The organism is Brevundimonas sp. UYEF29 (assembly GCF_040546195.1).
Taxonomy (GTDB): Bacteria; Pseudomonadota; Alphaproteobacteria; order Caulobacterales; family Caulobacteraceae; genus Brevundimonas; species Brevundimonas huaxiensis.
Genome location: NZ_JBEPNH010000015.1, coordinates 1 through 54,957, shown reverse-complemented (window position 1 = coordinate 54,957; position 54,957 = coordinate 1). Strand labels below are relative to the sequence as shown.

The following is a 54,957-nucleotide window of genomic DNA, read 5'->3' as shown; positions in this document are numbered from 1 at the left end:
CCGCCAGGCCGGGGCAGGGCTCGGAAAAGACGGCGATGTCCTCGCGCCGCTTGTCGATCTCGATTTCATAGACGCGGCTGATGGCCGTGGCGGCGGTGCAGAAGACGCCGGTGATGTCGATGGAGGCGACCTTTTCGCCTTCCTGCGGGCGCTCGGCCTCGAAGCTCCAGGGCTTGCCCGTCGCCGCCTCGATGGTCGGGACGATGATGCCCAGGATGTTGACCGGGCGGCCCAAACGCTCGCGCAGACCCGGCAGCCAGGTCTGTTGCAGGCGGCGAAGCGCAATGGCGCTGGCGGTGTTGCAGGCCAGGACGACGACGGAGGCGCCGGCATCGAACAGACGCTCGCAACCGGTTTTCGTCAGTTCGACGATGTCTTCGCCGCCGCGCCCGCCATAGGGGGCGTGGGCCTGGTCGGCCAGATAGACGAAGTCCCGCTGGGGGAAGCGTCGGGTCAGTTCGCGGTGGACGGTCAGGCCGCCCACGCCGGAGTCGAAAACGCCAATAGCCATGGCCCGGCTTTAGAACAGTGCGACGACGTATCCAACCGGATTGGCGACAAGTTTATGCCCGCGTCAGGTGACGGGGGCGATCCGTGCGCCTAAGTGTATCGCAACCATGATCTTGTTTCGGAGCATTCCATGCATAGACGCCAGCTTCTCATCGCGGGCGGCAGCCTGATGGCCCTGTCGGCCTGTGCCTCAACGGGGGCTTCCACTGGCGCGACCTCGGGCGGGTCCGCTGCGGCGCCGTCCGCCGCCAGCGTCGCCGAGGAAGCACGCATCGCCCGCGCCGTCCTGCCCCGCCAGACGCCGCGCGCCGAGCTGCTGCAGCCCTGGACCGGGAAGTATGACGGCGTTCCGCCCTTCGACAAGGTCACGCCGGCCAAGCTGCGCGAAGCCATGCTGGAAGGCATCGAACTGCAACGCGCCGACATCGCCGCCATCGCCAACAACCCCGAGGCCCCGACCTTCGCCAATACCATGGCGGCGCTGGAGCTGGCCGGCGAGCCGCTGGACCGCGCGTCCAATGTCTATGGCGTGATGACCTCCAACATCGGCGGCGAAGCCTATGACGCGGTGGACACCGAGCTGTCGCCGCTGCTGTCCGCGGCTTCTGACGAGATCACCTTCAACGAAAAGCTATTCCAACGGGTCAAAACCGTCGCCGACACCGCCGACGCGGCGGGCCTCAGCGCCCAGCAGAAGCGTCTGGCCGAACGTCGCCGCGACGCCTTCATCCGTTCGGGCGCCAATCTGGACGCGGCCGGCAAGGCCGAACTGGGCCGGATCAACACCGCCCTGTCCAACGCCTTCACCCGCTTCGGCCAGAAGGTCGTCGCCGATGAGAATTCCTGGACGCTGATCCCCAACGAGGCCGGCGTGCGGGGCCTGCCGGACTCCAACAAGGCGGCCGCCGCCAGCGCCGCGCGCAGCCGCAACCTGCAAGGTTGGGCGATCCTGAACACGCGATCGGCGGTCGATCCCTTCCTGACCTTCGCCGACGATCGGGCCCTGCGCGAGCAGGTCTGGAAGAAGTTCGTCAATCGCGGCGACAACGGCGACGCCAACGACACCAACGCGACCATCGCCGAGATCGTGAAGCTGCGCGACCAACGCGCCAAGCTGCTGGGCTATCGTAACCACGCCGAACTGCGCATGCAGGACACGATGGCCAAGACCCCGGCCAATGCCCAGGCCCTGATGGACCGCGTCTGGGCGCCGGCCAAGGCCCGCGTCGCCGAGGAAGTCGCCGACATGAAGGCGATCGCCGGCTTCGACATCGAGCCTTGGGACTACCTCTACTTCGCCGAGAAGGTGCGTAAGGCCAAGTACGACCTGGATCAGAACCAGCTGAAGCCCTACTTCGAGCTGAACGCGGTCCGCGCCGGCTCCTTCGCCATGGCCGAGCGCCTGTACGGCTTCCAATTCAAGAAGCTGCCCAAGGGATCGGTGCCGACGTTCGAGCCGGACGTCGAGGCCTATGAGGTCTATGACAAGAGCCGCGACGGCCGCCTGATCGGTCTGTACTACACCGACGACTACGCCCGTCCGGGCAAGCGTTCGGGCGCCTGGATGACCACCTATCGGTCCTTCTCGCAGTTGGACGGCTCCAAGGTCATCCTGGCGTCGAACAACAACAACTTCACCAAGCCGGAGCCGGGCGAGCCGGTCCTGATCTCGCTGGACGACGCCGAGACCCTGTTCCATGAGTTCGGCCACGCCCTGCACTATCTGTCGTCGGTGGTGACCTATCCGTCGTACGGCAATACGCCGCGCGACTTCGTGGAATATCCGTCGCAGGTGCACGAGCACTGGGTGCTGAGCCGTCCGATCCTGGACGGCTATCTGAAGCACTATCAGACGGGCGCGGCCATGCCGGCCGAACTGGTCAACAAGATCGAGGCCGCCGCCACCTTCAACCAGGGCTATGCGACGGTCAGCTATCTGTCCTCGGCCATCGTGGACATGGACCTGCACACCCAGGCTGTGCCGCCGACCGACATCGACGCGTTCGAAAAGGCCAGCCTGGCTCGGATCGGCATGCCCAAGGAGATCGTGATGCGGCACCGCCTGCCGCAGTTCAATCACCTGTTCACGTCGGACGCCTATTCGGCGGGCTACTACAGCTATCTGTGGTCCGAGACGATGGACGCCGACACCTGGGCCTATTTCGAAGAGTCCGGCGACGTGTTCAATCCGGACATCGCCGGCCGCTTCAAGTCGATCATGCTGGCGCCCGGCAACACCACGGACCGCGCCGAAGCCTATCGCGCCTTCCGCGGTCGCGACCCGGACGTAGCGGCCCTGCTGAAGGTCCGGGGCTTCCCTGTTTCTTGATAAAGGGCGCTACCGCGCTTTGCGCTGATTGAGCGCAATCGCAAATCTGACGGCCGGCGGAGCGATCCGCCGGCCGTTTCGTTTGGCGGAAACCTGGCCTAGAGCAGGTCGAGACTCGCGCAGATCCCGGAACCCCGCATGACCGTCGTCGCCTCCTACGTCTATCGCGACGGTCAGCGCGTGCGTGAGGCGCCGCTGACGCCCGAGGGGCTGGCGCTGGAGCCGGGTGAGTTCGTCTGGATCGGCCTTTACGATCCCACGGACGCAGAGATCGAGATCCTGGTCGAACGGTTCAAACTGCACCCGCTGGCGGTCGAGGACGCCCTGGCGGCGCACCAGATGCCCAAGGTCGAGGTCTATGGGCGCGAGCTGTTCGTCGTGGCGCGCACGGCTCTGAAGATCGACGATCGTATCGCCTACGGCGAAACGCACGTCTTCGTCGGCGACGACCATGTGGTCAGCATCCGGCACGGCTCGGCCCGGGCCCACAATCATCTGCGCACACAACTGGAAGCCTCGCCCCTGCAGCTGAAGAAGGGTCCCGATTTCGTCCTGCACGGCATTCTGGATTTCATCGTCGACGCCTATGCCCCCATCGTCGACGATGTCGAGGACAGCGTTCTGGAGATGGAACAGCGAACGCTGGACGCCTTCCTGTCACGCCTGGAAATCCGCCGGCTCTTCACCCTGCGCCGCGAACTGCTGAAGTTCCGTCGCATTTTGGGGCCGATGGAAGAGGTGCTGGGGCGGCTGCAGTCTCTGGACCTGCCCTGTATCGATCCGGACGGGCGGCCCTATTTCCGCGACGTGGGCGACCACGTGCGGCGGGTGAACAGCCGGTTGGGGGGATTGAACGACATCCTGTCGTCGGTGTTCGAGGTCGCCAATCTGCTGGAGCAGCAGCGTCAGGGTCTGATCACCCGCAAGCTGGCCGCCTGGGCCGCCATCCTGGCCGTGCCGACCGCCATCGCCGGCATCTACGGCATGAATTTCGAACACATGCCCGAGCTGCGCTGGGAATACGGATACTATGCGGTCCTGGGCGTGATCGCGGCCATCTGCGCGGCGCTGTACGTGACGTTCAAGCGGACGAAGTGGCTGTAGTCAGCCGCTGTTCCTCAATCCCGCTGCCACGCCGTTGATGGCCAGAAGGATGCCTTCGCGGACGCGGGGGTCGTCGTCGCCTGCGCGGCGGCGGCGGATCAGTTCGATCTGGACGTGGTTCAGCGGCTCGACATAGGGCATGCGCAGCCGGATCAGCCGGTCCAGCTCGGGCTGGCCGCCCAGCAGGGCGTCATGGCCGGTGATGGCCAGGATGGCGTCGTGGGTGCGCTGCCACTCCTCGCGGATTTCACCATAGATGCGCGAGGCCAGAGAGGCGTCGGGGACCAGGGTGGCGTAGCGGCGGGCGATGGTCATGTCGGACTTGGCCATGACCATCTCCATGTTCTGGACCAGCGTCTTGAAGAAGGGCCAGGCCTCGGCCATCGCCTTCAGCTCGCCGATGTCCTTGCCCTGCACGGCCGAGCCGAAGCCGAACCAGCCGGGCAGCATGACCCGGCTTTGTGACCAGCTGAACACCCACGGAATGGCGCGCAGATCCTCGATCCGCGTCGAGGCGGTGCGCGACGACGGGCGCGAGCCGATCTTCAGATCGGCGATCTCGGCGATGGGGGTGGCGGCGCGGTAGTAGTCGACGAAGCCGTCGGTCTCATAGACCAGCTTGCGATAGGCGGCCATCGAACGCGCCGACAGGTCCGACAGGGTCGCGCCGTGTTCGGCGGTGAAGGCGTGATCCGTCCCCTTGCCCAAGGAGGCCAGCATGGCGCCGCAGGTCAGGGCGTCCAGATTGCGAAGCGCGATTTCCGGTTCGCCGTATTTGTTGGCGATGACCTCGCCCTGTTCGGTGGTGCGGATGCGGCCCTGGACCGTGCCTTCCGGCTGGGCCAGGACGCCGGCGAAGGACGAACCGCCGCCGCGCCCGACCGTGCCGCCGCGCCCGTGGAATAGTTGCAGCTTCAGCCCGTGCTTCTGCGTGACCTCGACCAGGGCGCGCGAGGCCTCGTGCAGCTCCCAGCCCGAGGTCAGGTAAGAGCCGTCCTTGTTGGAGTCCGAATAGCCGATCATCACCTCCTGCACCCCGCGCGCCTTGGCGACGGCGAGAGCGGAGGGCTCCTGCAGCAGCCGCTCCAGGGTGGGGCGCGCGGCGCGAAGGTCCTCGATGGTCTCGAACAGGGGCGCGGCCTGGATGGGACAGGCGGCGGGGTCTTCGAGCCGGTAGAGACCGACCTCCTTGAGCAGCAGATAGACTTCCAGCAGATCGGACGCTGCATCCGTCTTGGACACGATATGGGTGCGGATCGCCTGGGGACCGAAGGCGGCAAGCGCGGTTGCCGCCGCCTGAAGGATGGCGCGCTCCTTCAGCGTTTCCGGCTCATAGTCGGCATAGGGGCTGAACAGAAGGCGCGACGAGGCCAGTTCGGCGGCCAGCACCTTCAGGCGGCTTTCTTCGTCCAGCGCCAGATAGTCGGACTGGACGCCGGCGACCTTCAGCAGGTCGGCGACGACGCGCTCATGGACGTCGGCGTTCTGGCGCATGTCCAGGGTCGCCATGTGGAAGCCGAACACCTCGACCGCCGTGATCAGGTCGCTGAGCCGGTCGTCGGCGAAGACGCCGCCGTGGTGCGAGACCAGGCTGTCGTGAAGCGTCTTCAGATCGGCCTCGAAGGCGTCAGGGCCAGAATAGGGTTCGGCCTGGACCGCGGGGCGACGAGGCGGGGGGGCGTCGCCCAGCTTCTCGTGCGTGGCGGCCAGGCGGGCATAGACACCGGTCAGGGCGCGGCGATAGGGCTCGTCGGCGCGGTGGGGCGAGGGGTCATGGGCGGCGTCGGCCAGAGCCTGAAGCGCGGGCGATACCTGGGCTAGCTCGGCCGCGAGGCTGAGTTCGGCGCCGAGGGCGTGCACCTCGTCCAGATAGAAGGTCAGCACGGCTCGCGCCTGGGTGCTGAAGGCGGCGGCCATCACCGTGGCGTCCACGTTCGGATTGCCGTCGCGGTCGCCGCCGACCCAGGTGCCGACCCGCATGAAGGGTTTCAGCTCGGGCGCGTCCAGCAGCCGCCGCCAGGCCGACAACTGCTTGGGCGCGACGTGCAGGAAGATGCGGTCTAGGAAGGAGACGACGGTGTCGATCTCGTCCTGCACCACCAGGCCCTGGGTGCGGACCAGACGCGTGGCCCACAGGATAACGATCTGGCGGCGAAGCGGTTCGGCGATGGCTTCGAGGGTGCAGGCGTCGCCGGCCTTGTCGCAGGCGTCCAGCAGGTCGGTGATGGCGGCGATGCGGTCGATGACGCTCTTGCGCCGGACCTCGGACGGGTGGGCGGTCAGGACGGGCGAGATCAGCGACTGATCCAGCAGGGCGCGCACGGCCTCGCGGTCCACGCCTTGATCGGCCAGACGCTTCAGCGCGCCTTCGGGCGTATCGGGCCGTGCGCCGGCCTCGGCCTGGCTCTGGGCGCGGCGGCGGGTGGAGCGGTCCTCGGCGATATTGGCCAGCAGCGAGAACAAGGCGAAGCCGTGCGCCAGACCGGCCGCCTGATCGACCGACATGGCGGTCAGCAGCTTCTCCAGACGCTTGGCGGGGTGCGAGGCCGGGTCGCGGTGATAGGCGATCGAAGCTTGGCGCACCGCCTCGACATGGTCGAACAGGGCCTGCCCGCCCTCGTCGCGGATGATGTCGCCCAGTATGCCGCCCAGCAGTCGAACTTCGTCACGCAGGGCGTCGTCGGCGGCGGGGCTCATCATCTGAAATATCCTGGGACGGCTTGGGGTCGGCGCGGGGAGGTCGGCATCTGGAAGGGCGAAGTCGCCCGCGTCAACGCACGATCCGTGACAGCCGCCCCCAGAAATCACCGCGTCGATCATGGTGAACCGCCCGTTAGGGTTTCTTAACCGACGGCGCGCGATGATGCGGGCGTAGGATTCCAGATCGGTTCCACTCTTGCCCATGTTCGCCAAACGCCAATCCGCACTCGCCGCCACCGCCGGGACCGCCCCGCGCGCCAAGGACGGCCCGAGCCTGAAACCTGTCGTCGACGCCCTGAAGAAGCCGCCGGTCGCGGCGGGTCTGGCGGGCTTGCTGCTGCTCGGCGCCAGCGCCCTGTTCCTGACGGTTCTGGGCGATCCCAAGGCGGGGACGCCCTCGGCCCATGTCGCGCTGGAACGCGACGCGGCCGCAGCGCCAGCGCCGGCGCCGACGGGCTTCGAAGCCTTCTCCATGGGCGCGATGGGGCTGTATCAGAATCTGGCGGGCGGCGCCGATCCGACCGCGGGCGGCGACGCCGTCATCACCCTGCCGGACGGCGGCAGCGTCTCGGGTCAGGGCGCGCCCATCACGGCGCCGGTCCATGTCGCCTCTCCGTTGGCCAAGGCCCCCATCGCCGGCCTGTCGCAACCCGGATCGAACGGTCCCCTGCCGATGATCGCGCCCGACGGCCGCGTGCCGGCCCAGGCCTATGCCCGTCCGTTCCGACCGAACGGCAAGCCGCGCGTGTCGCTGATCGTCGGCGGGCTGGGCCTGAACGCCGTCACCACCCGCGCGGCGATCGAACGCCTGCCGCCGGAGGTCACCCTCAGCTTCGTGCCCTATGCCGACAATCTGCAGGGCTGGATCGACCAGGCGCGCGCCCAGGGCCATGAGGTCATGCTGGAAATGCCGATGGAGCCGACCGGCTATCCCGACAACGACCCCGGCCCCTATACGCTGCTGGCCGACGGCGGCGCCGACGATGTGACCGCAAAGATGGACTGGCTGCTGAGCCGCGCCACCGGCTATTTCGGCGTGACCAACTATCTGGGCGACCGGTTCGCCGGCTCGGACACCGGCATGAACGCCTTCCTGAGCGTCCTGCGCCAGCGCGGCGTCGCCTTCCTGGACGACGGCTCGTTCCAGCGTCGGCCGGGCGCCTGGGCGCGGGCCAGCGCGGACCGCGTCATCGACCGGACCCAGTCGCCTGCCGCCATCGTCGCCGCCCTGAACGGTCTGGAAGCCCAGGCCAAGCTGCGCGGCTCGGCCCTGGGGGCCGGCTTTAGCTATCCGGTGACGGTCGAGGCCGCCGCCCGCTGGACCGCCGGTCTGGAACAGCGCGGCCTGCAACTGGCGCCGGCCTCGTCCATGTCGATGCGGCCGGGGCGCTAGACCTTAAAATCTCCGCTCATCCCCGCGAAAGCGGGGACCCAGTGCTTGATTACTTGAGACGCCTGGCTGCACATTGAACCGACGCCGATTTCGCGGCCAAAACTGGGTCCCCGCTTTCGCGGGGATGAGCGGATTTCATGGATATTGACGCCTACCGCCCCAATGTCGGGGTCGTGCTGTTCAACCGCGACGGCCTGGTCTGGTACGGCCAGCGGCACGCCACGCCCGGCCCGCATAACTGGCAGTTCCCGCAAGGCGGCGTCGATGCGGGCGAGGATCTGGAAGCCGCCGCCCGCCGCGAACTGCATGAGGAAACCGGCGTCACCTCGATCGAATTGCTGGCGCGGACGGGAGACTGGATCCTGTACGACTTCCCGCCCGAAGCCATGAACAACGCCAAGGCCTGGCGCGGTTTCAAGGGGCAGAAGCAGCAGTGGTTCGCCTTCCGCTTCACCGGCGACGATGCCGAGATCGATCTGGCGGCCGACGACGAGGTCGAGTTCGACGCCTGGCGCTGGGGGCTGCTGTCGGACGCTTGCGACCTGATCGTGCCGTTCAAACGGCCGGCCTATGAACAGGTCGTCGCCGCCTTCTCGCACCTGGCGGCATAGAAAAAGGGCGGCGCGAGCGCCGCCCTTTCATAGTTCGCCTTGAAACGGCTTAGGCTGCTTCAGCCTTCTTCTCGGCCTGGCCTTCGATCAGCGGCTGGCCAGCGCCGATTTCGATACGGCGGGGCTTCAGCGCCTCGGGCAGCTCGCGCTTCAGCGAGATCGAGAGCAGACCGTTGACCAGATTGGCGTCGTTGACGACGACATAGTCGGCCAGCTGGAAGCGGCGCTCGAAATCGCGCTCGGCCAAACCGCGATGCAGATAGGTCTTCTGCGTCGCCGTATCATCGTTGGCGGTCTTGCGGCCGGTCACGGTGAGCAGGTTTTCCTTCACCTCGATGTTCAGCTCATCGGGGCTGAAGCCGGCGACGGCGATCTCGATGCGATAGGCGTTCTCGCCCGTGGTCTCGATGTTGTAGGGGGGATAACCCGTGTCCTGGCTGGTCGCGCGCGAGGCGTTTTCCAGCAGATTGGCCAGACGGTCGAAGCCGACGGCCGAACGGTACAGCGGGGTGAAATCATAGGTACGCATCAGCATCCTCCTGAGGATCAGCAAGGTTGAGCCGCCCGGCGTTTTGGCCCGGACGGTAGGAGATCAGATCGACGACCCGAAACCGGCGCCGTCAGTCTGGAGAACCCGAAATCGGCGTCCTCGAGAGCAAAGATGGGAGCCGGCGAAACGGCGTCAAGGGCGCCGCCGCGACGATTTTGCTTGCGTCAAATCCGCCTGTGTCTCGCGAAGTTCATTTGCGCGGGCGGCCCGCCTGCCTATGGAGAACGACCTGAACCTGGAGCCCTCGATCATGCGCCCTGCCGTCTACGGCCTCGTCGCCGTCCTGCTGTCCGCCGCCCCCGCCCTGGCCCAACAGTCGCCCCAGACCCAGGGCGCGTGGACGCCGCCGCGCTCGGCCCTGTCCAGCGCCATGCCGACCTTCTCCGACGACACGGCCTTGCAGACCGCCATCGTCGCCGAGACCCGGCCCGCCGCCGACCGGGCGCGCGACGTCTATCGTCATCCGTATGAATCCCTGACCTTCTGGGGCCTGACGCCGGGCATGACGGTGGTGGAGATCGAGCCGGGCGGCGCCAGCTGGTGGCGGCACATTCTGGAGCCCTATGCGGCGGCGACCGGCGGTCGCTATGTGCCGGTCAATCGCCCGCTCGAAAGCATGGGCGTGGCGGACGGAACCGCCGACTTCATCCTGGTGGCCCGCGCTTTCCATAACTGGTCGCGCGACGGCCGGACCCAGCCGTATCTGCAGGCCTTCTTCAAGGCCCTGAAGCCCGGCGGCGTGCTGGCCGTCGAACAGCACCGCAGCGCGGAGGGGCTGAATGTCGCTGACGTCGCCTCCACCGGCTATGTGCCCGAAAGCTATGTGATCCATGAGGCGCGCAACGCCGGCTTCGTGCTGGAGGCGCGCAGCGAACTGAACGCCAATCCCAAGGACGACCACGATCACCCGTTCGGCGTCTGGACCCTGCCGCCGATCCGCCAGTCGGCCGCGCGCAACGATCCGTCCGGCCGCACCCTGACGCCCGAGGAACGCGCCGCCTTCGACGCCATCGGCGAGAGCGACCGGATGACCCTGCGTTTCCGCAAGCCCGAATAGGCTGTCTTGCGTTTTGACCGGACCTGCGAACCCGATTAAGCCCAAGGCGTCAGGGTGCGTCGGACGCGGGTCCCGGCGTCCTGCGGAGGTTTTGAATGGCTGATCGTCTGGCGAACGCGAGCGGATTGTCGCGTCGGTTTCTGCTGAGCGGCGCTGCGGCGCTGGGGCTGACCGGCGTGGCGGCTTGCGGGCGCAAGGACGAGGCCGCAAAGGCGCCCGCCGCGCCGCCCACGCCCGCCGGGCCGCCGGAAGGCTCGCTGGAATGGGCGGTCGAGGGATCGTGGCGCACGGCCCAGGACAAGGCGCGCGACGCCTTCCGTCACCCGATGCAGACGCTGCGGTTCTTTGGTCTTCAACCCAAGATGACGGTGGTGGAGTTCTGGCCCGGCAGCGGCTGGTACACCGAAATCCTGGCCCCCTATCTGGCCAAGGGTGGGGGAACCTATGTCGCCGCCCTGTTCCCCGAGGGACCGACCGCCGATCCGGCGCAGGCCGTGCTGAACACCGCCTTCCGCACGCGGTTCTCCAGCGACAAGAAGCTTTATGGCGAGCCGCAGTTTTCGGTCTTCGGCGCGGGGTCCGGCCCGGTGATCGCGGCGGGTACGGCCGAAATGTGCCTGTTCATGCGGACCCTGCATGGCTGGATGGCGGCTGGCATTGCGGAAAAGGCCTTCGCCGACGCCTTCGCCGCCCTTCGCTCGGGCGGCATCCTGGGTGTCGAGCAACATCGACTGTCCCCGGCGGAGGATCAGGATCCGGTCGCGGCCAACGGCTATGTGCAGGAAGCCTTCGTGCGCCAGTTGGCGGCCGAGGCGGGCTTCGTCTTCGTCGAGGCGTCCGAGATCAACGCCAATCCGGAAGACACCAAGGACCACCCGTTCGGCGTCGACACCCTGGCGCCCACGCGCCTGACGGCGCCGCGCGGCGAACCGGCGGACCCCGCCTTCGACCGCTCCAAATATGACGCGATCGGCGAGAGCGATCGCATGACCTTGAAGTTCAGGAAGCCCGAGTGAACCGCGCCCAAGCCTTCGCCGCCAACGCCCCGCTGATGGGGGTGCCCGGCGCCTATCCGCCGCCCGGCGGAAAGGGCGACTGGTTTCGCGGCGCAGGCGGAATGCGGCTGCGCGCCGGGCTGTGGAAGCCGTCTCATCTCGCTGCGGACAAGGTGCGCGGCACGGTGGTGCTCAGCCCCGGCCGCACCGAGCCGATCGAGAAATACTATGAGGTGATCGGCAACTTCATGGCGCGCGGCTGGTGCGTGCTGACCCACGACTGGCGCGGCCAGGGGCTGTCGGCGCGGTTGTTGCCGGATCGGCTGAAGGGGCACGCCCGTGCGGTCGAGGAGTTTCTGGACGACTACAACCGCCTGCTGAACGCCTATGAGGACCAGTGCCCCAAACCCTGGATCATGGTCGGTCACTCGATGGGCGCATGTCTGAACCTGCTGTCACTGGAAAGCGGCGAGGATCGGTTCGCCGGCGCGGTGCTGTCCAGCCCCATGCTGCGCATCAAGACCGGCAAACGGTCGATGTGGTCGGTCAATCTGGTGGTGCGCTGGAATATCCGGCACGGCCAGGCCGGCGACTATATCCTGGGCGACCCAGACGATCCCTTCGATCACAACTTCGCCGAGGACGCCCTGACTTCGGACGAGACCCGCTATGAGATGTGGCGTCAGCAGCTCTATGCCTGTCCGCACCTGGCCATCGGCGGTCCTACCTACGGCTGGCTGGCCTTTGCGCTGGACGCTGGCGAGCGCGCGCTGAAGCCCAAGGCCTTGAAGGCGGTCAAGGCGCCGGTCGTGATCGTCCAGGCCAGCGCCGACGACGTGGTGTGGAAACAGACCAACCAATGGGCCGCCAAACGCATCCCGCGCGGGCGCTACGTCGAGGTCGCCGGCGCCAAGCATGAGGTCATCATGGAGGCCGACGACCTGCGCGCCGTCTTCCTGAACGAATTCGACGCCATGGCCGATCTGGTCGCGCCTGCGGCGGACGCGGTCACCGATCCGTCGGCGAGGCCTGCGGACGTGACGTCGGGCTGATCGATCAGGCGGCGGTTTCGGCGCGCCAGCGTCGGTCGATCGTCTGGGTAACGCCGCATAGTTGCAGGAAGGCGACGGCGACGCCGGGGCCGGTCTCGGCCTCGATCAGCAGGGGCAGAACGATCCACGCGCGCGGGAAGCGCATGACCATCACGTCGTCGCTGGCGCGCAGGTGCGGGCAGTATTTCATCGAGCGATCGACGCAGCGGCGGTGCAGGGGCGCGATCGAGCCGGCGTCGATCATCACCCGGTCGTCGGCGATGTCGGCGCGAACCTGACCGCCGCGCGCCCTGAGCTGACCGGCGCATCGTCGCGCGGCGACTTGCGTCCAGCGATCGCCCTCCTCAGTCGGCGCGCCGCACATCGGGCACAGCATGCGTGCGACCGTGAGGCGCTGTCGGACCAGATGGTTCTTGGAATATTGCGGCTTGCCGCTGCCGGGCGCGCTGGCCTGCATCAGGGCGAGACGGCCGCCGACGGTTCGGCACGGCGCGGCGCCCGCAATCTCTTCGCCGGTCCAACTCGTGACCCAGGGCACATCGAAGCCGACAACCAGTTTGGACAGGCCAGCCATCGAAATCCGTCCCTCAACCGGCCACACCCTGACGCCGTCTCTCGGCCTGCGTCAATATGCGCCAGACGAGAGGTTCAGGCGGCCGCGCGTTTCAGCGTCACCAGCGCCTGGTCGATCAGGCGCGCGTCGCCGACGGCCAGGACCTGGCCCCTGTCGTCCGGCGCTGCGCCGCGCCAGTTCACGACCTTGCCGCCCGCCGCCTCTATGACGGGCACGAGGGCGGACCAGTCCCAGGGCTTCAGGCTGGTCTCGGCGACCAAATCCATCTTGCCCGCCGCAACCATGGCGTAGGCGTAGGCGTCGCAGCCCAGGCGCGCCAGGCGGGCGGTCGCACGCACCTGGGTCCAAGCGCCTAGTTCGGCGCCGTTGAAGATGTCAGGGTCCGTGGTCGAGATGACGGCGTCGGTCAGCGTCTCGCAGGACCGCACGGCCAGCGGCGTCTCGACATCGCCGCGCAACAGGCGTGCGCCGGACGGGCCGCCGATGAAGATTTCGTCCAGATAGGGCTGGGCGATGACACCGACGGTCGGCTTTCCGCCTGTGCGAAGGGCGATCAGAGTGGTCCACAGCGGCAGGCCCGAGATGAAGGCGCGCGTGCCGTCGATGGGATCCAGCACCCAGACGTGCTCGGCGTCCGGTCGATCCTCGCCATACTCCTCGCCGATGACGCCGTGGTCGGGATAGCGGGCGGCGATCAGGCGGCGAATGGCGGCCTCGGCCTGTTTGTCGGCTTCTGTGACGGGATCGAAGCCGGCTGTGCCGCCCTTGTCCTCATGCCCGATGTCCGAGCGGAAAAAGGGCAGGGTCACGCGCGCGGCTTCGCGCGCCAGCTCGATGGCGAAGGCTTCGTATTCGGTCATGGCGCTCCCTTTAGCCTGCTTTCTCGGGCTTGGGCGCCCTTTGCGGCGAGCGGATCAGGCCGCGGCGGCGTCGTTCGCGTGCAGAGACTTGGCCAGATCCAGCAAACGCCGACGGGGCCGCTCGTCCAGCTGATAATAGGCCTGGATCAGATCCAGCGTCTCTTTGCGGGAGAAGACTTCGCCGCCCTTGGGCGTCGGCGCGTCGGCGTCCATCGCCTCGGCTAGACCGTCATAGAAATAGGCGACCGACGTTTCCAACGCCTCGGCCAACTGCCACAGGCGCGCGGCCGAGATGCGGTTCGCGCCGCATTCATATTTTTGAATTTGCTGAAATCGGATGCCGACCTGAACGGCCAACTGCTGCTGAGTCAGACCCAGCAAGCGACGTCGGCGGCGCAGACGGCGGCCCAGGTGAAGGTCGATGTCGTCGGCCATGACGGTGATCCTCGTCTCACGTCTGTCCCGATGCGGGACGACACACGTCGATCGCGGCAATCGCCGTGCCGGATCGCGCCTGAGGCGAATTCGGCCTCATTGCGGCGACGTTGAAGGAAGGACGCAACCGTATGGCCGGAGCTGCATTTACAGCAACAGCTTGGCTTTTAAAGGAAGGAACCACAGCATGGGTCTCGGAATCATTGGTTGGCTCGTCATCGGCATCGTCGCCGGTTGGCTGGCTGAAAAGGTCATGGGTCGCAACCACGGCCTGCTGACGAACCTGATCGTCGGCGTCGTCGGCGCTCTGATCGGCGGCTTCATCGCTGCAAACGTCTTCGGTACGCCGGTTGGCGGCTTCAACTTCGTCACCCTGATCGTGGCGTTCCTGGGCGCCTGCCTGCTGCTGTTCCTTCTGGGATTGGTCAAGCGTCGCGCTTGATCCGACAGTCGGTCGATAAGGAAAAGGGCGGCTCTCACGAGCCGCCCTTTTTGCTGCGCCACTGTCGCCGCTCCGCTGCGAACAGACGAAAGGGCGGCCGGGGAACCCGACCGCCCTTGATCGTTCAGCCTTGGAAGACTGTCTTACTGCGGCTCGGTCGGAGCCGGCGTAGCGCTGTCCGGGACGGGAGCAGCCGGTTCCGTCGTAGCGGGTTCCGCCGTGGTGGGATCCGTGGGCTCGGCGGCGGGCTCAGCCGTCGGTTCGGCCATCGGATCAGAAGCCGGGGCGGGAGTTGCCGCCGGAGCCGCCGGGCCGCCGGCGATCGGAGCGGCGGCGTCGAACTCGGCCTTGGTGTAGGCCACTACGACGCCGGTTCCTTCCTGACGGATGCCGCTCAGGGGCACGGCGCGAAGTTGGCCGTCGGCGCCGCGAACGGTGAGCTCCTGCTTGCCTTCGGCATTGTTCTGAACGCCTTCCAGCTTGCCCAGCTCGCCGTCGGGACCGGAAACGCTCGATCCGGGGTTCAGCGACAGCGATTGCTGCGACGAGGCGGCCGCGGCAGGCGCGGCGGCGGGAGCGGGCGTGGTTTCTTGCGCCAGAGCCGGCGCGGCGGTCATGAAGGCGGCAGCAGCGCCAGCCAGAAGAACGGTCTTGATATTCATGGGTCATCCCCAGTTACGCGGACCCGACGCCCGCACCCCTATATACTCCCTCTGTTACGGATTGTTTCGTATGCCCCGAAATGACCTTGGCAGCGCCCCGGTTGGACGATTCTTGGTCTATGTTCGGGCGATCCGCGATTCGAGAGGCCACGCTTGTCCAGCCGCCCCCGGCACACATCCGGTCTGATCCGCCGATTGGCGGGTCTGGCCTTCGAGCTGACGCCCCAGATCTTTGCGGTGCTGGCCTTCGGCGCAGGCGCGCTGATGCTGGCCTCTGCGGTGACGCCCGAGTTCGACAGTCGGTTGCGCCAGCTGACGGGCGTCGTCTCTCCGATCCTGATCGACCTGTCGCACTTCGTTGGCAGCATCGCCGGTTTCCTGCTTCTGCTCTTGTCGGCCGGTCTGTGGCGGCGTCGGCGCGGCGCCTATTGGGCCGCCCTGCTGGTCCTGGCGGCCGGGGCGGTGTTTTCGGTGCTGAAGGGTCTGGACTGGCAGCAGGCGACGGATCTGCTGGTCGTCGCCGCCCTGCTGGCGCCGTGCCGTACGGCCTTCAACCGGCGCTCGCGGCTCAGCGAGCCGCTCCGGCCCAGCTGGCTGTTGCTGCTGACGGCGGTGGTGGCGGCCATGCTGTGGCTGGGCTTCTTCGCCTATCGCGACGTGGCCTATAATGACGAGCTGTGGTGGCGCTTCCTCAGCGATCGCCAGGCGTCCGGCTTCCTGCGGGCCGGGCTGGTTCTGGCGATCCTGACGCTGGTGGTGGCCGGCCGTTCGTTGCTGAGCTCGCCCGGCGCCCACAGTCACGGACCGGCCAGCAAGGCCGACATCGATCGCGCGTTGCAAGCGCTGCAGACCGCCGACACGGCCACGCCCGAGGCCTGGCTGGCCATGCTGGGCGACAAGGCGCTGATGTTCAGCCCGTCGGGTTCCAGCTTTCTGGCCTATCGCGTGCGGGGGCGGCGCTGGATCGCCATGGGCGAACCGGCGGGGCTCAAGAGCGAGCGACTGGAGTTGCTGTGGTCCTTCGCCGAGATGGCCGACAGCTACGGCGGGGCGGCGGTCTTCTATTCGGTCAGCGAAGAGGTGCTGGGCGATCTGGCGACCATGGGGCTGGCGGTGCGCAAGGTCGGCGAGACGGCCGTGATCGACGCCCACCGCTTCTCCATCGAGGGCAAGGGCAAGCAGAACCTTCGCACAGCCATCAATCGCGCCGAGCGTGAAGGCTCCTCGTTCGAGGTTCTGCCGCCCGGTTCGGCCGCAGCGATCGCGGACGAACTGCGCGAGATTTCGGACGCCTGGCTGGCCATGCACGAGGGCTCGGAAAAATCCTTCTCCTTGGGGCGCTTCGACGTCGACTATCTGGACCTGACGCCGTTGGCGGTGGTCAAGGAGGGCGGCCGCATCGTCGCCTTCGCCAATCTGCTGACTTCTCCGGAAGAGGCGGCGGTGGATATGATGCGGCATCGGCCGGACGCGCCGCATGGGGTGATGGACTATCTGTTCATCCGCTGCGCCCAGTGGGCCAAGGCGGAGGGGCTGGCCAGCTTCGACCTGGGCATGGCGCCGCTGGCCGGACTGGAGGATCGTCGCATCGCGCCGGTCTTCGCCCGTGTCGGCGCCCTGGTGTTCGAAGAGGGTGGGGCGCTCTACGGCTTCCAGGGTCTGCGCAGCTACAAGGCCAAGTTCGGCCCGGACTGGTGTTCGCGCTTCATCGCCGCGCCGGTTTCCACGCCCCTGCCGCTGGCCCTGCTGGATGTCGCTCTGCTGACCAGCGGCGGCTGGCTGGGGATGCTGGGGCTGAAGAAAGCCTAGGTCAGCAGCGCCTTCAGCACGCCGTCCAGCACCGGGCGGCCGCGCTCGGTGGCGATCAGTCGCTCGGCCTTCAGCATCAGGAATCCGTCGGCGATCAGGTCCGCGACCGGCGCGTCTTCAGGCGAAAGGCCGAGGGCCGACAGCAGGGCGACAGGCGCGCCTTCGGTGGTGCGCAGGGCCAGAAGCAGCCGTTCCTCGGCGGCGTCGGCCGCAGTCTGTGCGTCGCGCTCGGACCAGGGCGTGAGGCTCGAGACGCCCGCCACATAGTCGGCGATACGGCGGTGGGCGACGGTCGCGGTCCTGGCGCCGTCCAGCGTCAGCCGGCCATGGGCGCCGGGGCCAAGGCCGAGATAGTCCCCGCCGCGCCAGACATGCAGATTGTGCGCCGACCGGGCGGCGGGACCGCGCGCATGGTTGGACACCTCATAGGCTACGAAGCCGGCGGCGGAGAGGACGTCCTGGGTGGTTTCGTAGAGGGAGGCAGCCCGGTCCTCGTCCGGCGGGGTCAGGGTTCCGCGTGCGAAGGCCCGACCAAAGGCGGTCGTCGGCTCTATGGTCAGTTGATAGGGCGAGACGTGTTCGAACCCGAGCGCCAGCGCCGCCGTCAGCTCGGCGGTCCAATCTTCAGGCGTCTGGTCCGGGCGGGCGTAGATCAGGTCGATGGACAGACGGTCGAAGGCGCGTCGGGCAAGATCGACCGCGCGCAGGGCCTCGGCCGCCGAATGGTCGCGGCCCAGAAAACGCAGGGCGGCGTCGTCCAGCGCCTGAACCCCCATCGACAGGCGGTTGATCCCGGCGTCGGCCAGGGCGGCGAAACGGCCGGCCTCGGCGTCCGTGGGATTGGCCTCCAGCGTGATCTCGATGTCGCCGGCGGGCGGGAACAGGTCGCGGGCCGCCGCCACGATGCGCGCGACGGCGTCGGGCGCCATCAGCGACGGCGTGCCGCCGCCGAAGAAGATCGAGGCCAGGCGACGCGGGCCTGTCAGAGCCCTCTGGGCGCACAGATCGGCCAGGATCGCCTCGACCAGCGCGGCCTGTTCCTCGGTGCGTCCGCGATCGCGCACGACGTTGAAGTCGCAGTAGGGGCAGATGCGCGCGCAATAGGGCCAGTGGACGTAAAGGCCGACGTCCGATCCCGGATCAAGCGGATCAGTCAATCAGGGCGGCTCTCAGCTTGGCGAAGGCGACGGTGCGGTGGCTGATGGCGTCCTTGGCCGCCGGCTCCATCTCCCCGAAGGTCTGATCGCCGCCATTCGGAATGAAGAGCGGGTCGTAGCCGAACCCGCGATCGCCGCGTGGGGGGAAGGTCAGCTGGCCGTGAACCTCGCCCTGGACCACCACACAGGGGCCGTCCGGCCAGGCGACCGCCAGGGCCGAGGTGAACCAGGCGGCGCGGTCCGTCGCGCCGATCTCTTCCAGTCGCTCCTCGACCTTCTTCATGGCGACAGCGAAATCCTTGCCTGGCCCGGCCCAGCGCGCAGAGAAGATGCCCGGCGCGCCATCCAGCGCCGCGACCGACAGGCCGGAATCATCGGCCAGAGAAACCTCGCCCGACAGTTCGGCCGCGTGACGCGCCTTCAGCATGGCGTTGCCGGTGAAGGTGCTCTCCGTTTCGTCGGGTTCAGGCAGGTTCAGCTGGCCGGCGGTGACGAGTTGGTAATTTCCGCCCAGCAACGCCGAGATTTCGGGAACCTTGCCGGCGTTATGCGTCGCCACGACGATCCGCATCCCTTTGATAAGCTTGAGATTCATCGTCGATCACGCTCCTGAAACAGTCTATTGCCAAAGTTTAATATCGTTAAACGATATGTAACGTGCCTTTTTCGCCTGCACGGCCTATCTATTGATCGTCAGGAACGAGGTCGCAGCGTTCAGGACTTCCGGAAAACCGGGAACGATCATGCGGCTAACAAATCCAAACGGCGATAATCGCCCAAATAAGAAAGACGGAGAACCACGATGCATACGATGAACACCTCGATGTGGCTCGACAAGGTCGGCGCTGCTTTTGTCAGCACCGTTCTGATCGCCGCCCTGCCCACCGCCCTGGTCGTCACCCTGTTCCAAGCCCTTTGATCCCTCTCTTTTCGATCACTGGAGCTTTGACGACCTGCATGAAGACCGCGATGTATAGAGCCGCGCGCGGGTTCGCCGGACCCCGCGTGGCCATCGCCCCGACTTCCCCAGCTTGAGATAACAAAAACCATGCGCCTGCCCCTGCCGCCAAATCCGCTGAAGCGAGGCGAGGCAAGCGTTCCGAACTGGCTGAGTGCGCCGATTAAGGCGCTCGGCCCGGGTTCGGTGTCCAGCGTACTGAAGGTGGTTCTGGACGTCGCCAACATCCTTCTCTGGTTGATCACCGGCGTGCTGCTGCTGCTGGTCATCGCCGCGATCTTCATTCCCCTGGACAATGTGAACATCACCGTCAGCGGGGATTCCGGCGGCAAGCAACTGCCGCTGACGCGCACCCTGCTGCTGTTCGGTTTGGGCGCCGCGACCGCCTACTTCGGCGGTTTCATGCTGATCCTGCGCAGCCTGCGCCGCATCATCCGCACCCTGACCATGGGCGACCCGTTCCAGCCCGATAATGTGCGCCGTCTGCGCCAGATCGGCCTGACCCTTGCGGTCGTGACCGGCGGCGTCTGGGTGGCCCAAGGCTTCGTCGCCAAGCGGCTGGCGCCCGGCGTCATGGATCCGCAGGGCTTCGGCGAACTACTGACCCCCATCTTTTCCGTGCTCATCGTCTTCGTGCTGGCGGAGGTGTTCCGCGAGGGCGCGCGCCTGCGTCGCGAATCCGAACTGACGATCTGAGCCGTTTCGAAGTAGGATTTGCGCATGGCCATCCGCGTCCAGCTCGACCGCGTCCTCGTGGAACGCCGCATGTCGTTGACCGAACTTGCCGACCGGGTCGGGGTGACGGTGGCGAATCTGTCGATCCTGAAGACCGGCAAGGCCCGCGCGGTGCGCTTCTCGACCCTGGACGCCCTGTGCCGCGAGTTGGACTGCCAGCCCGGTGACTTGCTGGCGCACGAGCCCGGGCCGGGCGACACCATCGAGGACGACGGCGAGGCATGAGGCGAAAGGGCCCAAGCCGTGACGAGAACGGACTGACGCCCGAGGACCGTCGCATCTGGACCCGCGTGGCCGGATCGGTCGTAACGCCGAGGACGCGCAAGGCCGCCCGCGTCACGCCCGGCGCCGAAACGCCGCCCGAGATCGTGGTGACGCCGATCGAGCACCCGCGCCCTCTGGCCAAGGCGTATCCCAAACGCATCGCTGTCGCGCCGCCGGCGGAAATGCGACCCTCGCCGAACAAACCCAAGCCCGCGCCCGAGGATCTGGAGCCGCGCCGCAAGCAGCGGCTGTCGCGCGAACGCGACCCCATCGAGGCGCGCATCGACCTGCATGGCTTTGGCCGGTTCGAGGCCGAGGATCAGCTTCGAGGCTTCCTGACATCCTGCCAGGCGCGCGGCATGCGGGCGGTGCTGGTCATCACCGGCCAGGGCCGGATGGGCGGCGGGGTGATCCGTTCGGCCTTTGCGGAATGGATGCATTCGCCCGCACTGCGAGGCGTGGTGTCGGGCTTCACCATCGCCCACCAGAAGCACGGCGGAAACGGCGCCTTCTACGTCACCCTGAAACGCCGGACCTGACGCTCACGAAAAAGGCCGGGCCCGCGCTGGCGGACCCGGCCTTTCGAAAAGCGGCTTTGCTCTGGCCTATTTGGCGGCGATGGCGCCGGCCAGGATCACGTCGATCTGCTTGCCCATATGGTCTGACAGGGCCTGCGCGTCCCATTCGTCATAGGCGGCGCGGCGGTAGTTCGACAGATAGGCGTCCCAGATCAGCTCGACCAGCAGGCGGCTGTCGGCGTCCTTGGACAGTTCGCCCTTGGCCACCGCATCCTGAAGGATGTTGCTGATGGCGAGCAGCAGGTTCTTGGTCGCGGCGCGGGCGCGCATTTCGGCGGCCAGGGGCTGGAACCACGAGCGGGCGACGATGGCCTGGAACAGGGGCAGTTGGTCCAGCGACGAGTGGTAGCCGGCGCTCAGCGCGCTGACGAGGCGCTGGCGGACGGGCTCGCCTTCGGGCGCCGCGGCCTCGACCACCTCGGCCAGACGCGTCATGTCTTCGGTCAGGACCGCTTCAAACAGTTCGGCCTTGTCCTGGAAGTTGGCGAACACGGCGCCGGTGGACATGCCCGCGCCCTTGGCGATGTCGCGGATCGTGGCGGGCTCATAGCCGCGCTCGGCGAAGAGAGAGCGGGCGGCGTCCAGAACCTTTTGTCGCGTGCGGATCTTGGCGGCCTGGCGGCGGTTCAAGCGGGGCTCGACAGCGAGGGAGGCGACGGTATCTGTCATATAATCAGGCTTTTACTCTACTTTCGGTCTCTGGTCGGGGCGGGCCCGGCAGCGACCTCGAATGAATGTCTGAGCCCTTGGATCGAACCGAAAGGGCGCTTCTGCTCCGCAGATGCAGTCATGGAGAGGCGCGCTTGCATCACGGAACCATGACGAAAATGGGTCCGGCCACCGTCTGTAAGGGGCTTCCCTTACTCCGGCGCGGGGTCGACGCGCGCCGGGCGCAGCGTGCGGCGCAGCGCCCGGCTGGGGCGATTGCGACGCTCGATCGGGATGGCCGACTGGAAGGCCTTGCGAAACTGATCGCGACGTTCGTGGACCGAGGCGAGCACCAGGCCCATGGGCACGCCCAGATCGACCAGGGTGTTTTCGGCGAGCTGCAGACTGGCCTCGGTCGTCTCCGGCACGGCGTCGGTGACGCCCAGACCATATAGCCGAATGGCGTGCTGGTCGTCGCGGGCGCGCGCGATCAGGATCAGGTCGTCTCGCATCGACCGCGCCGTGGTGACGACCTCGTCCACCTTGGTCGGCGCGTCCATGGTGACGATCAGGGCGCGGGTGGATTGGACGCCGCAGTGCTGGAGCATCTCGCGCCGCCCCGCATCGCCATAGAAGACATCGAATCCGTCACGACGCCCCGCAGCGACGGCGCCCGCATCGGTGTCCAGGGCGATGAAGGGCTGATCGTGCGCTTTTAGCATTTCCCCGATCAGCCGGCCGACACGCCCGAAGCCGACGATGATGACCGCGCCGTCGGCCGCCTCCAGCTTTGGAAGCGCGACGGGCTGGCCTGCGGCGGACGACTTGCGCGCCAGCTTCTGACCCAGGAGGGCGAGCAGGGGGATCGAAAAGATGCTGACGGTCGCCGACAGGGCCACGGTGTTGGTCAGCTGCGGCGGTGCGAGGCCTTCGACCAGGCCGGTGGCGAAGACCACGAAGGCGAACTCGCCCGCCGGCGCCAGAACAAGCGCCGTCTCCAGCGCCGGGCGGGCGCCCAGGCCCCAAAAACGCGCCAGGCTGAAAATGACGCCGGTCTTCACGACCGTCAGGGCCAGGGCCAGGCCGAAGACGCCGACCGGATCGGCGGCGATGGCGTCCAGATCCAGACCCAGGCCGACGCCGACGAAGAAGACACCCAGCAGAAGCCCCTTGAACGGTTCGATGGAGACCTCGACCTCGCGCCGGAACTCGGTTTCGGCCAGCAGCACGCCGGCCAGAAGCGCGCCGATACTCATCGACAGGCCGCTGGCCTGAGCGGCGAGACCGGCGCCGACCACCACCAGCAGGGAGGCGGCGACGAACAGTTCGCCGCCCTGGTCGGCCTTGCGCGCCTTCGCCACCGATCGAAACATCGGTCGAAGCACCACGCGCCCCAGCAGCACCATCAGACCCAGGCCGATGGCGGCCGGAACCAGGGTGAACAGGGCGCGTCCCAGCACGGCGGGATCCAGCGCGCCGCCCTGCTGGGCCAGGGCCGCCAGGACGGTGACGGTGATCAGGATCGGGGCGACCGACAGATCCTGGGCCAGCAGAATGGCGAAGGTGGAACGGCCGACCGTCCCCTTCAACCGCCCCCGCTCGGCCAGCACGGGCATGACCACGGCCGTCGAGGACAGGGCGAGGCCCATGCCCAGCACCACGGCGCTGGCCAGGGTCTGTCCCATCAGCATGAAGCCGCCCGCCAGCACGGCGGTGCAGACGACGACCTGCATCAGCCCCAGGCCGAACACGAGCCGACGCATGGCGCGCAGCCGTTCCCACGACAGCTCCAGACCGATCATGAACAGCAGGAAGGCGACGCCCAGTTCCGACAGCTGCGCCAACTGGCCCGGATCGCCGATGGTCAGCCACGACAGCCAGGGCAGGCTTTGCGCGAATCGGCCGAGCCCGTCCGGCCCCAGCAAAACGCCCGCAGCAAGGAAGCCCAGGACGGGGCTGACCTTGAGCCGATTGACCAGGGGCACGATGACGCCGGCGGCCGCCAGAAAGACCACCAGATCCTTGTAGTCGCCGCCCTGACCTTGCATCCGCCCTCCTTGCGTCGGCGTATCTGACCCCGATACCCGCGCCGTGGCGAGAGGTCGCATCGGAATCATGAACTTTTTTTAAGGCGACACCCCCCCTCGCCGGACTAGGGTCTGCGCCGAGCCATCCAGATGCCGGGTGGGAACAGGGACATAGTGATGAAACGTCTGCTTATCGGGGCCGCCGTCGGCGCCCTTCTTCTACCCGCCAGCTCGGTCCTGGCTCAGGATATCGGTCACGACCACGCCTGCATCGACGACGCCTGCACCCTCGTTTCGCTGTTCTCGGGCGAAGAGACGGCGGCCGGCTGGCAGGGCACAGAGGCGCCCCGCTACGGAACCTGGGGCTTCGACCTGGCCGGCCGCGACACCTCGGTGAAGCCGGGCGACGACTTCTTCCAGTACGCCAACGGCAAGGCCTTGGAAAAGCTGGTCATCCCGTCGGATCGCACCAGCTACGGCTCGTTCGCCCTGCTGCGCGAACTGTCGGACAACCGCATGAAGGAACTGGTGCTGGGCCTGGCCAACCGCACCGACCTGACGCCCGGATCGGATGAGGCCAAGGTCGCCGACGCCTATCGCTCCTATATCGACGAGGCGCGCATCGAGCAGCTCGACGCCCAGCCGCTGCAACCCTATCTGGCCGCGATCCGCGCGGCCGACAGCCATGACAAGATGGCCGTCTATATGGGCCAGACGGCCGGCCGCTTCGGCTCGTCCTTCTTCGGCACCGGCATCACGATCGATTCCAAGCAACCGACCCGCTACGTCGTCTCGACGGGCCAGTCGGGCATCGGCCTGCCGAACCGCGACTATTATCTGGACGCCCGTTTCGCCGACAAGAAAGAGAAGTATCAGGCCTACGTCGGCCGGATGCTGGAGATGATCGGCTGGACCAACCCGACCGAGACCGCCGCCCAGATCGTCGCGCTGGAAACCAAGATCGCCGAGGCCCACTGGACCCCGGTCGAGAACCGCAACCGCGACCGGACTTACAACGAGTTCACCATCGCCAAACTGGCCGAGGACGCGCCGGGCTTCGCCTGGCAGGCCTACTACGATGCGGCCAAGCTGGGCGGCGTGCCTCGCCTGATCGTGCGTCAGGACACGGCCATGCCCAAGATCGCGGCTGTCTACGCCGAGACGCCGGTCGAACTGCTGCAGGCCTGGCAGGCCTTCCACACCGCCGACGACATGGCGCCGCTGATGTCCAAACGCTTCGCCGACGCTCAGTGGGAGTTCCGTTCGCGCGATCTGTCGGGTCAGCCTGAGCAGCGCACCCGCGAAAAGCGCGCCATCTCCTTCGCCGAAGGCTCGCTGGGCGAGGCCACGGGCCGGCTCTACGTCGCCCAGTATTTCCCGGCCGAATCCAAGGCCAAGATGGAAGAGCTGGTCGCCAATCTGCGCACCGCCCTGTCGCACCGGATCGAGAACCTGACCTGGATGGGGACCGAGACCAAGGCGGCGGCGCAAGAAAAGCTGCGCAAGTTCACCGTCAAGATCGGCTATCCCGACAAGTGGCGCGACTACTCCGGCCTGGACATCCGCGCGAACGACCTGGTCGGCAACGCCGAGCGCCGCGGCCTCTTCGAGTGGAACTATGATCTGGCCCGTCTGAACGAGCCGGTCGACAAGTCCGAGTGGGGCATGACCCCGCAGACGGTCAACGCCTACTACAACTCGGCCAACAACGAGATCGTCTTCCCTGCGGCGATCCTGCAGCCGCCCTTCTTCGATCCGAATGGCGATGCGGCGGTCAACTATGGCGGCATCGGCGGCGTGATCGGTCACGAGATCGGCCACGGCTTCGACGACCAGGGCTCCAAGTCCGACGGCGACGGCGTGCTGCGCAACTGGTGGACGCCGGAAGACAAGGCCAACTTCGAGGCCCTGACGGCGCGTCTGGGCGCGCAATATGCGACCTATGAGCCGATCGCCGGCTATCACATCAACCCTGGCCTGACGATGGGCGAGAACATCGGCGACGCGTCTGGCGTGGCCGTCGGTCTCGAGGCCTATCACCTGTCGTTGAACGGTCAGCCGGCGCCGGTTCTGGACGGCGCGACCGGCGACCAGCGCTTCTTCTATGGCTGGGCTCAGGTCTGGCAGTCGAAGTACCGCGACGAGGCGCTGAAGCAGCAGGTCGCTACCGATCCGCACTCGGCCGCCCAGTTCCGCGTCATCGGCCCGCTGCGCAACGTCGACGCCTGGTACGACGCCTTCGACGTTCAGCCGGGCACGAAATATTATCTAACGCCCGAGGAACGCGTCCGCCTCTGGTAGGGCGACGCTTGTTCGAGAATGGAAAGGCCGGGGTTCGCCCCGGCCTTTTTCATATCGAGACCGGGCTGCTCGATTTCGACGCCGTATCGAGAATTTGTTGAAGTTTCATGGGCGTTTGTCTGAGCGCCAGACGCGAAAAAACCCGCTGCGGGGGATACATCGCAGCGGGCTTTCGCGCTCTTTAAAGAGCGGACGTTTCCTCCCCGAAACGCCTTCGAGTGCTGCGCGCTTGAGCAACGCTTGCTCTCGAGTGAGGTCATTTGACGCAAGGGCCGGTCGGTCGTCAACGGCCGGTTTGGCAAGAGTCGAACTTTCTTCGACTTATCACTGATAACCCATTTCAACGGCGGGTCATTATCGAAGCTTATTCGATAATGGACTTGATGGCGGCGACCAGGCCTTCGCGGGGGATTTTCATCTGGCCGGGACGTTGGGCCTTCCAGGCGTCGTTGTCCGCGATGGCGGCGGCGGCGGCGCGGCCGGCGTCCAGATCCTTGATCGTAACCTCGCCGGCGGCGATCTCGTCTCCGCCCAGGATGACGACAGCCGGGGCGCCGCGCCGGTCGGCGTATTTCATCTGCGCCTTCATGCCGGCGCGACCCAGATAGAGCTCGGCGGCGATCCCCGCGGCGCGCAGTTCGGCGACGGCGGTCAGATAATGAGACATGTCGTCCTCGGAGAAGACGATGACGACCACGGGCCCGCGCACGGCGTCCTCGGCGCCCCGTCCCGCCGCGCGCAGGGCCGAGGCCAGGCGCGAGACGCCGAAGGAGAAGCCGGTCGCCGGCGTGCTCTGGCCGGTGAACCGGGCGACCAGATCGTCATAGCGGCCGCCGCCGCCGATCGAGCCGAAGCGGACGGGACGACCCTTGTCGTCAACCGTGTCCAGAAGCAGTTCAGCCTCGAACACGGCGCCGGTGTAATATTCCAGGCCGCGCACGATGGTCGGATCGAACTTCACGGCGTCCTGGCCGACCGACATGGCGGCAAGAGCCCGGTCGATGGCGGCCAGTTCATTCAGCGCCGCCTCGCCCGCCGCGCCGAGGTCGCCGGATCGCGCGACGGCGTCCAGCGTCTCGGCCCGCGACAGTCCGGGGGTATTGGCCGAGGCCAGAAACGCCTCGATGGCGGCCGTGACCTTGGCGGGCAGCTGGGCGCCCTTGGTGTAGTCGCCCGAGTCGTCCAGACGCCCTTCGCCCAGCAGCTGGACCACGCCCTCCCAGCCCAGGCGGTCGAACTTGTCGATGGCGCGAAGCGCCGTCAGCCGCTGACCGGCCTCGGTCACGCCGCCGGCGTCGAACAGGCCGTCGAACAGCTTGCGGTTCGAAACGCGGATCTGGGCCTGGCCGGCGTCCAGCCCGGCGGCGCGCAGGCCTTCGCAGCCCATGGCGATGATTTCGGCGTCGGCCTCGGGCCGGTCGGAGCCGACGGTGTCGGCGTCGCATTGCCAGAACTCGCGGAAGCGACCGGGCCCGGGCTTTTCATTGCGCCAGACCGGACCATAGGCATAGCGGCGGAACGGCTTGGGCAGGGTCTCCCAGGTCTGGGCCGCAAACCGGGCCAGGGGCGCGGTGTGGTCGTAGCGCAAGGCCATCCATTCGCCCGGCTCGTCCGATCCGGCGTCGTCCTGTAGCGCGAAGACCCCCTCGTTCGGGCGGTCGGCGTCGGGCAGGAACTTGCCCAGCGCATCGGCATATTCGAAGGCCGGCGTCTCGAGCGGTTCGAAGCCCCAGCGCTCGTACACCTCGGACACGCGCGCGACGATGCGCCGTTCGGCGGTCAGGTCGCGGCCGCGCTTGTCGGCGAAGCCGCGCGGGTTGCGGGCGAGGGGGCGGGGAGGCGCGGCGTCGGTCATGGCGCGCGCTTAAGCCAAGGGGCCTTTGATCGCAAATTGTCCCATCAACTCGGTGCGGGCGTCGAGTCCTGCGGCGTCGCACAATGATTTGTTCCTAAAGGCGAAATCGTAGGATCGAAGGAACCGCCCGGACAATGTTTCGTTAGTGGCGCATGACGCCCCACGCCCTTCTCGTTCCGCGCACCTGCAACACCTCCGATCGCCGCACGATCCGGTGGTGGGAGTGCGAGCTGGTCGACGATGCGGGATCGCGGCGTATGCAGAACCAAGCCTTTTTCTCGATCCGTGAAGCCCGGTCCTGGGCGTCGGCGCAGGGCTATCCCATCAGCGACGACGCCGCCGCCGCGGCCGAGCTTTGATGTCCGATGCGGCGCCGAGCGGCGTTCTGACCGCCGAAGCTTTCGATACGCCGCGTATCCTGCTCGCTGGCTCGGTCGATTATGGAATGTATGAGCGCTTCCGCCAGCAGATGACTGAGGCGCCGGATACGGGGCTGACCGTCATCGAACTGTCGACCCTGGGCGGCGATCCGGAAGTGGCGCGCATGATGGGCGAAGACGTGCGCTTTCAAAGCGATATCAATCCGTCCCGCCGGCTGGTCTTTCTGGGCAAGGCGGCGATCTATTCCGCCGGCGCCACCTTCATGGGCTTCTTTGCGGTGGAGAACCGCTATCTGACGCGGGGCGCGCGAGTGATGATCCATGAGCGCAAGATGGACCAACAACTGCATGTCAGCGGGCCGCTGACGACCTGCATCGCCTCGGTTCGCGCCATGCTGAACGAGCTGGAACACTCCATCGCCATCCAGAACGAGGGTTTCGAGAACCTGGTGCGCGGATCGTCGGTGACGATGGAGGAGGTGCTGAAACGCGCCCCCGCCAACTGGTATATCGAGGCCCAGGAGGCCAAGGCGCTGGGCCTGATCGCCGAAGTGATCTGACCAAACCGCCGGATCAGGCCTGAAGCGTTTCCACGGTCAGATTGCCGTTGGTGTAGACACAGATTTCGGCGGCGATCTTCATGGCCTTGCGGGCGACCTCTTCGGCGTCGAGATCGGTTTCCTCGATCAGGGCGCGGGCGGCTGACAGGGCGTAGTTGCCGCCCGAACCCACGGCGGCGACGCCATACTCCGGCTCCAGCACATCGCCGACGCCCGTCACGGTGAAGATGGACGACTTGTCCGCCACCAGCAGCATCGCTTCCAGCCGGCGCAGATAGCGGTCGGTGCGCCAGTCCTTGGCGAGGTCGACGCAGGCGCGCGCCAGCTGATCAGGATACTGCTCCAGCTTGGCCTCAAGCCGCTCGATCAGGGTGAAGGCGTCGGCCGTGGCGCCGGCAAAGCCGGCCAGCACCTTGCCGCCCGCCAGGGTGCGCACCTTGCGGGCCGCGCCCTTGACGATGGTCGGGCCCATCGAGACCTGGCCGTCGCCGGCGATCACGGTGCGTCCGTTCTTGCGCACCGCCAGAATGGTGGTGCCGTGCCAGTCGGGGAAGTTGGATGCGGTCTGGGTCATGACGATCAGATGGCGCGGCCGGGCGCCGGCATCAAGTCTGTCGCGCCTTGGTGTAACGCTGTCTTATTTTGACCCCAATATTGGCTAGAAGGCGCAATCCGCTTTCGTAGTTCTTTGAAATCGAGGGACAGGTTTTGCTTTATCGCGTCGTTTTCGTGAGTGAAATGATCGGTGGCGCCAACCACACGATCCAGTCGCTTGCCGAAATCCTCGGCGCGTCGGAGCGAAACAACCGCCGCGACGAGATTGGCAGCGCCCCTGCTGTTCCACGAGGGCGAGGCGGCGCAGGTCATCGAGGGCGCCCGTGCGGACCTGGATCGCTTGATGTCGCGCCTCTGGAAAGACCCGCGTCATCACAATATCCGGGTCCTGGATGATCGGCCCGTCATGCAGCGGCGAATGCGCGAACCCGCACGGCTTTGCGCCCTCAGCACCCAGCAGGCCGCCGACATCTTGCGCGGACGGCGCCTGGGCGATCTGTCCAGTGCTGATCTGGAAAAGCTGCTGTCGTGCGAACACGTGCGGATGGTCGCCTGAGGCGATAGGCCCCTCGCGCCGGAACCTCTGCGGCGCTAGATAGGGCGGTGATCTTTTCCGAAGACGAAGTCGAACGCTATGCGCGCCATCTGGTCCTGTCCGAAGTGGGCGGGCCGGGGCAGCAAGCGCTGAAGCGCGCGCGGGTGCTGATTGTCGGCGCGGGCGGCGTGGGGTCGCCGGCGGCGCTCTATCTCGCGGCGGCGGGCGTCGGGACCCTGGGCCTGATCGACAACGATGTTGTGGGTCTGTCCAATCTGCAGAGGCAGATCGCCTTTTCGACGGCGCAGGTCGGCCGGTCGAAGGTCGAGGCGGCGGCGGAACGGCTGGTCGGCCTCAATCCGCATGTCGCGGTCGAAACTTTCGCCGAGCGGATCACCGCCGAGAATGCCGAGGCGCGGATCGCAGCCTTCGACGTCGTGCTGGACGGGACCGACGATTTCCAGACCCGGCTGTGGGTCAATGCGGCCTGCGTTGCGGCGGGCAAGCCGCTGGTGTCGGGCGCGCTTGGCCGCTGGAACGGGCAGATCGGGGTGTTTGCGGGCCAGCCCTGCTATCAATGCCTGGTGCCCGAGATTCCGCCGGATGCGGAGACCTGCGCGCGCGTCGGCGTCGTCGGCGCCCTGACCGGCGTGATCGGGTCGATGGCGGCGCTGGAGGTCATCAAGCTGATCACCGGCGCGGGCGAGGCCCTGACCGGGCGGTTGATGCTTTATGACGGTCTGGCGGGCTCGGCGCGGACCGCGCGGGTCGCCGCTGATCCGGAATGCCCGGTCTGCGGCGGCTGACGCTCAGGCGGCTGTCGCGAAGCGGATGTCGGCCAAATCCAGATCGGGCAGGGGCGGGGCGAAGCCCAGCGCCGGGTTGCTGAGCACCGTTACCAGACGCTCGCCGCAATAGAGATATAGGGTCTCGAACCCGACCCAGTTGCGGGCGATCGCCTCCAGCGCCTGATTGGCCGCCGTGTCGTTCGCCGCGTCGAGGACGCAGATGTCCCGCACCGGAACGCCGGGCAGGTTGACGATGCAGTAGTAGGAGTCCAACGCACACTTCCTCGATCAGGACGCCGGAAACGAAGCGCGTTTACGACGGTTCCTCCCCTGCCAGCGGTTTTCGACAGCCGTGTGAGTTCGGTCCGACAGACTTGTGAAAAGGAGGCCTGATGGCCCGACGTCCCGCCTCGCCCAAACGCCTGAACGCCGCAAATCTCAGCGGCTTGGGGGCTGAGCGTCTGGGCGAACTGCTGATGCAGGCGGCGGATGCGGATGCGATCCTGAAGCGGCGGCTCAGGCTGGTGATGGCGGCCGAGGCGGGGCCGGATCTGCTGGCCCTGGAAATCGACAAGCGACTGACGACCATCGCCGCCAGCCGCGCGCGCGTGTCGTGGCGAAAGCGGCCCGACCTGCTGCGCGATCTGGAGATTCTACGGGCTGCAATCGTCGACGACCTGGCCGAGGCCGCCCCGGCGATGGGATTGGAGCGATTGATCGGCTGGTTCGACCTGTTTCGCGGCCTGGCGTCGCGGGTCAAGGATCAGAAGGGCGAACTGGCCGACGCGTTCGAAACGGCGGCCTCGGATTTGTGGCGGATCGCCGAGGCTGCGGTGCGGACGGACGACAGCACAGTGGGTCTGATGGCGGATGCGGTGGCGCGGCAACCGCTCGAATACGCCCGTTGGATCGGCGCGGGCGGCGACGATCTGACGGCGGACCTGGCCAAGAGGCTGCTGGATCGTCTCGATACCGCATCCAGCGCGCGCGGCATGCGGACGGTCGTGCGACGGCTGGCGGACCGGGCGGGCGATCTGGACCTGTGGCTGTCGATGACGACGCCGGAGGAACGGGGCTCGCCGGATTTTGCGGCGATGATGGCCAAGCGGCTGCTGGTGGCCGATCGCATTCCAGAAGCGTGTCAGGCGCTGGAGGCGGCGCTGAAACCGTCGGCGGGCAACCGGCGCTGGACCTTCGGGCGATCGCCGCAGGAAGGACCGCCGGTCCTGACCCCGGCGTGGGAGGCGACCTCGATCGACCTGTTGGAAGCCGAGGGGCGCAAGGACGAGGCGCAGGACCTGCGCTGGGCGATGTTCGAACGCGACCTGTCGGCGCCGGTGCTGCGGGCCTATCTGGCGCGCCTGCCGGACTTCGACGACGTCGAGGCGCTGGACCGCGCCCTGGCCCATGCGGCGACCTATGCTGATGTCGAGACGGCGCTGGCGTTTCTGATGGACTGGCCCTCACACCGCGAGGCCGCCGCCCTGGTCGAACGCCGCATTCGCGAGGTGCGCGCGCCGCTGCCGCTCAAGGCCGACTGGGCGGCGCGGCTGGTGCAGAAATATCCCGATGCGGCCGAGCGGTTGCTGGCGGCCGGTTAGGGCATTGCCGGCCTAAAGCATTGCGGGGATGACCCGATCGGGCGGGCGGTGGCCGTTCTGGTAGGTCATGACGTTGGCGATGACGCGGTCGCCCATGTCCTGGCGCGCCTCCAGCGTGGCGGAACCCAGGTGAGGCAGCAGCACGACGTTGGATTGGCCCAGCAGGCCATGATGGATCGCGGGCTCGTTCTCGAAAACGTCCAGGCCGACACCGGACAGAGCGCGCATGGCCACCGCCTGGGCCAGGGCCGCCTCGTCGATCAGTTCGCCGCGCGCGGTGTTGATCAGGATGGCGTGGGGCTGCAGCCGGGCCAGGCGTTCGGCCGACAGCAGATGGTGGGTGTCCTTCGTCGCAGGACAGTTCAGCGAGACGATGTCCATCCGCGCCAGCATCTGGTCCAGATCGTCCCAGTAGGTCGCGCCCAGCTCTTCCTCGATCAGAGCCGGGACGGGCTTGCGATTGTGATAGTGGACCTGAAGCCCGAAGGCCTTGGCGCGGCGGGCCAGGGCCTGGCCGATCCGGCCCATGCCGACGATGCCCAGCCGCTTGCCCCACAGCTTGCGCCCGCACATCCAGGTCGGGGTCCAGCCCTCGAACCGGCCTTCGGCCACGACCTGGGCGCCTTCGACGATGCGGCGGCTGACAGCCAGGATCAGGCTCATGGCCAGGTCGGCGGTGTCCTCGGTCAGGACGCCGGGGGTGTTGGTCACAATGACGCCGCGCGCCACGGCCGCCTCGACGTCGATATGATCCACCCCGGCGCCGAAGTTGGCGATCATCTTCAACTGCTCGCCCGCGCCATTGATCAGGTCGGCGTCGATCACGTCGGTGATGGTGGGCACCAGGACCTCGGCGCGCTGGACGGCGGCCTGCAAGGCGGCGCGGTCCATCGGCTGATCCTTCAGGTTCAGCTCGGCGTCGAACAGCTCGCGCATCCGCGTTTCGACCGCGTCGGGCAGGCGTCTGGTTAATACGACCTTAAGCTTGCGGGGGGACATTCTCGGCCTTGGTTAGCGGGCGGCGATTCAGACGGATCAAAGCCCGCGCGACGGGTCGTTCCAATCAGTGTCTAGCAAAGCCGCCGCCATCTTCCAAAGCCTGCGACGCCGCATCGCCCTCGTTGGAGCCGTTCTCGGCCTCGGCGTGATGGCCAGCGCCGGCGCGACCATGCCCGACGGGCGCCCGACGCCCACCGGGCTTGAGGTGCCGCGCTGGATTTCGCTGAAGTCCTCGCACGTCCGCGCGCGCCAGGGGCCGGGACTGGATTATCCGATCCTGTGGGAATACCGGGCCGCCGGCCTGCCGGTTCAGGTGATCGCCGAGACGACGGAATGGCGCAAGATCTGCGATCCCGACGGGGCCGTGGCCTGGATCCACCGCACGGTGTCGTCGGGCCGGCGTTACGTCTTCAATACGACCGCCGAGGAAGTGCCGATCCGGTCGGGCCGATCCGAGACGGCGTCGGTGCGCGCGCGCCTGTCGCCGCGCACCCTGATGATGCTGGACGAATGCAAGGAGGGCTGGTGCAAAGTCCGGGCGCGACGACTGGAGGGTTTTGTGGCGCAGCGGGCCGTGTTCGGAACCCAGGAGCGGGCGCTGTGCAACGCCAATCGCCCCGCGGGCACAGGTCGCAACTGACCGCACGCTGTTGAGCGAAGCGGCGCGGTCGTGTAACCCGCGCGCAACGTATCAAGAAACGGAAGCGCCTTGACCCAGTCCCAATATCCTTCGTCCTTCGATCATGAGGCCCTGCTGGCCTCGGGCCGCGGCGAGCTGTTCGGTCCCGGCAACGCTCAGCTGCCTGCCCCGCCGATGCTGATGTTCGACCGCATCACCACGATCAATGCGGACGGCGGCGAGCACGGCAAGGGCTATGTCGAGGCCGAACTCGACATCCATCCCGACCTCTGGTTCTTCCAGTGCCACTTCATCGGCGACCCCGTCATGCCGGGCTGCCTGGGTCTGGACGCCATGTGGCAGCTGGTCGGTTTCTATCTGGGCTGGATCGGCGGTCCCGGCCGCGGCCGCGCGCTGGGCGTCGGCGAGGTCAAGTTCACCGGCCAAGTCACCCCGGACATCAAGAAGGTGGTCTACAAGATCAACCTGAAGCGCGTCATCAACCGCAAGCTGGTCATGGGCATCGCGGACGGCGTGCTGGAGGCCGACGGCCAGGTCATCTACACCTGCAACGACATGCGGGTCGGCCTGTTCGGCGCCAAGGATGAAGCGGCGGGCGGCTGACGCCCCTATATAACCGCGAACAAGGCGGACGGTCCTCGGACCAGGAAGCATCAAGAAGGAAACACCATGCGTCGTGTCGTCGTCACCGGCCTGGGCATCGTCTCTTCCATCGGCCACGGCGCCGAGGAGGTCACCCAGTCCCTGCGCGAAGCCCGTTCGGGCGTCGTTCATGCTCCCGACCACGCCAAATACGGCTTCCGCAGCCAGGTCTGGGCGCCCCCCAAGATCGGCCCGTGGGAAGAGTTGGTCGACCGTCGCGCCGCGCGCTTCCTGGCCAACGGCACTGCCTGGGGCCACATCGCCTTCGAAGAGGCGCTGAAGTCGTCAGGCATGACGGCGGACGAAATCAAGGACGACCGGATCGGCCTGATCGTCGGCGAGGGCGGCCCCTCGACCCAGGTGATCCTGCAGGCGGCCGCGACCACGGTCGAAAAGGGCGCGCCCAAGCGCATCGGCCCGTTCGCGGTGCCCAAGGCGATGGCGTCGGGTCCGTCGGCTGTGCTGTCGACCTGGTTCCAGATGCGCGGCATCAACTATTCAATCAGCTCGGCCTGCGCGACCAGCGCCCACTGCATCGGCGCCGGGGTCGAACAGATCCAGTGGGGCAAGCAGGACGTGGTCTTCGCCGGCGGCTGCGAGGACATCGACTGGTCCATGTCCAACATGTTCGACGCCATGGGAGCCATGTCGTCGGACTTCAATGACAATCCGTCGGTCGCCTCCAGAGCCTATGACGCCAACCGCGACGGCTTCGTCATCGCCGGCGGCGCCGGCATCGTGGTGCTGGAAGAGTATGAGCGGGCCAAGGCGCGCGGCGCGACCATCTACGCCGAAGTCACCGGCTATGGCGCGAACGCCGACGGCTACGACATGGTCGCCCCCTCGGGCGAGGGCGCCCAGCGCTGCATGAAGATCGCGTTGGAGCAGGCCGGCAATCCGAAGATCGACTATCTGAACCCCCACGGGACCTCGACGCCCGTGGGCGACGCCAAGGAGATGGAGGCCGTGCGCGCCGTCTTCGGCGACCAGATGCCGATGATCTCCTCGACCAAGTCGCTGACCGGACACTCGCTCGGCGCGGCCGGCGCCCAGGAAGCCATCTACTGCCTGCTGATGATGCAGAACGGCTTCGCCGCCGAAAGCGCTCATATCGAAAATCTCGATCCGGCGTTCGAAGGCATGCCGATCCTGCGCCAGCGCCACGACGGCGAATTGACCCACGTCATGTCCAACAGCTTCGGCTTCGGCGGCACCAACGGCACGCTGATCCTATCGAAGGTCTGAGATTTCTTTTCTCGTCATCCCAGGGCTTGTCCCTGGGATCCATACGCCCGACGTCTAAAAGAGGCGCACCCTGCGGACAGGCCGGGACTATGGATCCTCGCCACAGGGGCGAGGATGACGAAGTTTTTGCGCTTTGAGCACTCCACAGCAGCGTCTGCGCCCGATCGTTCCCAACTTGGCTGTTTACACGACCCTTTCTCACCCTTAGAGAGCGTCGCCGTGACCATGCGCCTGATTAAAGCGATGACCTCGAAAACCACCGGCTTCGGCGGGGCGGTTTCGGGTGCGCGCGCGGTCTAGCGACAACCCCGATCCCAAGCCCCGCCGATGCGCGGGGCGGTCGAACTGGCTGAACCCGCGCCTCCATCCTTCCAGGAGACGCCTGAATGTCCTTTTCCCCGTCCAGCCCGCCCAACGTGGGAATCGTCGGCGCCACCGGCCTCGTCGGCGAGATGATGCGCGGCCTGCTGGCTGAGCGGAATTTCCCGCTGACTTCGCTGCGCCTGTTCGCCTCGGCACGGTCGGCGGGCAAGACCATCCGCTTCGAAGAGACCGACATCGTGGTCGAGGATGCGGCGACGGCGGATTACGCCGGGCTGGACATCGTCTTCTTCTCGGCCGGCGGCGAGACGTCCAAGGCTCTGGCGCCCAAGGTGACCGCGGCCGGGGCGGTGGTGATCGACAACTCCTCGGCCTGGCGGTCTGACCCCCAGGTGCCGCTGGTGGTTGCCGAGGTGAACCCGCACGCCCTGGCCGACCTGCCCAAGGGGATCATCGCCAACCCCAACTGCACCACCATGGCCGCCATGCCGGTGCTGAAGCCCCTGCACGACGCGGCGGGGCTGAAGCGTCTGACGGTCTCCACCTATCAGGCCGTCTCGGGCGGCGGGGTCGAGGGCATTCGTGTGCTGGAGGACCAGGCGCGCGCCACCGTGGGACAGGGCGCGGCCCTGGCCCGCGACGGCGGGGCCGTGGACTTCGGCGCGCTTGAGAAATGGGTCGTGCCGATCGCCGCCAATGTCGTGGCCCTGAACTATAGCCTCGGCGAAGACGGCTATACCGACGAGGAGCTGAAGCTGCGCGACGAGAGCCGCAAGATCCTCGAAATCCCCGGCCTGCCGGTCTCGGGCACCTGCGTACGCGTGCCGGTCTTCACCGGCCATTCGCTGTCGATCAATGTCGAGTTCGAGCGGGCGCTGTCGGCGGCTCAGGCTCTGGACCTGCTGGCCCAGGCGCCCGGCGTGGTGGTGACGGCCGTGCCGAATCCGCTGGAGGCGTCGGGTCAGGACCCGGTCTTCGTCGGCCGGGTGCGCCCCGATCCGACGGTCGAGCACGGCCTGGCCCTGTTCGTCTCCAACGACAATCTGAGGAAGGGCGCGGCCCTGAACGCGGTCCAGATCGCTGAGGTCCTGGTCCAGCAGCGCGGCTGACCAGACCCCAGGCGGGGTTCAGTCGTAGCGCACGCCGCTGAGATAGAGCCCTGCCGAGGGGGCGACGGGGCCGCACCGCGCGCGGTCCTTCGCCTCCAGCGCGGCCTGGACGTCATGGGCGCTCCAGCGACCCAGCCCCACCTCGACCAGGGTGCCGGCCATGGACCGGACCTGGCGATGCAGGAAGCTGCGCGCCTGAAACACCAGATGCACCTCCTCGCCGAACCGAGTGACGCGCGCCACGTCCAGCGATTTGACCGGCGATTTGGACTGGCAGCCGACATCGCGGAAGGTGGTGAAGTCGTGGTGGCCGACCAGGACTTGCGCCGCATGGTGCATGGCCTCGGCGTCCAGGGTCTTCTTGACGTGCCAGACCCGGTCGCGCTCCAGCACGGGCTGGGGGCGCCGGTTCAGGATGCGGTACAGATAGCCTCGGCCAGTCGCCGAGAACCGGGCGTGCCAGTCGGGGTCGGGCGCATATTCAGCCGCCAGGACGCAGACGTCCTGACGCACCAGATGCGCGTTCATAGCGTTCAGCACCGTATCGACCGGCCAGTCGCGGTCCAGATCGGCGTGGATCACCTGGGCCGTCGCATGGACGCCGGTGTCAGTGCGGCCGGCGGCGGCGATGCGGATGCGCTCGCCGGAAAAGGCGTGGATCGCCGTCTCCAGCGCGCCCTGCACCGTCGGCTGGCCCTCCTGCGCCTGGAAGCCGTTGTAGGCCGTGCCGTCGTATTCGATCGTCAGCTTGTAGCGCGGCATCAGCCGAGCACGGTCCCGGCCGGCAGGGGGAAGCCGCGCAGCATCTCCTCGGCCGATTGCGCCGACTTGCCCTCGCGCTGAACGCGGATCAGACGCACCGCGCCGGCGCCGCAGGCCACCGTCAGGGCGTCGTCCAGCACGGTTCCGGGCGCGCCCGATGCGTCCGCCAGACCCGACAGCAGCGCCTTGATCCGCACGGGGCCAGCCTCTGACGGGGCCTCGAACCAGGCGCCGGGGAAGGGCGAGAGGCCTCGGATGTGGGCGTCCACCTCGGCGGCCGGGTGGGTCCAGTCAATCCGGGCCTCGGCCGGGGTGATCTTCTTGGCGTAGGTCGGCTCTCCGACCTGTTCCGAGGGGGTGACGCCGCCCCGGTCGATGGCGGCCAGCGCGCGGGGCCACAGGCCCGCGCCGACATGGGCCATCCGTTCGGACAGGCTGGCGGCCGTGTCGTCGGGCAGGATGTCCATCCGTTCGCTGAGCAGGATGGGGCCTTCGTCCAGACCCAGGCTCATCTGCATGATCTGGACGCCGGTCTGTTTGTCACCGGCCATGATGGCCCGCTGGATCGGGGCGGCCCCGCGCCAGCGCGGCAGCAGCGAGCCGTGCAGGTTCAGACAGCCCAGGCGCGGCGCCTCCAGCACCTCGGTCTTCAGGATCTGGCCATAGGCGACGACGCAGGCTGCATCGAGATCCAGACTTCTGAAGGTGTCGATCGCCTCGGCATCCTTCAGGCTTTCGGGCGTGAAGACGGGCAGGCCCATGGTCTCGGCGAAGGCGTGGACGGGCGAGGGCGTCAGCTTCTGGCCCCGGCCTTTAGGGCGAGGCGGCTGCGAATAGACGGCCACGATCTCGTGACCCGAGGCGATCAGCTCGGCCAGGGACGGCACGGCGAAGTCGGGAGTTCCCATGAAGGCAAGGCGCATGGGCAGGCCTTTAGAGGTTTAGGCCGCCTACTGCCAGCGGGTGAAGACGCCGCCGCCCTCGTCCCATTCGCCGCCCGCGTCCAGGGCGTCGTCGAAATCGAGCAGCCGGTCCAGCAGCAGGCCCGCCACGACGCCCAGCAAGGCCACGCCGGCGAGGGTCGCGACGCCGGCGACGCCGACCTTCTGGCTGCGCGTCAGGCGACGACGGCCCGAGGCGTCGATGATCAGCGACCGGCCGCGCGGAATGGACGGCGCGATCCGGCGCGCAGCGCGTTCGATACGTTCGGGGCGGACGATCTTGGTCATCAGGCGGCGATCCTGTCGCGGGCGGCCTTCTTGACCTTGGTCACGGCGCGGTCCCGCTTGAGACGCGACAGATGGTCGATGAAGAGCACGCCGTTAAGGTGGTCCATCTCGTGCTGGATACAGACGGCGTAAAGACCCTCGGCCTCTTCCTCCACCGACTGACCGTCACGGTTCAGATAGCGAATGCGGACGCGGGCCGGGCGTTCCACCTTGTCGAAATACTCGGGGATCGACAGGCAGCCTTCCTCGTAGGTGTAGAGCTCGTCCGAGGTCCACAGGATTTCCGGGTTGGCGAAGAAACGCGGGTTCTTGCGCGCCTCGGCGCTCTCGGCCGCCTCTTCCTCGGTCTCGCAGACCACGCCGTCCTTGTCGCCCAGGTCCATAACGATCACGCGGTCCAGGGCGCCGATCTGAACGGCGGCCAGGCCGATGCCCGGCGCGTCGTACATCGTCTCCAGCATATCATCCATCAGGGCGCGGACGGCGTCGTCCACGGCCGCGACGGGCTTGGATACCTGCTTCAGGACCGCCAGGTCGGCGGCGTTGTCGATGGTGAGGATGCGTCGAATGGCCATGGCCGGGACGTAGGCCCGCCCCGGCGCAAGGTCAAGATTTGCGCCTCTTGCCGCGCTTTACGCCTTGCCGGGCAGAGGGCGGGGTTTGCGGTGCTCGTCGATGGCGACATAGGTGAAGACGCCCTGGGTCACGCGCACTGATGCGGCCTGGGGCTGGCCCCGCGCCCGCTTCCACGCTTCGACGTGGACGCGGATGGAGGTGCGGCCCGAGCCGATGACGTGGGCGTAGATACTGACCTCGTCGCCGACCGAGACCGGCTGGTGAAAGACCATGCCGTCCAGCGCCACGGTGGCGCAGCGACCGCAGGCCAGTTCGAACGCCGGAGTCGCGCCCGCAAGGTCCATCTGCGCCAGCAGCCAGCCGCCGAAGATGTCGCCCTCGGGGTTGGTATCGGCGGGCATGGCGATGATGCGACCTACGGGCTGATCTTCGGGCGGATATTCGGGGGCGTCGGACATGGAAGGAGCCTGCAGTTCGGGGAGGCGGGCTCTCTAGCGCGGCTTTGGCGGCTTGTCGCCCTTGAGCGCCTTGGGAAGCGCGGGCTCTGGCACGGACAGGGTCAGGCGGGACGTGCGAAAAGCCTGTGCATCGCGCAAGGCGCGCCAGGCGGCGCCTAGCTCCATGGCGGTCAGTAGATGTTCCTGCGTGAGGACGGTGCGCCGAAACGCCTGCAAGTTCGCGACGTCCGCCATCAAACGTGCAGCAGCCTGAACATCCTCGCGGTCCGACCGCGCCCCCAAATCCTCCAGCCGGGCGAAGCGCCAGCCCTGTTCGGGCGGATAGCGCAGGGCCAAGGCGAAGCGTTCGGACGGCTCGATCTGGCGGGCCAAGAAAATCCAGTCCCCCGTGTCGGGATCGCGACGATAGTGGCCCGGCTGGGTGGGCAGCCCGGCCTGGGCGTAGATCTCCAGCGCCCCGGCTTCGATTTCAGCCAAGGCCAGGCTCAAGGGGTCGGATTCTTCCGGCTCCAGCTCGGTCGGCCGCTCGAACGGGTCGATCGTGTCCTCGGCGGGCGCCGCCGGTGACTTGCGTGAAAACAGTCCCGAAAGCCGCGCCCGCCGTCTGGCCATGACGTCAGTTGTTGTTGAGCGTGCTGGTCACCGACACGTCATAGACGACGCGGGTCAGGCTCTGAACGACCTCGAAGAACTTGCGCATCTCCGCGGCGCCGGCCAGGGGCACATAGATCACGTCCTCGGGCATGACCTCCATGTTGGTGGCGGCGAAGACATTGGCGGCGTCGCTGAAGTCCAGCTCATAGACGACCGGCACGCCACGCGGGGTGGCCGGCTGATTGATGCCCAGCGCCTGGGCCACCTCGGGACGTTCGAAGCGGAAGATCAGAACGCGACGCGCATTGGCTGTATTTGTGTTTAGCCCGCCGACCTTGGACAGGGCGCCGGTCAGGGTCACGGGACCGGCCGGCATGTCGACCTGGGCCACGGCGTTCAGGCCGCCGAAGGTCGAGAAACGACGGGGCTTGTACTGAACATTGACCACGTCGCCGCGCTGCAGACGCACGTTCTCGCCGAACTCGGTCGTCACCGCCGACAGGGGCGCGGTATAGGTGCGGCCCTCGCGCTGGATCGAGATGGTCAGGTCATCGGTGGTGCGGGCCGAGCCGCCGGCCGCAGCGATCACGTCCAGAATGCGGTCGCTGTTGACGCCCAACGGCGCGCGACCGGGCTGGCGCACGTCGCCCAGCACATTGACCGTGTTTGAGGCGTTGCCGGCGATGGACACCAGCACCTGCGGATTTGCGACCTTGCCGACCAGGGCGCGCCGGATCGCCGCCGCCGCCTGGGTGGAGGTCAGGCCCTGAACCCGAACCTGCCCGCCGAACGGAATGGTCACTGAGCCTGACCGATCGACCGTCGCACCAGGCAACACCTGATTGCCGCCGGACATGGTTGCGGCGTTACGGCCCGACGCCGAGCCGGCGCCCAGGGTCCCTCCAAATAGCGAACCGGACGGATCAAAAATCGAGATCGCCAGGGTGTCGCCTTCGCCGATCACGTCTGCGGGCTGATCGCTCGATCCTGCCGCGAGGCTGCCGAAGAACTGCGGCGGGATCTGCTTCATACGTTCGGTGGCTTCGAACGTCAGCGGCACGAGGGCATAGCTTCCCAGAGCCGAGGCGGTCGTGGCGCCGGCGTTGACCGACGCGCCGGACGGTCCGTCGCGAGGCAAGGTGGAGCAGCCGCCGAGAATGGCGACAATGGCAAGCGGCAGGATGGTGCGCGTCATGAAGCTGAATAGCCCTCGTTCGCGGATTGATTACAAGCCTTTGGGCGCGCTCGCCAGTGGCGAAACGGGCTGAAGGCCGACGGCGTCGGTGACGATGCGGAAATGCTCCGACCAGGACGGCGCCTGGTATGGGGGCGGCGGTGTCGGCGCCGCCTCGGTCGCGCGCTCGATGGCGGTCAGCCAACCCAGACCGTCCAGCGGATCGATCAGTTCGGCGTTCGGCGTCAGCTCGCGGTGCGGCGGAATGTCGGAGGCGATCAGCGAAAGGCCCATCGCGCAGGCCTCGACCGCCGGAAGGTCGAAGCCTTCGACGGATGACGGGGCAAGGACTGCGCGCGCGCCGCGCATCAGCCTGGCCAGTACCGCGTCGGACAGGTTGGACGCCTGGTGCACGACTCCTTGCAGATTGGGTGAGCGTTGCAGGTGGTCCAGCACCGCCTCGTTCTCCCAGCCATAGCGGCCGATCAGCACCAGAGACGGCGTCCGATCGCCCATCCGTTCTTCGAGGCGTCGCCATAGTGTCAGCAGCAGGGCCAGATTCTTGCGCGCCTCGATCGTGCCGACGTGGACGAAATAGGGACGCTGCGCCTCAATCGCGTCGCCAGCGACGAAAGCCGGCTCAAGCCCGAGATGGGCGACGTGGACCGGCGGGAGAGGCAGGCCCTCCCGCTCGGCGAAGGCGCGGAGTTCGTCGCCGGTGTAGGCCGAGTTGACGATGATGCGGCTGGCGAGGCGCAGGGTGTTGGACACTCGCGCATGGTGTTTGTCGCCGTCGCCGGGGCGGCAGAACTCGGGATGGGTGACCGGTATTAGATCGTGCAGCAAAACGACGCGCTCGATTCCGACGGCCTTCAACTCTTCGAGCGCCGTCGGCTCGTGCAGGGTCGTGTGACCGACGGTCAGATACAGATCGGCTTGGGGCAGTGGGGCGACGTGGCGCGAGCGAAAGAATTGCTTGAAGACGCGTGTCTTGTCGGCGGGCTTTTCCTTTACAGGGGCAGGGGGCGCGCACAGGACGGATGCGATGGGGCGCCTCTCTGCAGTCAAGGCCGCCAGCAGCCGTTGTTCGTGCGCAAGGTCGGCCGGCGCGCTGGCGAGTCCGTTCCACTTCGCCCGCAAATCAATGACGAACCGGCGGAACCAGTCGATTTCGACGGCGACAAGCCGATTTTTCCGCCCGCGCACAGGAATGGTCGTCACATTCGGCGCGGCCAGCAGCCATTCGGCATAGGCGAGACACACCCGATCCACGCCCGTCGGGGCCGAGCGATCGGCGCGGCTCATCAGCCGGCTGGCGTCGTAGAGAATACGCATACTAGGCGACGTAGCCGGCCTGCATCAGTTCGGCGATATGGACGATGGCCGTTGGCTTGCCGTCCTCGACCACGAACAGATTGGCGATCTTGTTGGCGGTCAACAGATCGACGACGTCGCTCATCCGCGCATCCGGATCCACGGTGATGGGATTGGCGCTCATGATATCGGCCGCCGTCAAATCAGTGGTGTCGCGCTGGAAGGCCCGGCGCAGGTCGCCGTCGGTAACGATGCCAGCCAGCGCGCCATCGGCGTCCAGCACGGCCACCGCACCTTTTCGACCTTCGGTGATCGCCGAGACCACGTCGCCGAAGCTGGCGTTCAATGGGACGCTGGCGGGGACGGCGGCATTGTCGCCCATCCATTCGCGCACGCTTTGCAGGCTCATACCCAGGGCGCCGCCGGGGTGGTGCAGGCCGAAGTCCATGGCCGTGAACTCGCGGCGATCCATCAGCACCATGGCCAAGGCATCGCCCAGAGCGAGGGTCATCAGGGTCGAGGTGGTGGGCGCCAAGCCGTTGGGGCAGGCCTCCGCGACCTTGGGCATGGTCAGGCAGACCGCTGCATTGCGGCCCAGGAAGCTGGCCGGCCGCTGGGTGATGGCGATCACGGGAATGCCGTTGCGTTGGCAATAGATCAGCGGATCGCGCAGCTCGCGGCTCTCGCCCGAGTTGGAGATGGCCAGCACCGTCACGTCAGGACGCAGCATCCCCAGATCGCCGTGGCTCATCTCGGCCGGGTGGACGAAGAAGGCGTTGGTGCCGGTCGAGGCCAGGGTGGCGGCGATTTTGCCGCCGATATGGCCCGACTTGCCCATGCCGGTGACGACCACATAGCCCGGCCGGCTCATGATGACATCGACTGCGCGGGCCAGCGAAACGTCGATCGAGCGTTCCAGCGCCTCCAGCGCCTCAATGTTCAGGCGCACGACCTCACGGGCGCGGTCGGTCATCAAGGCGATGTCGTCGGGGGTCGAGTGAGCGATCTCGGTCATAGTGTTCTGGCCCGCAGCCGGGCTCTCCTTCTTTGACGAGCGCGATCCGCCGTGAGTGCGTTTCGCGCGCCGCCTCCCTTTCAGACGACTTTGTCGGTTTCTGGTCAACCTTTGCCGCTCTGGCGCGTTACGCCGACCGGGGAACTAAAACAAAGAGTTTGATCGTCAATGCCGTCTCATGCCGGAGCCGTTTCGCTATTGCTCCCGACACCCCCCGTCGTCGCTGACGGGATCGCCCTGTTCCTGGACATGGACGGCGTGCTGGCGCCGATGGCCCCGACGCCCGACGCCGTCGTGCCGACCGCGCGTCGTACGGCGGCGCTGAAGGCGGTCGAGGCGCGACTTGCGGGCCGCGTCGCCATCGTCAGCGGCCGCACCCTCGCCGAGATAGACCGCATTTCCGATCACGCCCTGGTCTCGGGCTCGGGCGTGCATGGCCTGGAGCGGCGTCTGAAGGACGGCTCCATTGAACGCAAGACGCCCGACGCCGGCGTCGCCCAGGCGCTGGACGCGTTCGAGGAATTCGCCGCCGATCGCCCCGGCGTGATCGTCGAGGACAAGGGCGTCTCCGTCGGTCTGCACTATCGTCAGGCGCCGGATGAGGCCGGCGCCGCCAAGGGACTGGCCGCCGAGTTGCAGGCCGAAACGGGACTGACGCTTCAACCCGGACATATGGTGCTGGAGTTGAAGACGCCCGGCGCCGACAAAGGCACGGCTGTTACGGCCTTCATGCAGGAGGCCCCGTTCAAGGGCGCTGTCCCGGTCATGCTGGGCGATGATCTGACCGACGAATACGGGTTCGAGGCTGCGGCGGCGCTGGGCGGATACGGCGTGCTGGTCGGCCCCGAGCGCGAGACGGCGGCGCGATACCGGCTGGACGATGTGGATGCCGTGCTCACCTGGCTTGAAGCCGTAGCGAAGGCCTGAACCGATGAAACCCAATCTGGACCTGTTTCCCATCGGCAACTGCGGCGTCAGCGCCCTGATCGACCGTCAGGGCCGCTTCGTCTGGGCCTGCGCGCCGCGCGTGGACGGCGACCCGGTCTTTTCCGCCCTGATGGACGGCATGGCGCCCGAGCACGGCTTCTGGGCCATCGAGATGGAGGACGTGAAGACGATCGATCAGGCCTATGTCCGCAACACGCCGGTTATGCGCACGGTCATGACGGCCGAGGACGGATCGTCGGCCGAGATTATCGATTTCGCCCCGCGTCATCCGAAACATTCGCGCACCTATCGGCCGCTGGCCTTCGCTCGCATCGTGCGGCCCGTGTCGGGCACGCCGCGTATCCGTGTGCGGTTGCGGCCTTCGACGGATTGGGGCGCGCGCCGGGCGCCGCACACCTCCGGATCCAACCACATCCGCTATATGTGCGCCGACGTCACCTTCCGCCTGACGACCGATTGTCCTGTGTCGCATGTGCTGGAAGAGCGCGTGTTCCGACTGGAACGGTCGCACGCCTTCTTCCTGGGCCCGGACGAGGGCTACGATCAGGATGTCGGTCACGGCGTGCAGGGCGCGCTGGATCGCACAGTGGCCTATTGGCAGGACTGGGTGCGCAAACTCTATCTGCCGCTCGACTATCAGGAGGCGGTGATCCGCGCGGCGATCACGCTGAAGCTGTGCGCCTATGAAGAGACCGGCGCCATCGTTGCCGCCATGACGACCTCCGTGCCCGAGTTCAAGGAGAGCGGGCGCAACTGGGACTATCGCTACTGCTGGATCCGCGACGCCTATTACACGGTGCGGGCGTTGAACCGTCTGGGCGCGGTCGACATCCTCGAGAACTATCTCGTCTATCTGAGAAACCTGGTCGACGATTCCGCCGGCGGCCACGTTCAGCCGGTCTATGGGGTGGGCTTGGAGCCCGGAATCGGCGAGAGCATCGTCGACAGCGTCGAGGGCTACCGCGGCATGAAGCCGGTGCGGATCGGCAATCAGGCGCACGAACATCTGCAACACGACGTCTACGGACAGATCGTGCTGCCGCTGGTCCAGGCCTTTTATGACGCACGGCTGCTGCGTCCGGGCACGCTGGAGGATTTCCACGCGCTCGAAGCGATCGGCGAGCGCGCCTTTGCCATGCACGATCAGACCGACGCGGGCCTGTGGGAGTTCCGCACCATTGCGCGGGTCCATACCTATTCGTCCGTCATGTGCTGGGCCGCCTGTGACCGTCTAGCCAAGGCGGCCGACCATCTGAACCTGTCGGATCGGGGCGCCTTCTGGCGTGAGCGGGCGCAAATCATCCGTCAGCGGATCGAGGCGGAGGCCTATCTGCCCGACGAGGGTCGATTCGCCGCCAGCTTCGGCGGACGTGAGCTGGACGCCTCCCTGCTGCAGATGACCGATCTGGGCTTCCTCGATGCGCACGATCCGCGTCAGATCGCGACGTTCGACGCCATCGAGCGCGATCTGAAGAAGGGCAGCCACCTGTTCCGCTATGTGGAGCCGGACGACTTCGGGGAGCCGGAGACCGCCTTCAACTTCTGCACCTTCTGGTTCATCGAGGCCCTGCACCAGAACGGCCGCATCGAGGAAGCGCGCACCATCTTCCAAGAGATGCTGAGCCGGCGGACGGCTGCAGGGCTGTTGAGCGAGGACATCTCGATCGACGATGGTGAGCTGTGGGGCAACTATCCGCAGACCTATTCCCTGGTCGGCATCATCAATTGCGCCGTGCTGTTGAGCCGTTCTTGGACCGATGTGCGTTAATGTCTGGACCCCGGGGCTGGGGTCGCCGTGTGAAGTGAAGTCATGAGCCGCCTGATCGTTGTTTCGAACCGGGTTTCGGCCCCGACCGACCCCGCCGCCGGGTCCGCCGGCGGCCTGGCTATGGCCCTGTCCGCCGCCCTCAGAAGATACGACGGCCTGTGGTTCGGTTGGTCGGGCGAGCGGGTGGACCACTACACCGGCGAGGTGAAGATCGAGGACCGGGCCGGCGTCACCGTAGGGCTCGTCGATCTGGAGGGGCAGGACGTCGACGAATACTACAACGGCTACGCCAACAAGACGCTGTGGCCGCTGTTCCATCACCGCATCGACCTGGCCCAATACGAGCGGTCCTATGGCGAGGGCTATGAGCGGGTGAATCGGCGTTTCGCCGAAGCCCTGGCGCCGCTGATCCAGCCTGACGACATGATCTGGATCCACGACTACCACATGATCCCGATGGCGCGGGATCTGCGTCGCCTGGGCGTACGCAACCGGATCGGCTTCTTCCTGCACACGCCCTGGCCGGCGCGGCAGTTGCTGGTGACCCTGCCGCATCACCGGCGGCTTGTGGAATCGATGTTCGACTTCGACCTGATCGGTTTCCATACGCAGGAATGGAGCGACTTGTTCACCGACTATGTGGTGTCCGAGGCCCAGGGCGAACTGGACGGCGTCGGCGGGCTGGAGTGTTTCGGGCGCAAGGTCCAGACCGGCGTCTTCCCCATCGGCATCGACGTGGATGGTTTCCTGGCGGCGCGCAACTCGCAGCTTGGGGCGCGGACCTATGACCGGATGGCGGCGTCGTCGGCCTTCCGGTCGATGATCGTGGGCGTGGATCGGCTGGACTATTCCAAGGGGCTGGAAGAGCGGCTGCTGGGCTACGAACAGTTCCTGCACGACAATGCGTCGATGCGGGGCGAGGTCTTCCTGTTGCAGGTCACGCCCATCTCGCGCGACGACGTGGACAGCTATCAGGACATTCGTTCGCGGCTGGACGCCCTGGCGGGACGGATCAACGGCGCCTTCGCCGACATGGATTGGCAGCCGATCCGTTATCTGAACCGCACTTATCGCCGGGATCAGCTGGCGGGCATCTACCGCGCGGCGCGGGTCGGTCTGGTGACGCCGCTGCGTGACGGTATGAATCTGGTGGCCAAGGAATATGTCTGCGCCCAGAACCCGGACGATCCCGGCGTTCTGATCCTGTCGCGCTTCGCCGGAGCGGCGGAACAGATGGGTGAGGCGCTGCTGGTCAATCCCTACAGTCGCGAAGAGCTATCCGACGCCATCCAGAAGGCGCTGACCATGCCGCTGGCCGAGCGGATTCGGAAATGGGAAGCCTTGATGGATGTGGTTCGCGCCACTGATGTCGGCATCTGGCGCGATGATTTCGTGCGCGCCCTGCAAGCCGATGAATCGACCTCTCAACCGACGCAGTGGGCCGGCGCGGCCTGACGCCTAGCGCAGGTCGAAGGCCAGCATCAGGGTGCGCTGGGCCGGATTGAAGTTGTCGTCGGAGAGGATGTAGAGGCGGGTCTTGCCGTTGCGCGTCTCTGCGGCGACCCCCTCGAAATTGTCGGTCGTGCCGGGCAGTTTCAGCTCGATCAGCACCGGCCCCAGCGTTCCGTCGGGGGCCATGCGGCGAACGCGCGCGCGCATGTCGATGGGCGCCCTGTACAGGCGCTGGACGACGAACCATCCGGCGCCGGACGGATCGCGATCCAGGCCGGTGATGCGGTATTCGCTGTCGGGAATGGGGGTTGCAGGCGGCGCGCTGACGACCGTGCATCTCGCCGCCGCGCAGTCCCAGACGCCGCCCGCCTCGCCAGAGACGCGCCAGCCGCCGGGCGCAGTCGCCAGACCCTCCATCCCGTCATTCTCGGTGAAGGCGAAGTCGGGCGACCGCACCGGCGTCGGCTGGGTCTTCAGCGCCGATAGGGGACCGTAGTTCCAGATGCGATGACGCCGCTCGAAACTGACCAGCAGATCGCCGGACGGGGTGATGGCCAGGCCCTCGGCGTCGCCGTCCGACTTGTCGGAAATCGCGGCGCCGTCCTGAAGCGTCAGCCGGCGCGAGCGGAAGTGGTCCAGGCCGACCAGCCGTCCCCGGGCGTCCAGGCGAATGTCGCCGCGCACCAGATCACCGGTGTCCGATACCGTGACGAAGCCGCCGTCGCCGGTCAGCTTCAGGTCCGACAGGCTGTGCAGCGGCGAGGTCGGCGCCGCGCTAACCTGCAGGCCGCCGGCGAACGTCACACCGTCAGCCAACTGCGTGCCGCCGGGCAGGCCCAGGCTGACGCTTCGCAGTTCCGCGACCTGGGGCGTCCAGCCGTCCGACGACAACGGATAGGGACGCGGTGCGCCCAGCGAGGCGGCGCAGGCCGACAGCGACAGAGCGATCCAGACACTGGCCAGCCGGCCGAAACGGCTCATGCCGCCAGCTTTCGCTTGGCGCGACGGGTGGGACCGGCCGCGCCCTCGTTCTCGAACAGTTCGGCCAGCTTTTCGGTCATGGCGCCTGCCAGCTGTTCCACATCCACGATGGTCAGGGCCTTGCGATACCAGCGGGTCACGTCGTGGCCGATGCCGATCGCCAGCAGTTCGACCGGCGAGCGATCCTCGATCTCGGCGATCACCTGGCGAAGGTGCTTGTCCAGATAAAGCGCCGCATTCGCCGACTGGGTCGAATCGTCGACCGGCGAACCGTCGGAAATGACCATCAGGATGCGGCGCTGCTCGGTGCGGGCCAGCAGGCGGCCGTGCGCCCATTGCAGGGCCTCGCCGTCGATATTCTCCTTCAGCAGACCTTCGCGCATCATCAGGCCCAGGTTCTTCTTGGCCCGGCGCCAGGGCGCGTCGGCGGCCTTGTAGATGATGTGGCGCAGGTCGTTCAGGCGGCCGGGATTTTGCGCCTTGCCGGCGGTGATCCAGGCTTCGCGGCTCTGACCACCCTTCCAGGCGCGGGTGGTGAAGCCAAGGATCTCGACCTTCACCCCACATCGTTCCAGCGTCCGCGCCAGGATGTCGGCGCAGACCGCCGCCACCATAATCGGTCGCCCGCGCATAGAGCCGGAGTTGTCCAGCAGCAGGGTCACGACCGTGTCGCGGAACGGGCTTTCGCTCTCGGCCTTGAACGACAGGGGTGCGGTCGGGTCGGTGACGATCCGGGTCAGCCGCGCGGTGTCCAGCATCCCCTCTTCCAGATCGAAGACCCAGGAGCGGTTCTGCTGCGCCAGCAGGCGGCGTTGCAGCTTGTTGGCAAGGCGCGACACGACGCTGGACAGGATGGCCAGCTGGCCGTCCAGCAGGGCGCGCAGCCGGTCCAGCTCGACCGGGTCGCACAGGTCGGCGGCGTCCACAACCTCGTCGAAGGCGGTGGTGAAGACGCGGTAGAAATCAACCGCGCGGCCGTCGTCGGCCGTCTGCTGACGGTTCGGCTGCTGGCCTTCCTGCAACTCCGGCCCGTCGTCGGCGCCTTCGCCGTCGGGATCGGCGGGCGCGCCTTCGGGGCGGCTTTCACGTTCTTGCTCGGAAGACTGATCATCGGCGTCGCCCTCCATCGACTGGGAGCCTTCGCCGCCGTCCTGCTCTTCCTCCTCGTCCTGATCGTCGTCAGCCGCGGGGTCCTGGGGATCGGGTTCTTCGTCGCCGGGATCTTCGGACGTATCCTCGCCGCGCCCATCGCCGGGGTCGAGGTCCAGGGCGCGCAGCACCTCGCGCATCTTCAGCGCAAAGCCTTCCTGATCGCCCGCCGTGCCCGCCAGGGCGTCCAGCTTGGCGCCGGCCTTGGCCTCGATGTTGGCGCGCACCAGATCCAGCATGGCTTTGGCGCCATCGGGGACGGAGCGTCCGGTCAGCCGCTCGCGGACAAGGAGGGCCACGGCCTCGGACACGGGCACGCGGTCGGCGTCGCTGATGCGCAGGGCGCCGGTCTTTTCCAGTCGCGTGATCAGGGCGGCGCCCAGATTGTCGCGCACCCCGGCCAGATGTTCCGATCCGAAGGCCTCGACCCGCGCCTGTTCGACCGCATCGAACACCTCGGCCGCCTTGGCGTCCGCTGGCCGCATCCGGCTGTTCACCGTCGCATCGTGATTGGCCAGACGCAGCGCCAGCCGGTCGGCCTGGCCGCGCAAGGACGCGCTCTCTGGCCCGGACGGATCGCGCGGCGGATGGGGCAGGGTCAGGACGCCGTTCGACAGCTTGGGCCCGTCGGACCCGAACACCACCTCCAGCTCGGGCTGTTCGGCCAGCGCCCGCGCGGCATGACCCAGCGCGCGCTTGAAGGTTTCGGCGGGAGTATCCGGGGCGGCCATGGCCCTCAGTTAATCGCTTCGCGCCTGCGATAAAAGCGCCGTCAGCCGCCTTTTGAAATCGGCACCCGTCGGCCATAGGTCAGACAGCGCCAAACCCACTCCAGCGGCCCCATGCTGAACCGCGACAACCACAGCGGCGACCAGATCAGTTGCAGCGCCCAGACCGCCAGGACCAGGCCCCACATCTGCACATAGTCGGCTTGTCCGAAAAGGCGCGGCCCCCACGGCATGTAGAAGATCGAGGTCATGATCAGGGTCTGGGTCAGATAGTTGGTGAAGGCCAACTGCCCTACCGGTCGCAGCGCTGCCGTGATCCACGCCGCCCCTCGCGTTGTCGCCAGCACGATCAGGCTGACATAGGCCAGTGTGACGAAGACGGGGAAGGAGGCGACGACCTCCGCCAGGCCGCGCGTCGGGTGGGTTCCGGCCTGGGCCATCGCCTCGCGCCATTCCAGCACGCCCAGCAGGGCCAGCACAGCGCCGCCGACGCCGATCAAGGCGACATAGACCCCGTTGGGCGCCCGGCCGCTGAATACGCCAGCCTTGAACAGGCCCATGCCCAGCATCATCAGGGCCACGGTCGAGAAGACGAACATGGTCAGGCTTGCGCCCTGCAGCAGCAGCCAGTTCTGAAGGTTCTGGCCCATCGCCCCGGCCCAGCCGCTGCGATAGGCGGCGATCGACTCCGTCACCACGGCGGCGGTGTCATGCGGCCCGCCCTGGTTCATCGCCTCGGTGATCGCCGGCGGCCCGGCGACCATGAGCCAGGTCGCGCCCGCCTGCATCGCGCCCAGAAACAGGGTCACGCCCAGGCCGATCCCGATCAACGTCCCGGCCCGCATCGACCGCATCAACATCACGAACAGCCCTGACCAGGCGTAGAGCAGCAGCACGTCGCCATACCAGAAGGCCAGGCCGTGGATCAGGGCGATGACGGCCAGCCAGAACAGGCGGCGTCGCAGCAGTTTGCCACGCGCCGCATCGTCCCGCTCGCCCCCGACCAAGTAGATCGAGGCCCCGAACAGCATCGAAAACAGGGTGATGAACTTCTGATGGAAGAAGACGTCCATCGTCCAGCGCGCCACGGCGTTGGCGCCGGTGACCGGAAACGGGCTCAGGCTCGCATCCTGATAGACCATGACCGGCAGGCCGAACGAGACGACATTGACGGCCAGGATGCCCAGCACCGCCAGCCCCCGCATGACGTCCAGGCTAGCGATGCGCGAGGTCGCCGCGACGGGCGACAGGATCTCCGCCGCATCCTTATCCGTGTCGTCCATGGTCATTCTCGGATCCCCCAATCCTAGAACTCAGGCGTCTTGCGCGCCTGTCAGCCCTTGGGCATCAGGCCCAGTCGATCCTTGACCGCCGGCCGCGCCTCGAAGGCGATGAAGGCGGCGCACAGCCCGGCCCATAAGGCGTAGCTGACGCCCACGATCATGGCGATGGGCAGGCCGCCGACGCCGAAGATCAAAAGGGTGGTCTCGGTCGCGCCCAGGGCCTGCATCACATCGCCGGCCTCGAACCAGCCCATCACGCTCATGCCCAGGGCGACGACGATCTGAACCAGGGCCGCCGCCAGGCCGCCGTACATCATGAAGCGCCAGACGACGCCCAGCCGCGTGCCGGGCCGGCCGTCGCGCTTGCGCTCGTTCAGCACACGATAAAGCGCCAGCGGCACGGTGATCAGGCCGATCAGCATCACCACCAGCCGCCAGTCCATGTCGCGGCCCGGCAGATAGGCGTGGGGCCGCCAGAAGGGCAGGGTCAACCACAGGGGCGGCCAGGCCGCGCCGGCCAAACAGGCCAGAATCCGAGGCGTCCGGCCAGGCCGCGCGGCGATGGTCGCCTGACCCGGCAGATCGGAATAGCTCTCGAACCGGCTCATCGCGTCGGCGCCGGCGCAGCGCCGGAATAGTCATAGAAGCCGCGTCCGCTCTTCCTGCCCAGCCAGCCGGCCTCGACGTATTTCACCAGCAGCGGGCAGGGACGATATTTGCTGTCGACCAGGCCGTCATACAGCACGTTCATGATGGCCAGGACGACGTCCAGACCCATGAAGTCCGCCAGTTCCAGCGGGCCCATCGGGTGGTTGGCGCCCAGGCGCAGCGCCTTGTCGATCGAGGCGACGTTGCCGACCCCTTCGTACAGGGCGAAGATGGCCTCATTCATCATCGGCACCAGAATGCGGTTGACGATGAAGGCGGGGAAATCCTCGGCGTCCGTGGTGGTCTTGCCCAGGCTCTCGGCGAAGGCGACGGCGGCGGAATGGGTTTCGGCCGAGGTGGCGATGCCGCGAATGATCTCCACCAGCTTCATCACCGGCGCCGGCTTCATGAAGTGCAGGCCGACGAACCGGTCCGGCCGGTCCGTCGAAGACGCCAAGCGCGTGATCGAGATCGACGAGGTATTGGACGCCAGCAGGGTCTGCGGCCCCAGGTGCGGCACGACCTGCGCATAGATGGCCTTCTTGACGGCCTCGTCTTCCAGCGCCGCCTCGATGACCAGATCGGCGCCGGCGACGGCCTCGGCCATTCCGTCGCTGGTCGTGATGCGGGCCAGGGCCGCATCGGCGGCGGCCTGATCGACCAGGCCGCGCCCGACGTGACGCGCCAGGCTGGCCGCGATCTCGCCCTGCGCCAGCGGCAGCCGGTCGGCGACGACGTCATAAAGGCGAACCGAATAGCCCCCGAGCGCGACCGCCTGCGCGATGCCTGCGCCCATCTGTCCGGCGCCCAGAACGGCGACTGTGGTGATCGAGGTCATGAACCGTGGTCGAAAGTGGTCGGGCGGGCACCTTTAGAAAGGAAGGCGCGCGGCGCAAGAGCGGATCAACCCTCTCGCATCAGATTTCCGCCCGCCGTGTCGCCTCAGCCGAGCAGCTGGATCAGGGCCGGCGCCGCCGTGCGGTTGAACAGCACGCTGATGAACTGCAGCATCAGGATCACCACGATGGGCGAGATGTCGATGCCGCCCAGGTTCGGAATGATGCGGCGGAACGGCTCCAGCAGGGGCGCGGTGACCCGGTCCAGGAAGGTCCCGACCGAATAGACGAAGCGGTTGCGATAGTTGACGACGTCGAACGCCACCAACCAGCTCAGAATGGCCTGGGCGATGATGAACCAGATCATCAAACTGATGATGGTGTTGATCAACCAGACGAGCGCATAGCCCATGAACGGTAACTCCTGCTTGGATCGGCGCTTCTAGCCTGTTCGCCCCTGCTCCGACAACGGCCGTATCCGACCTGCGCGCTTTGCGCACACAAGCCCGTTGACACCACGCCCGCCCGCCTTCTATGTCCGCCACGCCTGTGAAACCCGATCCCACGCTGGAAACGGGGCCGTAGCTCAGTTGGTAGAGCGCGTCGTTCGCAATGACGAGGTCAGGGGTTCGACTCCCCTCGGCTCCACCAGGCTATCTAACTCTCTGATTTCATATCAAAAATGGACGTCGTGGATGCGCTATTTGCGTCTGGTCGCGTTCATTGGTCTCTGCCCGATAAGCGCCCGATAAGCAGCCGTCGCCCGCCTGGGGTGGGGTGCCACACGCGCGCGTGTGGTGGGTGAGGAGCAGACAGACACCAGAAGCCGGGCGCTGACAGCGCACGGGTCCTTCCCCCTGGCCCTGACGTATACGGGCAGCCTGGGCATGCGAGTTTTCTAGTGCGTCGGTTTACAAAAGCGGTTGACGGTTGACCGGACGGTTGACGTTTGGGGTGTGAACACCGTGACGTGACCCCCTGAAACTCCTCCAGGAATAGCTAGAGTCCGCCCAACGAAGGACGGACAGAATGAAGCGATCAAGGTTCACGGAAGAGCAAAT

Annotated in this window: 55 protein-coding genes and 1 tRNA gene (1 of these 56 only partly in view); 26 read left to right on the top strand and 30 right to left on the bottom strand. The window is 67.0% G+C overall.

Annotated elements, in window-relative coordinates:
• A protein-coding gene (locus ABIB58_RS15995; RefSeq protein WP_045809950.1) for a glutamate racemase crosses the window boundary here: on the bottom strand, positions 1-511 show its 5' portion. It extends 347 nt beyond the left edge of the window; the window shows 511 of its 858 coding nt (coding positions 1-511); its start codon is at positions 509-511; its stop codon lies beyond the left edge, outside the window.
• A 129-nt stretch (positions 512-640) separates the two neighbouring features.
• On the opposite strand from ABIB58_RS15995, the gene ABIB58_RS15990 reads away from it, so the two are divergent.
• Complete coding sequence (locus tag ABIB58_RS15990) at positions 641-2,839, top strand: M3 family metallopeptidase (RefSeq protein WP_354042832.1); 2,199 nt, start codon at positions 641-643, stop codon at positions 2,837-2,839.
• A gap of 138 nt (positions 2,840-2,977) precedes the next feature.
• Positions 2,978-3,943: a magnesium and cobalt transport protein CorA gene (locus tag ABIB58_RS15985; RefSeq protein WP_354042828.1), complete on the top strand. Its 966-nt coding sequence runs from the start codon at positions 2,978-2,980 to the stop codon at positions 3,941-3,943.
• Here ABIB58_RS15985 and ppc read toward each other — a convergent pair whose 3' ends face one another.
• A complete protein-coding gene (gene ppc, locus ABIB58_RS15980) occupies positions 3,944-6,643 on the bottom strand; it encodes a phosphoenolpyruvate carboxylase (RefSeq protein WP_354042825.1) in 2,700 nt (899 codons plus the stop codon).
• Between the two features lie 202 nt (positions 6,644-6,845).
• On the opposite strand from ppc, the gene ABIB58_RS15975 reads away from it, so the two are divergent.
• Entirely contained in the window at positions 6,846-8,036 is a 1,191-nt protein-coding gene (locus ABIB58_RS15975; RefSeq protein WP_265151135.1) for a divergent polysaccharide deacetylase family protein, read from the top strand.
• 137 nt (positions 8,037-8,173) lie between these two features.
• Positions 8,174-8,647, top strand: coding sequence for an RNA pyrophosphohydrolase (locus tag ABIB58_RS15970; protein ID WP_265151136.1), 474 nt, complete (start codon positions 8,174-8,176; stop codon positions 8,645-8,647).
• A 49-nt stretch (positions 8,648-8,696) separates the two neighbouring features.
• Here ABIB58_RS15970 and ABIB58_RS15965 read toward each other — a convergent pair whose 3' ends face one another.
• Positions 8,697-9,176 carry an Hsp20 family protein gene (locus ABIB58_RS15965; RefSeq protein WP_026108379.1) on the bottom strand — a complete coding sequence of 160 codons (480 nt, stop codon included), beginning with the start codon at positions 9,174-9,176 and terminating at the stop codon, positions 8,697-8,699.
• Positions 9,177-9,447: 271 nt separating this feature from the next.
• Between ABIB58_RS15965 and ABIB58_RS15960 the strand changes: the two genes are divergently transcribed.
• The 3 genes from ABIB58_RS15960 to ABIB58_RS15950 all read left to right on the top strand — a co-directional run bounded on the left by ABIB58_RS15960 (position 9,448) and on the right by ABIB58_RS15950 (position 12,301).
• Positions 9,448-10,254, top strand: a complete 807-nt coding sequence (locus tag ABIB58_RS15960; RefSeq protein WP_354042819.1) for a class I SAM-dependent methyltransferase — start codon at positions 9,448-9,450, stop codon at positions 10,252-10,254.
• A 95-nt stretch (positions 10,255-10,349) separates the two neighbouring features.
• Positions 10,350-11,270, top strand: a complete 921-nt coding sequence (locus ABIB58_RS15955; RefSeq protein WP_354042816.1) for a class I SAM-dependent methyltransferase — start codon at positions 10,350-10,352, stop codon at positions 11,268-11,270.
• Positions 11,267-12,301 (top strand): alpha/beta fold hydrolase, encoded by a 1,035-nt coding sequence (locus ABIB58_RS15950; protein WP_354042812.1) that lies wholly within the window; start codon positions 11,267-11,269, stop codon positions 12,299-12,301. Before ABIB58_RS15955 ends, ABIB58_RS15950 begins: the two co-directional genes overlap by 4 nt.
• A 4-nt stretch (positions 12,302-12,305) precedes the next feature.
• Here the strand turns inward: ABIB58_RS15950 and ABIB58_RS15945 are convergent, their stop codons facing one another.
• The 3 genes from ABIB58_RS15945 to ABIB58_RS15935 form a co-directional block, all read right to left on the bottom strand.
• A complete protein-coding gene (locus ABIB58_RS15945) occupies positions 12,306-12,875 on the bottom strand; it encodes a hypothetical protein (RefSeq protein ID WP_354042808.1) in 570 nt (189 codons plus the stop codon).
• Between the two features lie 74 nt (positions 12,876-12,949).
• Positions 12,950-13,735, bottom strand: coding sequence for a histidinol-phosphatase (gene hisN / locus ABIB58_RS15940; protein WP_017504933.1), 786 nt, complete (start codon positions 13,733-13,735; stop codon positions 12,950-12,952).
• A 54-nt stretch (positions 13,736-13,789) separates the two neighbouring features.
• The gene (locus ABIB58_RS15935) at positions 13,790-14,170 is read right to left on the bottom strand and encodes a helix-turn-helix domain-containing protein (protein ID WP_354042801.1); all 381 of its coding nucleotides are present in this window, start codon (positions 14,168-14,170) and stop codon (positions 13,790-13,792) included.
• Positions 14,171-14,357: 187 nt separating this feature from the next.
• Between ABIB58_RS15935 and ABIB58_RS15930 the strand changes: the two genes are divergently transcribed.
• Complete coding sequence (locus ABIB58_RS15930) at positions 14,358-14,612, top strand: GlsB/YeaQ/YmgE family stress response membrane protein (RefSeq protein ID WP_017504935.1); 255 nt, start codon at positions 14,358-14,360, stop codon at positions 14,610-14,612.
• Positions 14,613-14,755: 143 nt separating this feature from the next.
• Here the strand turns inward: ABIB58_RS15930 and ABIB58_RS15925 are convergent, their stop codons facing one another.
• Entirely contained in the window at positions 14,756-15,274 is a 519-nt protein-coding gene (locus ABIB58_RS15925) for a hypothetical protein (RefSeq protein ID WP_354042796.1), read from the bottom strand.
• A gap of 153 nt (positions 15,275-15,427) precedes the next feature.
• On the opposite strand from ABIB58_RS15925, the gene ABIB58_RS15920 reads away from it, so the two are divergent.
• Complete coding sequence (locus ABIB58_RS15920; protein ID WP_354042793.1) at positions 15,428-17,083, top strand: GNAT family N-acetyltransferase; 1,656 nt, start codon at positions 15,428-15,430, stop codon at positions 17,081-17,083.
• Here ABIB58_RS15920 and hemW read toward each other — a convergent pair.
• Together hemW and rdgB are read right to left on the bottom strand one after the other, a co-directional pair.
• Positions 17,080-18,240 (bottom strand): radical SAM family heme chaperone HemW, encoded by a 1,161-nt coding sequence (gene hemW, locus ABIB58_RS15915; protein ID WP_354042789.1) that lies wholly within the window; start codon positions 18,238-18,240, stop codon positions 17,080-17,082. The genes ABIB58_RS15920 and hemW overlap by 4 nt on opposite strands.
• The gene (gene rdgB, locus ABIB58_RS15910; RefSeq protein ID WP_265151151.1) at positions 18,233-18,835 is read right to left on the bottom strand and encodes an RdgB/HAM1 family non-canonical purine NTP pyrophosphatase; all 603 of its coding nucleotides are present in this window, start codon (positions 18,833-18,835) and stop codon (positions 18,233-18,235) included. The genes hemW and rdgB overlap by 8 nt, the downstream gene beginning before the upstream one ends.
• A gap of 453 nt (positions 18,836-19,288) precedes the next feature.
• Between rdgB and ABIB58_RS15905 the strand changes: the two genes are divergently transcribed.
• From ABIB58_RS15905 to ABIB58_RS15895, 3 genes are read left to right on the top strand one after another with little or no spacing between them, the layout of a single operon-like run.
• On the top strand, positions 19,289-19,894 hold the full coding sequence (locus ABIB58_RS15905; protein WP_354042783.1) for a DUF2975 domain-containing protein: 606 nt from the start codon (positions 19,289-19,291) through the stop codon (positions 19,892-19,894).
• A gap of 24 nt (positions 19,895-19,918) precedes the next feature.
• Entirely contained in the window at positions 19,919-20,158 is a 240-nt protein-coding gene (locus tag ABIB58_RS15900; protein ID WP_017504942.1) for a helix-turn-helix domain-containing protein, read from the top strand.
• On the top strand, positions 20,155-20,736 hold the full coding sequence (locus ABIB58_RS15895) for a Smr/MutS family protein (protein WP_265151154.1): 582 nt from the start codon (positions 20,155-20,157) through the stop codon (positions 20,734-20,736). Before ABIB58_RS15900 ends, ABIB58_RS15895 begins: the two co-directional genes overlap by 4 nt.
• Positions 20,737-20,802: 66 nt before the next feature.
• Here ABIB58_RS15895 and ABIB58_RS15890 read toward each other — a convergent pair whose 3' ends face one another.
• On the bottom strand, positions 20,803-21,444 hold the full coding sequence (locus tag ABIB58_RS15890; protein WP_039243898.1) for a TetR/AcrR family transcriptional regulator: 642 nt from the start codon (positions 21,442-21,444) through the stop codon (positions 20,803-20,805).
• A 191-nt stretch (positions 21,445-21,635) separates the two neighbouring features.
• Positions 21,636-23,471, bottom strand: a complete 1,836-nt coding sequence (locus ABIB58_RS15885) for a cation:proton antiporter domain-containing protein (RefSeq protein ID WP_265151156.1) — start codon at positions 23,469-23,471, stop codon at positions 21,636-21,638.
• 156 nt (positions 23,472-23,627) lie between these two features.
• Between ABIB58_RS15885 and ABIB58_RS15880 the strand changes: the two genes are divergently transcribed.
• Complete coding sequence (locus ABIB58_RS15880; RefSeq protein WP_265151158.1) at positions 23,628-25,751, top strand: M13 family metallopeptidase; 2,124 nt, start codon at positions 23,628-23,630, stop codon at positions 25,749-25,751.
• A 364-nt stretch (positions 25,752-26,115) separates the two neighbouring features.
• On the opposite strand, the gene hisS is transcribed toward ABIB58_RS15880, so the two are convergent.
• Positions 26,116-27,606, bottom strand: coding sequence for a histidine--tRNA ligase (gene hisS, locus ABIB58_RS15875; protein ID WP_354042769.1), 1,491 nt, complete (start codon positions 27,604-27,606; stop codon positions 26,116-26,118).
• Positions 27,607-27,758: 152 nt separating this feature from the next.
• Between hisS and ABIB58_RS15870 the strand changes: the two genes are divergently transcribed.
• Positions 27,759-27,965, top strand: a complete 207-nt coding sequence (locus ABIB58_RS15870) for a hypothetical protein (protein WP_265151161.1) — start codon at positions 27,759-27,761, stop codon at positions 27,963-27,965.
• On the top strand, positions 27,965-28,546 hold the full coding sequence (locus ABIB58_RS15865) for a ClpP family protease (RefSeq protein WP_354042764.1): 582 nt from the start codon (positions 27,965-27,967) through the stop codon (positions 28,544-28,546). The genes ABIB58_RS15870 and ABIB58_RS15865 overlap by 1 nt, the downstream gene beginning before the upstream one ends.
• Before the next feature lie 13 nt (positions 28,547-28,559).
• Here the strand turns inward: ABIB58_RS15865 and hslV are convergent, their stop codons facing one another.
• Complete coding sequence (hslV, locus tag ABIB58_RS15860; RefSeq protein WP_184279774.1) at positions 28,560-29,120, bottom strand: ATP-dependent protease subunit HslV; 561 nt, start codon at positions 29,118-29,120, stop codon at positions 28,560-28,562.
• A gap of 246 nt (positions 29,121-29,366) precedes the next feature.
• Between hslV and ABIB58_RS15855 the strand changes: the two genes are divergently transcribed.
• Together ABIB58_RS15855 and ABIB58_RS15850 are read left to right on the top strand one after the other, a co-directional pair.
• A complete protein-coding gene (locus tag ABIB58_RS15855) occupies positions 29,367-29,657 on the top strand; it encodes a BLUF domain-containing protein (protein ID WP_265151164.1) in 291 nt (96 codons plus the stop codon).
• Positions 29,658-29,704: 47 nt separating this feature from the next.
• A complete protein-coding gene (locus ABIB58_RS15850) occupies positions 29,705-30,442 on the top strand; it encodes a HesA/MoeB/ThiF family protein (RefSeq protein WP_265151166.1) in 738 nt (245 codons plus the stop codon).
• A 3-nt stretch (positions 30,443-30,445) separates the two neighbouring features.
• On the opposite strand, the gene ABIB58_RS15845 is transcribed toward ABIB58_RS15850, so the two are convergent.
• The gene (locus tag ABIB58_RS15845; protein ID WP_055807490.1) at positions 30,446-30,697 is read right to left on the bottom strand and encodes a hypothetical protein; all 252 of its coding nucleotides are present in this window, start codon (positions 30,695-30,697) and stop codon (positions 30,446-30,448) included.
• 119 nt (positions 30,698-30,816) lie between these two features.
• On the opposite strand from ABIB58_RS15845, the gene ABIB58_RS15840 reads away from it, so the two are divergent.
• Complete coding sequence (locus ABIB58_RS15840; RefSeq protein WP_265151167.1) at positions 30,817-32,025, top strand: DUF6880 family protein; 1,209 nt, start codon at positions 30,817-30,819, stop codon at positions 32,023-32,025.
• 12 nt (positions 32,026-32,037) lie between these two features.
• On the opposite strand, the gene ABIB58_RS15835 is transcribed toward ABIB58_RS15840, so the two are convergent.
• The gene (locus ABIB58_RS15835) at positions 32,038-33,024 is read right to left on the bottom strand and encodes a 2-hydroxyacid dehydrogenase (protein ID WP_354042751.1); all 987 of its coding nucleotides are present in this window, start codon (positions 33,022-33,024) and stop codon (positions 32,038-32,040) included.
• A 67-nt stretch (positions 33,025-33,091) separates the two neighbouring features.
• Here ABIB58_RS15835 and ABIB58_RS15830 point away from each other — a divergent pair, with 67 nt between their 5' ends.
• The 4 genes from ABIB58_RS15830 to ABIB58_RS15815 all read left to right on the top strand — a co-directional run bounded on the left by ABIB58_RS15830 (position 33,092) and on the right by ABIB58_RS15815 (position 36,981).
• Entirely contained in the window at positions 33,092-33,664 is a 573-nt protein-coding gene (locus ABIB58_RS15830; RefSeq protein ID WP_354042748.1) for an SH3 domain-containing protein, read from the top strand.
• A 69-nt stretch (positions 33,665-33,733) separates the two neighbouring features.
• On the top strand, positions 33,734-34,267 hold the full coding sequence (fabA, locus tag ABIB58_RS15825; RefSeq protein WP_055754351.1) for a 3-hydroxyacyl-[acyl-carrier-protein] dehydratase FabA: 534 nt from the start codon (positions 33,734-33,736) through the stop codon (positions 34,265-34,267).
• A gap of 66 nt (positions 34,268-34,333) precedes the next feature.
• Positions 34,334-35,551, top strand: coding sequence for a beta-ketoacyl-ACP synthase I (gene fabB, locus ABIB58_RS15820; RefSeq protein ID WP_017504958.1), 1,218 nt, complete (start codon positions 34,334-34,336; stop codon positions 35,549-35,551).
• Positions 35,552-35,937: 386 nt separating this feature from the next.
• A complete protein-coding gene (locus ABIB58_RS15815) occupies positions 35,938-36,981 on the top strand; it encodes an aspartate-semialdehyde dehydrogenase (RefSeq protein WP_354042744.1) in 1,044 nt (347 codons plus the stop codon).
• An 18-nt stretch (positions 36,982-36,999) separates the two neighbouring features.
• Here the strand turns inward: ABIB58_RS15815 and truA are convergent, their stop codons facing one another.
• The 9 genes from truA to ABIB58_RS15770 are packed head-to-tail and all read right to left on the bottom strand — an operon-like array spanning position 37,000 to position 44,103.
• Positions 37,000-37,743 carry a tRNA pseudouridine(38-40) synthase TruA gene (gene truA, locus ABIB58_RS15810; RefSeq protein ID WP_354042741.1) on the bottom strand — a complete coding sequence of 248 codons (744 nt, stop codon included), beginning with the start codon at positions 37,741-37,743 and terminating at the stop codon, positions 37,000-37,002.
• Entirely contained in the window at positions 37,743-38,666 is a 924-nt protein-coding gene (gene fmt, locus ABIB58_RS15805; protein WP_354042739.1) for a methionyl-tRNA formyltransferase, read from the bottom strand. The genes truA and fmt overlap by 1 nt, the downstream gene beginning before the upstream one ends.
• A gap of 27 nt (positions 38,667-38,693) precedes the next feature.
• Positions 38,694-38,972: a hypothetical protein gene (locus tag ABIB58_RS15800; protein ID WP_017504962.1), complete on the bottom strand. Its 279-nt coding sequence runs from the start codon at positions 38,970-38,972 to the stop codon at positions 38,694-38,696.
• Positions 38,972-39,547, bottom strand: a complete 576-nt coding sequence (def, locus tag ABIB58_RS15795; protein WP_354042734.1) for a peptide deformylase — start codon at positions 39,545-39,547, stop codon at positions 38,972-38,974. The genes ABIB58_RS15800 and def overlap by 1 nt, the downstream gene beginning before the upstream one ends.
• A 57-nt stretch (positions 39,548-39,604) precedes the next feature.
• On the bottom strand, positions 39,605-40,006 hold the full coding sequence (locus ABIB58_RS15790; RefSeq protein WP_354042731.1) for an acyl-CoA thioesterase: 402 nt from the start codon (positions 40,004-40,006) through the stop codon (positions 39,605-39,607).
• A 33-nt stretch (positions 40,007-40,039) separates the two neighbouring features.
• Entirely contained in the window at positions 40,040-40,618 is a 579-nt protein-coding gene (locus ABIB58_RS15785) for a hypothetical protein (protein ID WP_354042728.1), read from the bottom strand.
• A gap of 4 nt (positions 40,619-40,622) precedes the next feature.
• Complete coding sequence (locus ABIB58_RS15780) at positions 40,623-41,795, bottom strand: polysaccharide biosynthesis/export family protein (RefSeq protein WP_354042724.1); 1,173 nt, start codon at positions 41,793-41,795, stop codon at positions 40,623-40,625.
• A gap of 30 nt (positions 41,796-41,825) precedes the next feature.
• Positions 41,826-43,109 carry a glycosyltransferase family 4 protein gene (locus tag ABIB58_RS15775; protein WP_354042722.1) on the bottom strand — a complete coding sequence of 428 codons (1,284 nt, stop codon included), beginning with the start codon at positions 43,107-43,109 and terminating at the stop codon, positions 41,826-41,828.
• A 1-nt stretch (position 43,110) separates the two neighbouring features.
• On the bottom strand, positions 43,111-44,103 hold the full coding sequence (locus ABIB58_RS15770) for a KpsF/GutQ family sugar-phosphate isomerase (RefSeq protein WP_354042718.1): 993 nt from the start codon (positions 44,101-44,103) through the stop codon (positions 43,111-43,113).
• Positions 44,104-44,301: 198 nt separating this feature from the next.
• On the opposite strand from ABIB58_RS15770, the gene otsB reads away from it, so the two are divergent.
• From otsB to ABIB58_RS15755, 3 genes are read left to right on the top strand one after another with little or no spacing between them, the layout of a single operon-like run.
• Positions 44,302-45,030 (top strand): trehalose-phosphatase, encoded by a 729-nt coding sequence (gene otsB / locus ABIB58_RS15765; RefSeq protein ID WP_055754359.1) that lies wholly within the window; start codon positions 44,302-44,304, stop codon positions 45,028-45,030.
• Between the two features lie 4 nt (positions 45,031-45,034).
• Positions 45,035-46,819, top strand: coding sequence for a glycoside hydrolase family 15 protein (locus ABIB58_RS15760; RefSeq protein ID WP_265151188.1), 1,785 nt, complete (start codon positions 45,035-45,037; stop codon positions 46,817-46,819).
• A 42-nt stretch (positions 46,820-46,861) separates the two neighbouring features.
• The gene (locus ABIB58_RS15755; RefSeq protein ID WP_265151190.1) at positions 46,862-48,274 is read left to right on the top strand and encodes an alpha,alpha-trehalose-phosphate synthase (UDP-forming); all 1,413 of its coding nucleotides are present in this window, start codon (positions 46,862-46,864) and stop codon (positions 48,272-48,274) included.
• 3 nt (positions 48,275-48,277) lie between these two features.
• Here the strand turns inward: ABIB58_RS15755 and ABIB58_RS15750 are convergent, their stop codons facing one another.
• The 6 genes from ABIB58_RS15750 to ABIB58_RS15725 all read right to left on the bottom strand — a co-directional run bounded on the left by ABIB58_RS15750 (position 48,278) and on the right by ABIB58_RS15725 (position 54,308).
• Entirely contained in the window at positions 48,278-49,252 is a 975-nt protein-coding gene (locus tag ABIB58_RS15750) for an esterase-like activity of phytase family protein (RefSeq protein WP_354042709.1), read from the bottom strand.
• On the bottom strand, positions 49,249-51,132 hold the full coding sequence (gene cobT / locus ABIB58_RS15745; RefSeq protein WP_354042705.1) for a cobaltochelatase subunit CobT: 1,884 nt from the start codon (positions 51,130-51,132) through the stop codon (positions 49,249-49,251). The genes ABIB58_RS15750 and cobT overlap by 4 nt, the downstream gene beginning before the upstream one ends.
• A 41-nt stretch (positions 51,133-51,173) precedes the next feature.
• Positions 51,174-52,412: a DUF418 domain-containing protein gene (locus tag ABIB58_RS15740; RefSeq protein WP_354042700.1), complete on the bottom strand. Its 1,239-nt coding sequence runs from the start codon at positions 52,410-52,412 to the stop codon at positions 51,174-51,176.
• Between the two features lie 50 nt (positions 52,413-52,462).
• Positions 52,463-53,020 (bottom strand): phthalate transporter, encoded by a 558-nt coding sequence (locus tag ABIB58_RS15735; protein WP_137720670.1) that lies wholly within the window; start codon positions 53,018-53,020, stop codon positions 52,463-52,465.
• On the bottom strand, positions 53,017-53,898 hold the full coding sequence (locus ABIB58_RS15730) for a 3-hydroxybutyryl-CoA dehydrogenase (RefSeq protein ID WP_354042695.1): 882 nt from the start codon (positions 53,896-53,898) through the stop codon (positions 53,017-53,019). The genes ABIB58_RS15735 and ABIB58_RS15730 overlap by 4 nt, the downstream gene beginning before the upstream one ends.
• A gap of 104 nt (positions 53,899-54,002) precedes the next feature.
• Complete coding sequence (locus ABIB58_RS15725; protein ID WP_265151201.1) at positions 54,003-54,308, bottom strand: YggT family protein; 306 nt, start codon at positions 54,306-54,308, stop codon at positions 54,003-54,005.
• 163 nt (positions 54,309-54,471) lie between these two features.
• Here ABIB58_RS15725 and ABIB58_RS15720 point away from each other — a divergent pair.
• A tRNA-Ala gene (locus ABIB58_RS15720) sits at positions 54,472-54,547 on the top strand.
• Positions 54,548-54,957 lie beyond the last annotated feature (410 nt).

Excerpts from the sequence above, each read along its gene's own strand:
- ABIB58_RS15990 (WP_354042832.1), top strand. The coding sequence starts at position 641 with ATGCATAGACGCCAGCTTCTCATCGCGGGCGGCAGCCTGATGGCCCTG.
- ABIB58_RS15985 (WP_354042828.1), top strand. The coding sequence starts at position 2,978 with ATGACCGTCGTCGCCTCCTACGTCTATCGCGACGGTCAGCGCGTGCGT.
- ppc (WP_354042825.1), bottom strand. The coding sequence starts at position 6,643 with ATGATGAGCCCCGCCGCCGACGACGCCCTGCGTGACGAAGTTCGACTG.
- ABIB58_RS15975 (WP_265151135.1), top strand. The coding sequence starts at position 6,846 with ATGTTCGCCAAACGCCAATCCGCACTCGCCGCCACCGCCGGGACCGCC.
- ABIB58_RS15970 (WP_265151136.1), top strand. The coding sequence starts at position 8,174 with ATGGATATTGACGCCTACCGCCCCAATGTCGGGGTCGTGCTGTTCAAC.
- ABIB58_RS15965 (WP_026108379.1), bottom strand. The coding sequence starts at position 9,176 with ATGCGTACCTATGATTTCACCCCGCTGTACCGTTCGGCCGTCGGCTTC.
- ABIB58_RS15960 (WP_354042819.1), top strand. The coding sequence starts at position 9,448 with ATGCGCCCTGCCGTCTACGGCCTCGTCGCCGTCCTGCTGTCCGCCGCC.
- ABIB58_RS15955 (WP_354042816.1), top strand. The coding sequence starts at position 10,350 with ATGGCTGATCGTCTGGCGAACGCGAGCGGATTGTCGCGTCGGTTTCTG.
- ABIB58_RS15945 (WP_354042808.1), bottom strand. The coding sequence starts at position 12,875 with ATGGCTGGCCTGTCCAAACTGGTTGTCGGCTTCGATGTGCCCTGGGTC.
- hisN (WP_017504933.1), bottom strand. The coding sequence starts at position 13,735 with ATGACCGAATACGAAGCCTTCGCCATCGAGCTGGCGCGCGAAGCCGCG.
- ABIB58_RS15935 (WP_354042801.1), bottom strand. The coding sequence starts at position 14,170 with ATGGCCGACGACATCGACCTTCACCTGGGCCGCCGTCTGCGCCGCCGA.
- ABIB58_RS15930 (WP_017504935.1), top strand. The coding sequence starts at position 14,358 with ATGGGTCTCGGAATCATTGGTTGGCTCGTCATCGGCATCGTCGCCGGT.
- ABIB58_RS15925 (WP_354042796.1), bottom strand. The coding sequence starts at position 15,274 with ATGAATATCAAGACCGTTCTTCTGGCTGGCGCTGCTGCCGCCTTCATG.
- rdgB (WP_265151151.1), bottom strand. The coding sequence starts at position 18,835 with ATGAATCTCAAGCTTATCAAAGGGATGCGGATCGTCGTGGCGACGCAT.
- ABIB58_RS15905 (WP_354042783.1), top strand. The coding sequence starts at position 19,289 with ATGCGCCTGCCCCTGCCGCCAAATCCGCTGAAGCGAGGCGAGGCAAGC.
- ABIB58_RS15900 (WP_017504942.1), top strand. The coding sequence starts at position 19,919 with ATGGCCATCCGCGTCCAGCTCGACCGCGTCCTCGTGGAACGCCGCATG.
- ABIB58_RS15895 (WP_265151154.1), top strand. The coding sequence starts at position 20,155 with ATGAGGCGAAAGGGCCCAAGCCGTGACGAGAACGGACTGACGCCCGAG.
- ABIB58_RS15890 (WP_039243898.1), bottom strand. The coding sequence starts at position 21,444 with ATGACAGATACCGTCGCCTCCCTCGCTGTCGAGCCCCGCTTGAACCGC.
- ABIB58_RS15885 (WP_265151156.1), bottom strand. The coding sequence starts at position 23,471 with ATGCAAGGTCAGGGCGGCGACTACAAGGATCTGGTGGTCTTTCTGGCG.
- ABIB58_RS15880 (WP_265151158.1), top strand. The coding sequence starts at position 23,628 with ATGAAACGTCTGCTTATCGGGGCCGCCGTCGGCGCCCTTCTTCTACCC.
- hisS (WP_354042769.1), bottom strand. The coding sequence starts at position 27,606 with ATGACCGACGCCGCGCCTCCCCGCCCCCTCGCCCGCAACCCGCGCGGC.
- ABIB58_RS15870 (WP_265151161.1), top strand. The coding sequence starts at position 27,759 with ATGACGCCCCACGCCCTTCTCGTTCCGCGCACCTGCAACACCTCCGAT.
- ABIB58_RS15865 (WP_354042764.1), top strand. The coding sequence starts at position 27,965 with ATGTCCGATGCGGCGCCGAGCGGCGTTCTGACCGCCGAAGCTTTCGAT.
- hslV (WP_184279774.1), bottom strand. The coding sequence starts at position 29,120 with ATGACCCAGACCGCATCCAACTTCCCCGACTGGCACGGCACCACCATT.
- ABIB58_RS15840 (WP_265151167.1), top strand. The coding sequence starts at position 30,817 with ATGGCCCGACGTCCCGCCTCGCCCAAACGCCTGAACGCCGCAAATCTC.
- ABIB58_RS15835 (WP_354042751.1), bottom strand. The coding sequence starts at position 33,024 with ATGTCCCCCCGCAAGCTTAAGGTCGTATTAACCAGACGCCTGCCCGAC.
- fabB (WP_017504958.1), top strand. The coding sequence starts at position 34,334 with ATGCGTCGTGTCGTCGTCACCGGCCTGGGCATCGTCTCTTCCATCGGC.
- ABIB58_RS15815 (WP_354042744.1), top strand. The coding sequence starts at position 35,938 with ATGTCCTTTTCCCCGTCCAGCCCGCCCAACGTGGGAATCGTCGGCGCC.
- truA (WP_354042741.1), bottom strand. The coding sequence starts at position 37,743 with ATGCCGCGCTACAAGCTGACGATCGAATACGACGGCACGGCCTACAAC.
- fmt (WP_354042739.1), bottom strand. The coding sequence starts at position 38,666 with ATGCGCCTTGCCTTCATGGGAACTCCCGACTTCGCCGTGCCGTCCCTG.
- ABIB58_RS15800 (WP_017504962.1), bottom strand. The coding sequence starts at position 38,972 with ATGACCAAGATCGTCCGCCCCGAACGTATCGAACGCGCTGCGCGCCGG.
- def (WP_354042734.1), bottom strand. The coding sequence starts at position 39,547 with ATGGCCATTCGACGCATCCTCACCATCGACAACGCCGCCGACCTGGCG.
- ABIB58_RS15790 (WP_354042731.1), bottom strand. The coding sequence starts at position 40,006 with ATGTCCGACGCCCCCGAATATCCGCCCGAAGATCAGCCCGTAGGTCGC.
- ABIB58_RS15785 (WP_354042728.1), bottom strand. The coding sequence starts at position 40,618 with ATGGCCAGACGGCGGGCGCGGCTTTCGGGACTGTTTTCACGCAAGTCA.
- ABIB58_RS15780 (WP_354042724.1), bottom strand. The coding sequence starts at position 41,795 with ATGACGCGCACCATCCTGCCGCTTGCCATTGTCGCCATTCTCGGCGGC.
- ABIB58_RS15775 (WP_354042722.1), bottom strand. The coding sequence starts at position 43,109 with ATGCGTATTCTCTACGACGCCAGCCGGCTGATGAGCCGCGCCGATCGC.
- ABIB58_RS15770 (WP_354042718.1), bottom strand. The coding sequence starts at position 44,103 with ATGACCGAGATCGCTCACTCGACCCCCGACGACATCGCCTTGATGACC.
- ABIB58_RS15760 (WP_265151188.1), top strand. The coding sequence starts at position 45,035 with ATGAAACCCAATCTGGACCTGTTTCCCATCGGCAACTGCGGCGTCAGC.
- ABIB58_RS15755 (WP_265151190.1), top strand. The coding sequence starts at position 46,862 with ATGAGCCGCCTGATCGTTGTTTCGAACCGGGTTTCGGCCCCGACCGAC.
- ABIB58_RS15750 (WP_354042709.1), bottom strand. The coding sequence starts at position 49,252 with ATGAGCCGTTTCGGCCGGCTGGCCAGTGTCTGGATCGCTCTGTCGCTG.
- cobT (WP_354042705.1), bottom strand. The coding sequence starts at position 51,132 with ATGGCCGCCCCGGATACTCCCGCCGAAACCTTCAAGCGCGCGCTGGGT.
- ABIB58_RS15740 (WP_354042700.1), bottom strand. The coding sequence starts at position 52,412 with ATGGACGACACGGATAAGGATGCGGCGGAGATCCTGTCGCCCGTCGCG.
- ABIB58_RS15735 (WP_137720670.1), bottom strand. The coding sequence starts at position 53,020 with ATGAGCCGGTTCGAGAGCTATTCCGATCTGCCGGGTCAGGCGACCATC.
- ABIB58_RS15730 (WP_354042695.1), bottom strand. The coding sequence starts at position 53,898 with ATGACCTCGATCACCACAGTCGCCGTTCTGGGCGCCGGACAGATGGGC.
- ABIB58_RS15725 (WP_265151201.1), bottom strand. The coding sequence starts at position 54,308 with ATGGGCTATGCGCTCGTCTGGTTGATCAACACCATCATCAGTTTGATG.